Genomic DNA, 56,473 nt, shown 5'->3' on the forward strand with positions numbered 1-56,473 from the left:
GTTCACTCGAGTTCAACCCGGTAAGATCCAGGTCACCCTGGTCGCGCAGTTCGTCGAGCGCGTCTTCTTCCAGCACGGCGCAGACTTCGCCAGTCTCGCGATGCAGGATGCGCAGGTAGGGGTGGGGGCGGTCGAGCCAGGCGTCGATCAGATAGGTCATGGCTATTCTCCTTGGATAACGGTTCCAATGAGAATAATTCTTATTATCAAAATAGCAAGAGACTATTGGAAGTTTTCTTCCCAATGGTGCGGGCGATCCCGTTGCAGGATCTGTCAGGGCCGCCCGGCGGGCAGCCCCGAGGTAAGACTCAGACCTTGCGCACGAACTCGGACTTCAGCTTCATCGCGCCGATGCCGTCGATCTTGCAGTCGATGTCGTGGTCGCCATCGCACAGGCGGATGTTCTTGACCTTGGTGCCGACTTTGACCACGAGCGATGAACCCTTGACCTTGAGGTCCTTGATCACGGTGACAGTGTCGCCGTCCTGCAGGATGTTGCCGACCGAATCCTTCTTCACCACGTCATCGCTGGCGGCATCGGCTTCGCCACTGGCCGACCACTCGTGGGCGCATTCGGGGCAGATCAGCTGGGTGCCATCCTCGTAGGTGTATTCGGAGTTGCATTGGGGGCAGGGTGGCAGAGTGCTCACGGCTTTTCCTTTCAAGTACAGACGAACAAAGGCGCACATTGTATAAGGTTTTGTGTTTGTGTGCACAAATGCATCGCGGGGCAGGCCCGCTCGCACGCCGATACACCTCCAGGCGTGGGAGCGGGCTTGCCCCGCGATGTGGAATTTCGATCAGTGCGTGCGTGCTACCGCGAATTCACTCAGTTCGACCAGCGCATCCCGGTACTCGCTGGCTGGCAGCACTTCCAGGCAGGCGATGGCGCGGGCAACGTAGTCGCGGGCCATCTGCGCGGTATAGGCCAGGGCGCCGGAGGCTTCGACGGCGATGCGGATCTGCTCCAGGTCCTCGAGGCCACCCTTCTGGATCGCTTGGCGCACCAGCGCCGCTTGTTCCGGGGTGCCTTCGCGCATGGCGTAGATCAGTGGCAGGGTGGGCTTGCCTTCGGCCAGGTCGTCGCCGACGTTCTTGCCGAGGGTTTCCGAGTCGCCTTTGTAGTCCAGCAGGTCGTCGACCAGCTGGAAGGCCACGCCCAGGTGGTCACCGAAGGTGCGCAGGGCCTCGCGCTGCTCGTCGCTGGCGCCGGCCAGCGCGGCGGCGCTGTGAGTCGAGGCCTCGAACAGCATCGCGGTCTTGCCGCGGATGACGTCCATGTAGATTTCCTCGGTGGTGCTGGCGTCGCGCACACGCGACAGCTGCAGCACTTCACCCTCGGCGATCACGCGGGTGGCCTTGGAGAGGATCTGCATGACCGGCATCGAGCCCAGTTCGACCATCATCTCGAACGAACGCGAATAGAGGAAGTCGCCCACCAGCACGCTCGGGGCGTTGCCCCACAAGGCGTTGGCGGTGGAGCGGCCACGGCGCATGCCGGACATGTCGACCACGTCGTCATGCAGCAGCGTGGCGGTATGCAGGAACTCGATGGTCGCCGCCAGCAGGCGCAGGTCATCGCCTTCGCGGCCCAAGGCCTTGCCGCACAGCAGCACCAGCAGCGGGCGCAGGCGCTTGCCGCCAGCGGACGTGATATAGTCGCCGATCTTCGATACCAGCGGCACGCGCGAGGTCAGCTGCTTCTTGATGATCTCGTCGACGGCGCTGAAATCATCAGCTACCGCGCGGTAGAAGGTTTGGGGTTGCATCGGCTGCTCCATTGAGGTTGCGCGGCATGCTAGGTCGCGGGTACCGGTGTGTCAAGGCGCGGTGGCCGTGGCCCCGGGCCGGTACTTGCAAGCATTTATAGGGTTGCGTACAATCGCGCACCCTAACTTTCCTGGGCAGCACCTGCCTTACGCAATTGCGCCGGGCCTTTCCAGCCTTGTGCAGCCATGCCAGCCAATACTCATCATATAAAGCGCTGGGTGAGCAGGATTATCGGAGAAATACCATGTCTTACGCAGTAATCGTTACCGGCGGCAAGCAGTACAAAGTCGCTGAAGGTGAATTCCTCAAGATCGAGAAGCTGGAAGTCGCCACCGGCGAATCCGTGACTTTCGATCGCGTCCTGCTGGTCGCCAACGGTGACGACGTCACCATCGGTGCTCCAGTTGTTGCTGGCGCTAAAGTAGTGGCCGAAGTCGTTTCCCAAGGCCGCCACGACAAGGTTCGCATCATCAAGTTCCGTCGTCGTAAGCACCACATGAAGCGCATGGGCCACCGCCAGTGGTTCACCGAGATCAAAATCACCGGTATCCAGGCTTAATCGCCCCGATCCCCTGAATTTATTGGAGAATTGAACCATGGCTCACAAGAAGGCTGGTGGTAGTACTCGTAACGGTCGCGACTCAGAATCTAAACGCCTTGGCGTGAAGATGTATGGCGGCCAGGTTATCAAGCCGGGCAACATCATCGTCCGTCAGCGCGGCACCGAATTCCACGCTGGCTACGGCGTTGGCATGGGCAAGGACCACACCTTGTTCGCCAAGATCGAAGGCGTGATCAAGTTCGAGAAGAAAGGCGAGTTCATGCGCCGTTACGTGAGCATCGTCGCCGCTTAATCGCGACGTCGCTCCAGAAGCCCCGTCATGCGACGGGGCTTTTTCGTTTGTGGTGAGCCTCTTGCAAAGCTGTTTGAATGGGCTGCCGGCGTTGGTTTCTGGTTCGTACGGGGCCGCCGCGCTCATCTTTGCAAGAGCCTCAGGTTTTTCTGGTTTTCGACTCGTCGTCCGACGAGAGGCGGTTTTGAATGAAGTTTGTAGACGAAGTATCGATCCGGGTAAAAGCCGGTGATGGCGGCAACGGTTGCATGAGCTTCCGCCGCGAGAAATTCATCGAGAACGGTGGCCCCAACGGTGGTGACGGTGGCGATGGCGGCTCGGTGTACATGGTGGCCGACGAGAACCTCAACACCCTCGTCGACTATCGCTACACCCGCCACCATGAAGCCCAGCGCGGCTCCAACGGCGGCAGCACCGACTGCACCGGCAAGAAGGGCGACGACCTGTTCCTGCGCGTGCCGGTGGGTACCACCGTGATCGACGCTTCCACGCAGGAAGTCATTGGTGACCTGATCACCCCTGGCCAGAAGCTGATGGTCGCCCAGGGCGGTTGGCACGGCTTGGGCAACACTCGCTTCAAGTCCAGCACCAACCGTGCGCCGCGCCAGACCACGCCAGGCAAGCCGGGCGACCAGCGCGACCTGAAGATGGAAATGAAAGTGCTGGCCGACGTCGGCCTGCTGGGCTTGCCGAACGCCGGCAAGAGCACCTTCATTCGCTCGGTTTCGGCAGCCAAGCCGAAAGTCGCCGACTACCCGTTCACCACCCTGGTGCCCAACCTGGGTGTGGTCAGCGTTGACCGCTGGAAGAGCTTCGTCATCGCCGACATCCCCGGCCTGATCGAAGGTGCCTCCGAAGGCGCGGGTCTCGGTATCCGCTTCCTCAAGCACCTGGCCCGTACCCGCGTGCTGCTGCACCTGGTCGACCTGGCGCCGCTGGATGGCAGCAGCCCGGCCGATGCCGCCGAAGTGATCATCAACGAGCTGGCGCAGTTCAGCCCGGCGCTGGTCGACCGTGAGCGTTGGCTGGTGCTGAACAAGGCCGACATGATCATGGATGACGAGCGCGACGAGCGCGTCAAGGAAGTGGTCGAGCGCCTGAACTGGGATGGCCCGGTCTATGTGATCTCGGCCATCGCCAAGCAGGGCACCGAGAAGCTCAGCCACGACCTGATGCGCTATCTTGAAGACCGCGCCGACCGCCTGGCCAACGACCCGGTCTACGCCGCAGAGCTGGCCGAACTCGACCAGCGCATCGAAGACGAAGCCCGTGCCCAGCTGCAGGCCCTGGACGACGCCCGCACCTTGCGCCGCACCGGTGTCAAGAGCGTGCACGACATCGGCGACGATGACGACTGGGATGATTTCGAGGACGACGAAGACGGCCCGGAAATCATTTACGTGCGCGACTGATCGGTTGCAGTACACTAAACGCCGCTCTCTGGAGCGGCGTTTTTGTATCCACGGTATCTACAGATTCGACATAGGTTGGAAGAGAAGATGCGAAGCAAGGTGACTGGCGCCCAGCGCTGGGTCGTGAAGATCGGCAGCGCGCTGCTGACCGCCGATGGCAAGGGGCTGGACCGCGGCGCCATGGCGGTGTGGGTCGAGCAGATGGTGGCCCTGCGCGAAGCGGGCGTGGAACTGGTGCTGGTCTCCTCCGGGGCCGTGGCCGCTGGCATGAGCCAGTTGGGCTGGACTTCGCGACCGAGCGCGATGAACGAGCTGCAGGCTGCCGCTTCGATTGGCCAGATGCGCCTGGTGCAGGCCTGGGAGTCGAGCTTCGGCGAGCACGGCAAGCACACCGCGCAGATCTTGCTGACCCACGACGACCTTTCCGACCGCAAGCGCTACCTCAATGCGCGCAGCACCCTGCGCACGCTGGTCGACCTGGGCGTGGTGCCGGTGATCAACGAGAACGACACTGTGGTCACCGACGAAATTCGCTTCGGCGACAACGACACCCTGGCCGCGCTGGTAGCCAACCTGGTGGAAGCCGACCTGCTGGTGATCCTCACCGACCGCGATGGCATGTTCGATGCCGACCCGCGCAACAACCCCGAAGCCCAACTGATCTACGAAGCCCGTGCCGATGACCCGGCGCTGGATGCCGTGGCCGGTGGCACTGGTGGCGCCCTGGGCCGTGGCGGTATGCAGACCAAGCTGCGCGCTGCGCGCCTGGCCGCCCGTTCGGGTGCTCATACCATCATCATCGGTGGCCGCATCGAGCGTGTGCTGGACCGCTTGAAGGCCGGCGAGCGCCTGGGCACTCTGCTGTCGCCCGAGCGCGGCATGCTCGCAGCCCGCAAGCAGTGGCTGGCCGGGCACCTGCAGACCCGTGGCACCCTGGTGCTCGACGCAGGTGCCGTGAAGGCCCTGCGCGAATCGAACAAGAGCCTGTTGCCGGTGGGGGTGAAGACCGTGCAGGGCAGCTTCCGCCGTGGCGAGATGGTGGTCTGCGTCGGCCCGGATGGCCAGGAGATCGCCCGTGGCTTGGCCAACTACAGCGCCCTGGAGGCGCAGAAGATCATCGGCCAGCCATCCGATGCCATCGAGAGCCTGTTGGGCTACAGCGCCGAGCCCGAACTGGTGCACCGCGACAATCTGGTTTTGGTCTGAAGGAGATCACTGTGCTGAAAAGGATGTTTGCCGTGGCGGCGCTGCTGCTGCCGATGCTGGCTGGGGCCGAGGAGATCGGCCAGGTGTCCACCGTGTTCAAGTTCGTCGGGCCGAACGACCGGATTGTGGTCGAGGCGTTCGATGACCCGAAGGTCGACGGCGTGACCTGCTACCTGTCGCGGGCCAAGACCGGTGGTATCAAGGGTGGGTTGGGGTTGGCCGAGGACCGAGCCGAAGCATCGATTGCCTGCCGTCAGGTGGGGCCGATCCACTTCAAGGGTGACTTGAAAGACGGCGAGGAGGTGTTCAAGGAGCGCACCTCGCTGGTGTTCAAGACCATGCAGGTGGTGCGTTTTCTCGACAAGAAGCGCAATACGCTGGTGTACCTGGTGTACAGCGACCGGGTGATCGAGGGTAGCCCGCAGAATGCGGTGACGGCGATTCCGATCGTGCCGTGGGCGCAGCAATAACCGATTGATCGCCGGGAGGCCTTTGGCCTCCATTCGCGGATAAATCCGCTCCCACAGGGGCTGTAGGAGCGGATTCATCCGCGATGGGCCGCAAAGCGGCCCCAATTACCTCAGGCCAGTTCTTCGGCCTCATCCTCGCGCACGATCGCCTTCACCTCGTCGCGACGGCTGATGTACTTCCAGTCCGCTTCGTCGATGTAGATGCCATTCGGCCCGCTACCACCCTCAAGATCAATCGCCACCCGCGCCGACACCTGCGGCTTCACGCTCGCCAGGATCGGCACGAAGCCCAGTTGCTGGCTGGTCTCCAGCAACGCGGCCTGGTTGCGTTCGTCGATGTCCGCCGCCTCGTCGAGGTAGTACGGCAGGCGAATGCGCCCGGCCAGGTCGCGGTCCATCAGGTGCAGCAACAGATACATGTTGGTCAGCGCCTTGATGGTCATGGTGGTGCCGTTCGAGGCGGCGCCGTCGATGTCGGCGTGAATTACCGGCTGGCTGTTGATCTTGGTGATCTCGAAGGCCAGTTCGAACAGGTCCTTCAGGCCCAGCTGGTTGTGGTTGGCCGCCACCAGCCGTGCCAGGTACTCCTTGGCCTCTTCGTTCTTGTGGTCCTGATCGGCGTTTTGCGTCAGGTCGAACACCGACAGTGTCTCACCTTCCTCGTACTGGCCGGCGCTGTGGATGATCTGGTCGATGTGCTTGAGCGCTTCTTTGTTCGGTGCCAGTACCACGCGGAAGCTCTCCAGGTTCGACACCTGGCGTTTGTTGATCTCACGGTTGAACAGCGCCAGCTGGTGCTCGAGGCTGTCGTAGTCGCTGCGGATGTTGCGCAGGGTCCGGGCGATGTCGGTGACTGCGGCGCGACGGGCCTTGGCCAGTGTCAGCGCTTCCTCGGTGCGGTGCGAGTAGGCGTTGATCAGCAGTTGCAGGCGGCGCTCCATGTCGTCTTCGCTGTCGAACTTGGCCACGCCTTTGAGGCGTACCTGGGCGTACAGCGCTTCGATCTGGTTGTCCACGCGCTGCAGGGCTTGCCAGCTGTCCTGGTAGTCGTTGAGCAGCGGCAGCAGGTTGTCCATGGAGTCGTCGATCGCCTCCATGAACGGCGTGCCGAACGGCAGGTCGGCCGGCAGCAGCTGGCGACGGCGCAGGGCGTCTTCCAGGGTGCGCTGCTTGGCTTCCAGGTCGGCGATCTGTCGGCCCACCAGTTGCAGCTTGGCCGACAGCTGCTGGACGCGCTCGGTGAAGGCGTCGCTGGAGCGCTTGAGCTCGTCCTGGGCCGCTTCCAGCTGGCCCAGCTGCTCCATTTTTTCCGGCTCTTCGGCGGCCAGGGTTTCGGTGCGGCGGAAGTCCTCCAGGGCCTTCTGCGCGTCCAGCACCTGTTGGTACAGCGCCTCGGTCTGCGCTTTGCTGGCGGCGCGGTCGAGGGCCACGGCTTGCTGGGTCTTGAGCTGCTTGAGCTCTTTCTCCAGGCGTTCCTTCTGGTCGCGCAGGGCCGCGCGGTCGGCCAGCGCCTGCAGCGCGGGTGGGTCGATGTGCGAGATGTCGATGGACAGGCCTGGCACTTCGAAGCGCTCGCCCTTGAAGCGGTCGAGCACGCCTTCCAGGGTTTTCACCCACACGTCGCTGTCGTCCAGCTCGATGCCGCGGTCACCCATTGGCAGGCTGAACAGCGCGCCGTTGAACAGGCGCATCAGGCGGTCCACGTCCTGCTGCGAGAACTCTTCGCGCAGGCGGGCGTAGCTGTTGTTGTCGGCGTGGTCGAGCTGCTGCTTGACCGCCTTGACGCGTTTTTCCAGGTCGCGCACGCGCTCGTCGAGGTCCTCGGCGGAGAACTGCCGCGACTGGGCCAGGGCGCCGGCCAGTTCGTCGTGGGCATCCTTGGCGGCCAGCAGTTGCTGTTCCAGCACCTTGACGTCGGTGACCAGGGCGAAGCGGTGCTTGAGTACCGACAGCTCGCCCAGCCAGCGCTGGATGCCGGTGATCTCGCGCTCCAGGCGCATCAGCTCCTGGGTGCCGCCGCGCTGGTCGTTCTGCAGGCGGTCTTGCTCGCCGCGGTAGTGCTCGGACTGGATGACCAGCTCTTCCTTGCGCGCCATGGCGTAGTCCTGCCAGGTGCCCAGCAGGTTGTCGAGCAGTGGCGAAATACGGTGCAGCTTGCCGCGCAGGATGTCGCGCTGAGCCACGCCGCCGGCCAGGGCTTCGACCAGGGGGCCTGCGGCCACCAGGGCGTTGTAGTCGCCCTCCATGCGGCGCACGTCGCGGAAAGCCTCTTCGCAGGCAGCGATGTAGTCGACGCTGCCCGAGCGCAGGCTGTGCTCGAAGGCGTCGAGGAACAGCTGCTTGAGCTTGGCGGCGGTGATTTCGCGCATGTGCAGCAGGTTGATGAACAGGGCGCGGAAGGTCTTCAGGCTCTGCTCGCTGGTCGAGCGCAGCGGGATCAGGGTGAGGTCCAGCGGCACCGAGGTATGGCCACCGACCAGCAGCCGGCGCAGTTCGTCCGGCTTGAGCTCGTAGGCCTTCAGGCCATTGCGCTCGAGGTTGGTGAACAGCTCTTTCTGGCGCAGGCAGGTGTCGTCTTTCTGGTAGTGGGCCAGGTCCAGCTCGCCCTGGTAGGCGAAGAACTGGTGGCCGAAGCCACCACCCGGGCCGCGGCCGACCACACCGATCACATGGGGGCCATGGGGCAGGTTCAGTTCGCAGAGGATGTAGCTGGTGTCGGTGGCGAAGTAAAAGCGGCGCGACTGCTCCAGGCTGTACTTGCCGAAGCTCATGTCGGACATGCGCGCCAGGATCGGGAACTGCAGCGCGTTGATCGACGCCGATTTACCCAGGTTGTTGGCGCCATAGACCGACAGCGGGTGTTCCAGGGGGAACAGGCCGAGGCTGTAGCCGGCGGTGTTGAGCAGTGCGAAGCGGCGGATGCCGTAGCGTTCCTGGCTCATGCGTCAATCTCCTGTTGCTCTTCGCGGATCGCCCGGGCCAGGGCATCCTCCTCGCTCTCCTCGCCATCGAACGGGGTGAGGTCGAGCGGGTCGTCGGTGCGGTTGAGTTCTTCGGGCGTCTCTTCCACCACCAGCACGGGTACCGGCAGCGGCAGGTCGCTGTGCAGGGTGGCGGCCAGGTCGCGGTCCTGCTGGACCGACAGGCACACGTCAAGGAAGCGGTGCATCGGCGGCATGAAGCGGTAGATGCCGCCTTCTTCGAAGGCGAAGCCCAGCTGGGTCATGCGGCGCATGATCTTTTCTTCGAGCTCGTCGACCGTCTGCACTTCGGCCTGCAGGAACAGGTCGCGGTACTTGTCCAGCAGCGACGGCAGTTCGTCGCGGCCGATGCTGCCACCGTCGAGCACGGCCATCGGGTCGCGGCCCTGGTCGGCCAAGTGCTCGACCAGGATGAAGGTGAACAGCGACAGGCGCTGGGCGGTCTTGTTGACCTGCGCGGCGGCTTGTTCGGGGACGAAGTAGTAGAAGCCACGGGTGTCGCAGACCAACTCGAAACCGAGGGCCTTGAACAGGGTGCGGTATTGGTCCTGGAAGTTCGACAGCTGGGCGTACAGCTCCGGGTCGCGGCGGCTGATATGGAAGCCCTTGAACAGCTCGCGGAAGATCGGCGCGAGCTGGGACAGTTCGGAGAGATCAAGATGCATGGGTGGGGCTCGCGGTGGATTCGGTCGTGGTCGCCGGCTTGTTGTCGCGGCTGGAAATCAGGGCGAAGGAGCGCAGGCTGACCAGGTGTTCGCGGGTGAGGTATTCCTGGCGGTCGAGGCGTTCGCGGCTAAAGCGCTTCTCGCGCGACAGGCGCGAGAACCAGTACAGCAGCTCGTCGGTGGCGCCTTCGGGTTCCTGCTCCAGCAGCCAGACCATCAAGTCCGGCAGCGGCAGGGCGTCTTCGCAGCGTTCGAGCATCTCTTTGACCGTGCGCGGGGCGCGGGGCAACGGGCCCTTTTGCGTCTTGTGCGCCTTGGGGAAGCGCGCCGGCTTGGGTTCGAAGCGGGCCAGGGCATAGACGTAGGCTTCGACCTGGCTGGCGCTGCCAAGGAAGGTGCTCTGCGGTCGGGTGAACAGTGGCATGGCGGCCTGCGGCACGGCGTCGATGCCCTTCTTGCGGATGACCGACAAGGCCAGCGCCGCGCCACGGGTCACGGCATTGTGCCGGCGTGCTTCTTCACGCAACGGCAGCAGCAGTTCGCGGGCGTGGCGCAGGGTGAGCTGGGCGCTGGTCTGCATCTCGAGGATGCGCGCGTGGGTGCGCAGCAGCATGTCGTCGTCGACCAAGTGGCCCAGGCGCGCCTGCTCGCCCAGCAGGCGCAGCAGCACGGTCTCGACCTTGCGCACGCCCTGCTCGAAGGCGCCGTCGGCGTTGACCAGCTGGATCATCGGCTCGACGTACTCGTCCCAGGTCGCCAGCACTTCGGCATAGCGCTGGCGCAGGGGGATCTGGCGGTTGCTGGTCTTGGCCCGTTCGGCCACGGCCACCAGCGCCTGCTCGTCGTTGTCGAGCTTCTTCAGTACATCGCGCACGCGCATGTCGAGCAGGCGCAGCTGGCGCGCCAGGTCGTCGCTGTCGCGGTTGTCGAAGGCGTCCTGGATATGCCCGGCCAGGCGCTCGAGGTGGCGTAGATACGCCTCGATCTCCAGGCACAGGCCCAACCGGTGCTCGCGGCGCAGGTAGGCGAGGAAGTCGTGGATCTGCGCGTTGAGCTCGAAACGGTTCGGGCTCTTGGCCACCGGGACCAGGATGTCCAGGCGGATCCACACGTCGAGCAGCTGGGTGATGTCCTGCGGGGTGCTTTCCACCTGCTGGCGGGCCAACTGCTGGCGCAGCTCGACCAGGCTCAGGGTGCCCTGGTCGAAGCGCTCGCACAGCGGCTCGATCAGGGCCCAGTGTTCGGCTAGGGCGCGCAGGACGCGCTTGGGTTCGATCATTGGCGGGTCGACTCGTTGCCAAATAAAAGGGGCGATTGTACTGCATCCGGGGGGGAGGAATTCACCCCTTGGTCTGCAATAGGGGATCACCCCAGCTTCCCTAGGGTTTTCACCGGCCCTGTTGGCTGGCAAGCCAGCTCCTGCAAGGGCCGCGCGGGGCCTGTAGGCGCTGGCTTACCAGCCACCAGGGCCGGTAAAGCCGATAGATTCCGTCGGTCTGATGCGGCACGATGCTGTCAACGGCGTTAGAATGGCCGACTGATTTTTCCCGGATACCCGCGCCTTGCTCATCGAGTCCCGCCGCCGCGCCTACCTGTCCGCCATGCAAGTGGTGCACTGGCTGCCGCGCGCCGAACTGCCGTTCGCCGCGCCGTCGCGGCCTGAGCTGCTGCTGCCGGTGGCACCGGCCGAGGACATCGAGTTCGACACGCGTCCGGCGCCCGCGCCGGTTTCGAGCGAGGCGCCTGCCGCGCCTCAGGCCCGTGCGGAGCGGCCGAAGATCGAGATCCCGCGCCCAGGCAGCGCACCGAAACCGGCCGCCAAGCCGGTCGAAACCACCGAACAAGCGGCCCCGGCGCCGCGTCCAGCCCCCGTTGCGCCGCCACGCTTCGCCCTGCAATTGCTGCGTGCCGGCAGTTGCATGCTGTTGGTGGAACTGGCCACTGGCCAGCCCTTCCAGAGCCGCGACCCCTCCTACCTGCTGCTCAAGGACATGCTGCGCGCAGCCGGCCTGCCGGACGCCCCGCAGATCATCGGCGAGCCCGTGCGCTGGCCGTTCCTGGTGCGTGGCAACATGGACCAGGGCCCCGATGCCGCTCGGGACTTCGTCCAGGGCTTCATTGCCGCGCGCCTGGAAGAGGCGCCGTGCAGTTGCCTGTGGCTGGTCGGCCTGCCGGCCGTGCGCTTTGCCGGGCAAGCGGATGCCGAGGCCTACTACCAAGAACTCAAGGTCGACCTGCTCGGCGACGCCTGGGCCTTGCCCGGCCTTGAACTGTTGATGGACGAGCCGCAGCGCAAGGCGGACGTCTGGAAAGCCATGCGCCAGCTGATGGCGCGCTGGAAGAGCGTTGAATGAGTGAATCGATCAGTTTCCGCCCGGCGACCGAGGCGGATCTGGATGCCCTGCTCAAGATCGAGTATGCCGCGTTCAGTCACCCCTGGACCCGCGGCATCTTCCAGGATGCGCTGAAGTCGTACGAAGTGTGGCTGATGTTCGACGGTCAGCAGCAGGTGGGGCATGGGGTGATCAACGTGATCATCGACGAGGCGCACTTGCTCAATATCACCGTCAAGCCGGAGAACCAGGGCTGCGGGCTGGGCCTGCGGCTGCTCGAGCACCTGATGGCGCGGGCCTACCAGCTCAATGGGCGTGAGTGTTTCCTCGAAGTGCGTGCCAGCAACCAGTCGGCCTATCGCTTGTACGAGCGGTATGGGTTCAACGAGGTTGGGCGGCGCCGGGACTACTACCCGGTGGCGGGCGGGCGCGAGGATGCGCTGGTGATGGCCTGCACGCTGCTGGAAGACTGATTTTGCGGTGAGGCCTGTTCGCCGGCAAGCCGGCTCCTACAGGTAAGGTAGGAGCCGGCTTGCCGGCGAATGGGCCGCAGGGCGGCCCCTCGCACTGGTGCCTCAGATCTCCGAGTGTTCCACTTCGATCGGTTTGCGCAAATCGCGCAGGCTGCGCGTCACCGGCCCGGTATTGCACTTGGCCGCCGCCTGCTCCGGCGTCATCTCGCGAATGGTGCGGTAGAACAGCTCGCAGGTCTGTTTCTTCTGGGTCACCTGCCACTTGGTGGTGCAAGCGTTCAGCGTCAGCTTGGCGTCAGCCTGTGGATTGCGACCCATGCCAGCCTGCCAGCACGCGACGGAGAGGTCCTGGCCCATCATCTTCAGGCCGGCCGCGTCGGCTTTGTCCTGGTCGCCGTCGTAGCCTTTCGGGTCGGCGGCGTACCAGATGGCGCTCGGGTGGTTGGCGCCGAGCACCGGCACCTTGGCGCTGCCGGGCTCAGGGCTGATGCTGACCAGCCCCAGCACGTTCACTTTCGGCCCATATTGCTGCTGGATCCAGCTGCGCACGGGGGAACCGAAGGCGACCATCGGCAAGGCGGCCTTGCCCTCGTGGGTGAGGGCGACTTCCTTGACCATGCGCACCTGATAGTCGTTGAAGTAGCTGTAGACCCCTTCCAGGTCCTTGCCGGCGCTGGCCGGCGCGGCGATCGGGGCGATGTCGACGATGGTCTGGTAGGCCGGGGTCTGGGTGGCGTCGACGCCGTTGAAGGTCAGCAGCTCGGCCCAGCGGTCGGTGGTGTTGGACTTCAGGTAGTCCTGGTAGTGGGTCAGCGAGTAATCCGGCGGGAAGTGCAGCAGCTCGACACTGCGGCGGTTCTCCAGCGCCATCCCCAGGGGCAGGAACAGGTACCAGCTGAAGTCCCAGCCGCCTTTCTGGTTGAGCTGGGTGGCGCCCTGGTAGGCCAGCTCGCCGCTGTCGAGCAGCTTGCGCAGTGGCTCGGTATAGCCAGCGGGAACATCCGTGATCTGGGCATGCAGCTTGTCATTGTCGCGGTTCACGGTGACCTTGGCATTGGCGTAGCCATCGCGGCGCACGCTCTGGGTGAGGTAGTGCTCGACCGTCTGCTCCAGCGTCCAGTCGCGGTAGCAGATCACATTGCAGTTGTTGGGGTAGGCGAACAGGCGGGTGACGCGCTTGGCGTCGCCCAGGTCGATCTGCGCGTCGGCCACGGCCAGGCCGCTGAAGGCGAGGGCGGCCAGGCCCGATAGGGCAATCTTGTGCATGCTTAACTCCTTGTCAGTGGCCGCCAAGGTCGGCGGGCGCGCCCATGGTGGAGGAAGAGGAGGGGGAATGAAAAGCAGTAGATTATGGCTAGTGGCCATTGGCGTGCTGGGCGTGGGTATGGCGCAGGCCGACGAACGGGACCTGTGGATGTTCGCCCAATGGGCGGGGGACCATGAAAACCGTGCCTTTCGCAACATGCTGGTGGATGCGCGGTTATATGGCGTGGTGCCGATCCACCAGTTGCTGCGCTCGGCGTCGGACTGGCGCCAGTGCCGAGCCTCGCCCTTCGCGGTGCCCCCGGCCAGCCACTGGCCGGCGGTGCGCTCAACGCTTTCTCTCATCAAGGCGCTGGATGAGCAGGGCGCTCTACGTCAGTTCGAGGTGGTTTCGGCCTACCGCGATCCGCAACTCAATGCCTGTGCGGGCGGTGCGCCGAGCAGTGCGCACATGCGGGCTTTCGCCGTCGATTTGCTGCTGCCGCCCTGGGCCGACCCCAACCCGTTGTGCCGTTTCTGGCAGCAGTATGGCGAGGCCTGGCGCATGGGGCTGGGCCGCTACCCGTCGGGGCGCATCCACATCGATACGTTCGGTTATCGTACCTGGGGCGGGGATGGCCGCTCTGCTTCGTCGTTCTGCAGCAAGCCCAGGTGAGCCAGGCAGGCCTGGCATTCGGCGCTCACCCACTGGGCGAAACGCTGGCGCTTGCCGCCGTCATCCAGGGGGCGTGGGCTGAGCAGGTGATAGCTGGAGCCGTCGCGCAGGAAACCGAACGGCGCCTCCAGCTGGCCGTTGTCCAGTTCGTCACGCACCATCAGCGCCGAGGCGATGGCCAGCCCCAGGCCAGCGCTGGCGGCCTGGAGCGACAGGTAGAAGTGCTCGAAGACGCTGCGCTGCCCTTGCTGGAGGCCCTGCCCGCTCAGGCGTAGCCAGGTCGACCAAGCGTCGGGGCGGGTGGCGCTGTGGAGCAGGCGCTGGCCCTTGAAGCTGGGCGTGGCGACCGGGCCGATCCATTCATCGCAGATCTTCATGCTGTGCAGCTGGCGGTCCCAGTGGAAATCATCGCGGCGCAGGGCTAGGTCCACGCCGGCCCGGGCGAAGTCCACCGGCCCGCCGGCGGCTACCAGGTGGAGTTGCAGGTCCGGGTGCTCGGCTTGGAAGCGCGGCAGGCGGGGGATCAGCCAGCGCATGGCGATGGTGGGTTCGCATGAGAGCACCAGCACGTTGTCATGGGCAGGTGGGTGCAGGCGCTGCACGGCTTGTTCGAGCTGTTCGAAAATGGCCCGGGTGGTGGCCTGCAGTTCGCGACCTGCTCGGGTCAGGAAAATGGCCCGGTTACGCCGATCAAACAGTTCCACGCCGAGGCTTTCTTCAAGCAGGCGTACCTGGCGGCTGACGGCGCCGTGGGTGACGTGCAGGTGTTCGGCGGCGCGCACGAAGCTTTCGGTTTCGGCGGCGATGTCGAAGTAGCGCAGGGCGTTGAGTGGGGGCAGTTTCATGGGCGGGTGTTGTCCGTTCTGGCCTGTTCGCCGGCAAGGCCGGCTCCTACAGGTTGGCGCGCGGTCCAAACCTGTGAGGAAAACTAGCGTATTTACCTCACTATAAATCGATTTTTACTGATTTGAAGTGCCTCGATAATCACGCCGCAAGTGAATTTTCATCGCCTATCGAGGACGCTTTCGTGAATGAACTCATCGCCGTCGCCCTATTCACCGTGCTGGCTGTCATCAGCCCGGGTGCCGACTTCGCCATGGTCACCCGCAGCAGTTACGCCCAGGGCCGCAAGGCCGGGCTGGCCGCCGCCATGGGGATCGCCCTGGGCGTGCAGGTGCATGTGCTGTACACCGTGCTCGGCATTGCCGTGGTCATCAGCCAGAGCCCGGCGCTATTCCTGGTGATGAAGGTGGTGGGGGCGGGTTACCTGGTCTACCTGGGCTACAAGTCACTGACCAATAACACGCGCATCAGCTTCGATGGGCAGGCGACGGGTAGCCACGCAAGCGCGCTGGTCGCGTTGCGCACCGGCTTCATGACCAATGCCCTGAACCCCAAGACCATGCTCTTCGTGGTCAGCGCGTACACCCAGGTGGTGCAGCCGGGCAGCCCGCTGACCGTGGATTTTGCCTATGGCGCGTTCATGTCGTTCGCTCACTGGGCCTGGTTCAGCCTGGTGGCGGTGTTCTTCTCCAGCGTGGGGTTGCGCAAGGCGATGATCGAGCGGCAGGTGATCGTGGACCGTTTGATCGGGGTGGCGTTGATCGGCCTCGGGTTGGCTGTGGCGGTGGCGGGGGTGAAGTAGTCGAGGGTGGCTGCTTTTTCGCAGGCAAAGAAAAAGGGCTTATCTTTCGATAAGCCCTTTTAAAAGGTGGTGGCTACACAGGGACTTGAACCCCGGACCCCAGCATTATGAATGCTATGCTCTAACCAACTGAGCTATGTAGCCAACTTGGCGCGCATTATTAGCTCGAAACACGATCCTGTCAACACTGATTTCAAAAAAAATTTCCAACCTTTCAAACGCTTAGCCGGAAAGCCCGGTTCAGCGCACGATCAGCCAGTGGCTCAGCACGCGGTACAGGCGCAGTTGCTGCCCGGCAGCCAGCGTGTCCAGGCTCTGGCCCGCGTGATCCAGATCGAACTCACCGCTCACGCGACGATACGCGGCCTGTTCGTCCTGCCACCAGACGCGCAACCCTTGATAGCCTGCCAGGCGCTCCACCACTTCCCGCAGTGGCATGTCGCTGGCCGGCAGTCGACCGCCGCGCCAGGCATCGGCGGACTTGATGGTGATCTTTTCGACCGGATTGATCCGCTGGTCGCTGAAGGTGACCCGCTCACCGGCGTTGACCATGCGCTGGTCGCCACCTTGCAGGACGATGGCCTTGCCGCTCAGCACTGTCAGTTCATCGTGGGTACTGTGGCGGGCGATCTGCAGGCGGGTGCCGAACACCTGGATCCGGGTGTCGCCGACCTGCACCTCCATGGCCCGCCCATCGAGCATCACTTCCAGGTAGACCTGGCCCTGTACCAGTTGCAGCAGGCGGGTACGCCCGCGCAGGTCGACATTCATCGCGCTGGCGCTGTCCAGGTGCAACGTCGAGCCGTCGGCCAGGCGCACGCCGCGGCGCTCGCCGACGTCGGTATGCACTTCGCTGGCCAGGCGTTGCAGCAGCGGCCAGTAGAGAACGGCCAGCGCACTCAGCAGCGCCAGGAACAAAGCAGCCAGCCATATGCCGGCACGGCCGCGGCGAACTTCGACGACCTGCGGGCGTGGTGGCGTCACCGGGGCCTGTAGCTGCTGCCAGTAAGCTTCCAGTTGCGCATAGGCGCGCGCGTTCAGCGGGTCCTGGCACCACTTGCCGAACGCCTGGCGCAGAGCCTCGTCGCAACCGGGCTGGCGCAGGCGGGAGAACCAGTCCAGTGCTTCCTGCTCGGGATCGGGCGTGGGGTGCAAGGCGGGCATCGGGGTCATGGGATCGGGCTGCTCGCAAGGGCGGGGCGGTTTGGCCCAGCGTTTACGGGAGGGAGGCAAATGATGCTAATTATATTGAGAATTATTTACAAGTGCGTGCGAGATGTACGGAAGGGGTAAATAAAAAGGTAGCTTCGTATCTATTTGTTTCACGATAATCGGATCCCAACCTGCGGACGGAAATCCAGCCCATGGCCATCAGCAATACCCAGAGTTCCAGCGCGAGCAGCCCGGCAAGCCAGGCGAGCCCGCTGGTGATGCGCATCATCGGTTTCTGCGCCCTGGCGCACCTGATCAACGACCTGATCCAGTCGGTGCTGCCAGCGATCTACCCGATGCTCAAGGCCAACTATGGCCTGAGCTTCGCCCAGATCGGCCTGATCACCCTGACCTTTCAGGTGACGGCCTCGTTGCTGCAGCCGTGGGTCGGTTTCTTCACCGACAAACGACCGACGCCCAACCTGCTGCCCTTGGGCACCCTGTGCACCCTGGTGGGGATCGTGATGCTGGCCTTCGTCGGCAGCTTCCCGATGATCCTGCTGGCTTCGGCGCTGGTGGGGATCGGGTCGTCGACCTTCCACCCGGAGACCTCGCGCATCGCCCGCCTGGCCTCGGGCGGGCGTTTCGGCCTGGCTCAGTCGAGCTTCCAGGTTGGTGGCAACGCCGGTTCCGCGTTCGGCCCGCTGCTGGCGGCGGCCATCGTCATTCCGTTCGGGCAGACTCACGTGGCCTGGTTCGGGATGGCCGGGCTGTTCTTCTTCGCCGTCACCCTGATGCTGCGCCGCTGGTACAAGGACCACCTCAACCAGTTCAAGGCGCGCAAGGCGGCGCAGGCCACCCATGGCATCTCGCGCCAGCGGGTGATGCTGGCGCTGGTGGTGCTGGGGTTGCTGGTATTCTCCAAGTACTTCTACATGGCCAGTTTCACCAGCTACTTCACGTTCTACCTGATCGAGAAGTTCCAACTGTCGGTGGCCAGCTCGCAATTGCACCTGTTCCTGTTCCTCGGCGCGGTGGCGGCCGGCACCTTCTTTGGTGGGCCGATCGGTGACCGCATCGGGCGCAAGGCGGTGATCTGGTTCTCGATCCTGGGCGTGGCGCCGTTCACCTTGGCGCTGCCCTATGCCGACCTGTTCTGGACCACCGTGCTCAGCGTGGTGATCGGCTTCATCCTCGCCTCGGCGTTCTCGGCCATCGTGGTGTATGCCCAGGAGCTGGTGCCGGGCAATGTGGGGATGATCGCCGGGATCTTCTTCGGGTTGATGTTCGGCTTTGGCGGGATCGGCGCGGCATTGCTGGGGTACCTGGCCGACCTGCGCGGGATCGAATACGTGTATGGGGTGTGCTCGTTCCTGCCGTTGTTCGGGTTGCTGGCGGTGTTCCTGCCGTCCACTGGCAAGCGTTGATGGGGGCGCCGCCGCATTGCTCTGCGGTGACCTCTGTAGGAGCGGCTTCAGCCGCGATCACCCGCAAAGCGGGTGCCAGGCACCGCGATGCCTGCATCGCGGCTGAAGCCGCTCCCACAGTGATCTCGGTAGGCGCCGGCGAACGATTGACGTGCCGTTCATCGATGGCCTAGAGTGCCGCCTCCTCTTTACCTGCGTAGTCGATGCAATGAACCGTAGTGCTCATCCACACCGCCAGCCTGTCGCTCCGACAGCGCGCCGTGCGTGGCCGAGCGACACGGTGCTCAAGCGTCGGCGCAGCGTGCTGTTCGCCTTCACTTTCTCGCCACACCTTGCCCTGAACTGATCCGCGCCCTTGCGTCCAGCGCCTCCCAGGCGTGACTGCGGGCGCCTGCGTTCGAACATTTTTCAGTGGATTTTCCAGTCGGCCAGGGCCACAGCCCCTGCGCGCCGGCTTGCAAGGAGTGGTACATGAACATGCGTTTGCTGGCGGGCCTGTTGTTCGCCGTGTCGGTGGTCGGTTTCAGCCTCGGGGCGAGCCTGCCGCTGGTGTCGTTGCGCCTGCACGAGGCGGGGGCGGGGACACTGGAGATCGGCATCCTGTCGGCGATCCCGGCGGCAGGCATGATGCTCTCGGCATTCATGGTAGATGCCTGCTGCAAGCACCTGACCCGGCGCGTCATCTATCTGCTCAGTTTCAGCCTGTGCACCCTGAGCATCGCCTTGCTGGAATGGGCCTTCGACTCGATGTTGTGGCTGGCGCTGCTGCGGCTGGGGCTGGGCATCGGCATGGGCATCGCGATCATCCTCGGCGAGTCGTGGGTCAACGAGCTGTGCCCGGACCACAACCGCGGCAAGATCATGGCCCTGTACGCCACCAGCTTCACCGGCTTCCAGGTCCTCGGCCCGGCGCTGCTGGCGCTGCTCGGTGCCGACAGCCCGTGGCTGACCGCCGTGGTCACTGCCTGCTATGGGCTGGCCCTGCTGTGCATCCTGTTCACCGTACCCAACGACCACGTCGAGCACGGCGATGAGGGCGAGAAGAGCTTCGGCCTGGCCGGCTTCTTCCGCGTCGCCCCAGCGCTGTGCGTGGCGGTGCTGTTCTTCTCGTTCTTCGATGCCGTGGTGCTGTCGCTGTTGCCGGTATACGCCAGCAGCCATGGTTTCGCCGTGGGGGTGGCGGCATTGATGGTGACCGTGGTGTTTGCCGGGGACATGATTTTCCAGCTGCCGCTGGGCTGGCTGGCCGACCGGGTCGAGCGCACCGGCCTGCACCTGGTATGCGGGCTGGTCGCGATGGGCATCGGTATCGCCCTGCCGTGGCTGCTGCAGATGACCTGGCTGTTGTGGCCGTTGCTGGTGGTGCTGGGCGCGGTGGCGGGGGGGATCTACACCCTGGCGCTGGTGCTGATCGGGCAGCGCTTCAAGGGGCAGGACCTGGTCACGGCCAATGCCAGCGTCGGATTGCTCTGGGGCGTGGGTAGCCTGGTCGGGCCGCTGGTCAGCGGCGCGGCGATGGATGTAGCGCCCCATGGCCTGCCCATGGCGCTGGCGCTGATGGCGGGGTTGTTCGTGTGCTTCGCGCGGCAGGCGTATCGGCGGGCGGGCAAGTTGCAGGCGGTGGTGGACTGAGCGGCTTGTGCTGACTGCGCCGGCCCATTCGCCGGCAAAGCCGGCTCCTACAGTTGGACGCAAGAAGGGTCGTTTCATCGTGTAGCGGTTGGTCTAGGATGGAGGTTCAACCGTGTTTGAGCCGCGCTGATGATCCTTGCCGACCTTTCGCCCCAGGCCTTTGACGCGGCCACCAAGTACCTGGCTGGCCAGGACCCGGACTGGGCGCGCCATATCGCCGTCACCGGCCCTTGTCTGCACCAGGCCACGCCCGGTCGCGAGCCCTACGAGACGCTGGTCAGGGCGATCGCCTACCAGCAATTGCATGCACGGGCGGCGGAGGCGATCCTCGGGCGATTGCTGGCGCTGTTTCCCGAAACAGCATTCCCTACGCCGGAACAGTTGCTGGCGGTCAGCCCCGAGAGGATGCGGGCCTGCGGGTTTTCCGCGAGCAAGACCGCGACGCTCCATGGCATCGCCCAGGCGCATCTGGCGGGTGTCATACCCAGTCGGGCAGAGGCCTTGCTGCTGTCGGATGACGGGTTGATCGAACGTCTGGTGAGTTTGCGCGGGGTCGGGCGTTGGACGGTGGAGATGCTGCTGATCTACAGCCTGGAGCGTTCGGACATTCTGCCGGTGGATGACTTTGGCGTGCGTGAGGGCTATCGCCGGATGAAAGGGCTGGAAAAGGCACCGACACCAGCGCGGATGCGCGCGCTGGGGCAAGCCTGGAGCCCTTATCGTACGGTAGCGGCCTGGTACCTGTGGCGGGCCTGATTGACCGGCGTATTCCCTGTAGGAGCCGGCTTTGCCGGCGATTGGGCCTGTGCAGGCAGCGCAAGGCCGTTGTTTTCGTACCGGCTGTGGCGGCCCATTCGCCGGCAAAGCCGGCTCCTACAGGGAGCGTGCGGGTGTTTGACGATGAGGGTGTTTGGATGGCACCTGATGAATTACCTGCAAGAATCGGAGTGATCGTGCCAGCCACAGCTGTCAGGCTGAACCGATCCACGCCTGGAGAGACGCCATGAACCCCGTCCCGACCTACACCACCGAAGCCGCCCGCTGGCACGCCGTGCAATCGCGCGACGCCGCCGCCACCGGCCATTTCGTCTACGCCGTGCGCACCACCGGGGTGTATTGCCAGCCTGCCTGCAAGTCGCGCCTGGCCAAGCGCGAGAATGTCGAGTTCTTCACCGACGCCGCCCAGGCCGAAGCCGCCGGCTACCGCGCCTGCAAACGCTGCGCGGGCATAAACCAGGCCGTGCGCCGCAGCGACCTGGTGGCCCGCGCCTGCCGCCTGATCGAGGCCAGCGACCCCGCGCCCAGCCTCGACCAGCTAGGCGCGGCGTTGAACCTCAGCCCCTTCCACCTGCATCGCCTGTTCAAGGCCGAAACCGGCCTGACACCCAAGGCCTATGCCTCGGCGTTCCGCGCCCGGCGCCTGCGCGAGCGTCTGGAAAATGCGCCCAGTGTCACCGAAGCCATTTACGATGCCGGCTACAACTCCAACAGCCGCTTCTACGAAAGTGCCGGTGAACGCCTGGGCATGCGCCCCCGTGAGTACCGTGCGGGCGGGGAGGGCGCGACCATCCACTTCGCCCTGGGCCAGTGTTCGCTGGGGGCGATCCTGGTTGCCCAAAGCCAGCGTGGTATCTGCGCGATCCTGCTGGGCGACGAACCCGAGCCATTGCTCGACGAGCTGCAGGAGCAGTTCCCCAAGGCGCGATTGATCGGCGGCGATGCCGGGTTCGAACGGCTGGTCGCCGAAGTGGTGGGTTTCGTCGAAGCCCCGGCGCTGGGCCTGGCCCTGCCACTGGACGTGCAGGGCACGGCCTTCCAGGAGCGGGTTTGGCAGGCGTTGCGCGAGGTGCCGGCGGGCACCCGGGTGAGCTACACCGACATCGCCGAGCGCATCGGCGCGCCCAAGGCGTTCAGGGCGGTGGCCCAGGCTTGCGCGGCCAACCACATCGCCGTGGCCATCCCCTGCCACCGGGTGGTGCGCCGTGACGGTGACCTCAGCGGCTACCGCTGGGGCATTGAACGCAAACAGCAGTTGTTGGACCGAGAAACGGCACTCTCCTGAGCGCTCGGACCGCGTAGAATTCACGCCCTGTCGAGTTGTATAGAGGAACATTCGATGAGGCGTGTCAGCCTTGACCGATTTTATGCAGGGCTTCTGGCCCTGCTGTTGTGCCTGGCCGTACCGGCCTGGGCCCAGCCGGCCACGCCGGTATCGCGCCTGGCCGTGGCCGAGCAGCAGGTGCTGGACGAAAACGCCGGGCTGGAAGCGTTGAGCGAACGGCTCGACCAGATCCGCCAGGGCGTCACCAGCAACGCCAACGACGACCTGCTCGCACAGTTGCGCCAGTCGGCCCTGCAGGTGCAGCGCCAGGCCGATGTGCTGGTCACCCAGCGCACCGCCGACGTGCAGCGCCTGGACGACCAGCTCAACGTGCTTGGGCCGCAGATGCCGGAAGAAGCGCAGAGCCTGACCCGCCAGCGCAAGCAGCTCACCGACGAGAAGAACGCGGTGCTCGCCGAGCAGAAGGAGGCCACCACGCTGGCCCAATCGGCCCGTGACCTGTCCACCCAGATCGTCAACCTGCGCCGCAGCCTGTTCAACTCGCAGATCACCAGCCGCGCCGCCAGCCCGCTGAGCCCGGCGTTCTGGTCGAGCCTGATCCGCCCCACCGACGACGACGTGGCGCGCCTGCGCGATCTGCGCGGCGAGGCGTCGGACGCCATGGCCAGCGCCTTCAGCGCCGAGCACCGCTGGTGGTTCATCACTGCCCTGGTCGCAGCTGTGCTGGTCTGGACCCTGGTGCGCCGGGTGCTCGAGCGGTTGCTGGCCGACGCGATGATCCGCTGGTTGCCCGAAGGCCGCCTGCGCCGCAGTGCCCTGGCGCTGAGTGTCAGCCTGGCGACTCTGGGCACCATCTCCGGCTCGGTGTCGCTGCTGCGCTGGGGCCTGGAAAGCAGCGCCGACCTGGGCCCTGACCTCGCCAGCCTGACCAATCACATCCTCGCCCTGGTGGTGTTCAGCGCCTTCATCTCCGGCCTGGGCCGCGCCATGCTGATGCTGCAGCGTCCGTCCTGGCGCCTGCCGCCAATCGCCGACGAAGTGGCCAGCGCCCTGGGCTGGTTCCCCAAGGTATTGGCCCTGGCGCTGATGGTGCTGCTCACCCAGGAGCGCATCAACAGCGTGATCGGTACCAGCCTGGCCCTGACCCTGGCCACCAACGGCGTGACCGCGCTGGTGGTGTCGCTGCTGTTCGTCGTGGCCCTGCTGCGCTACCGCCGCGCCCATCGCCTGCACGACCTGGAGCGCCCGAAAGGGCTGGCCGGGCTGATCCCGTTCGTGATCGTGCTGTGGGTGGTGGCGATCCTGCTCACCCTGCTTGCCGGCTACCTGACGCTGGCGTACTTCCTCACCGCCAAGCTGCTGTGGATCAGCGTGGTGGTGACCTGCGCCTACCTGCTGGTCACGGTGTTCGGCGACCTGTGCGAAACGTTGCTATCCCCTCGCCAGCCGGGTGGCCTGGCACTGGCCTCGGCCCTGGGCCTGCAGCAACGGCACCAGGCCCAGGCCAGCACGGTGCTGGCGGGGATCGGCCGCACGCTGCTGCTGTTCGCCGCCGCGCTGCTGGTGTTCATGCCTTCGGGCACCAGCCCGGGCGAGCTGCTGCTGAGCCTGGCGGACTGGGACGGCACCGGCGGCAAGGTGCTGGGTAACCTGAACATCGTGCCCCAGGACATCTTCCTGGCGGTGGCGATCTTCCTCGGTGGCTGGTTCGCCATCCGCGTGGTCAAGCGCTGGCTGAGCGAGCGCCTGCTGCCGGAAACCGACATGGACGCCGGCATGCGCGCCTCGCTGGTGACCCTGGTGGGCTACCTCGGTTTCCTGTTCCTGGCCATGCTGGTGATGTCCACCCTGCACATCAACCTGACCAGCCTGACCTGGGTGGTCAGTGCGCTGTCGGTGGGTATCGGTTTCGGCTTGCAGCAGATCGTGCAGAACTTCATTTCCGGCCTGATCCTGCTCACCGAACGCCCGGTGAAGGTGGGCGACTGGGTCAGCCTGGCCGGTGTCGAAGGTGATATTCGCCGGATCAACGTGCGCGCCACCGAGATCCAGATGTCCGACCGCTCGACGGTGATCGTGCCCAACTCGCAGTTCATCTCGCAGAACGTGCGCAACGTGACCATGGCCAACGCCCTCGGGGTGGTCAGCATCACCTTGACGCTGCCGCTGGAGACGGACCCGGCGAAAGTGCGCGAGGTGCTGCTGGCGGCGTACAAGGAGCATGAGTCGATCCTCGATGCGCCGGCCACGTCGGTGACCTTCAAGGACCTGACCAGCAGTGGCATGGTGATCGGGGTGAGCGGCTACGTGGCCTCGCCTCGGCAGGTGTCGAGCACCCGCAGCGACCTGCTGTTCACCATCCTCGGGCGCTTGCGCGACGAGGGCATTGCCCTGTCCTCGCCGCAGAGCATGGTGCTGGTGCAGGAGAACGGGCGACCGGCCGACGAACCGGCGTGACACCATTCGCCGGCAGGCCGGGCCTCCTGTAGGAGCCGGCCTTGCCGGCGAATGGGCCGGAACGGGCAAAGACGAGATTACGTCGTCAGCCCAGGCACCGCGTCACATGTTTCACCGATTGATACCCCGAAAGCCCCCACGGTCCGAGCTCGCGGCCAATGCCGCTGCCCTTGGTCCCGCCCCACGAGGTCTCGACGAACACCGCCTGCACCGAGTTGATCCACACATGCCCGACCTCCAGCGCATCGGCCACGCGCTCGGCGCGTTCCAGGTCGGCGGAGCAGACGGTGGCTACAAGCCCGAAGCGGCTGTCGTTGGCTTGGGTGATGGCTTCGGCTTCGGTGCTGAAGCGCCGTGCGCACAGCACCGGCCCGAAGATTTCCTCGCCCCACAGTCGGCTGCTCTCGGGCACATCCACATACAGCGTTGGGCTGACGAACCAGCCATCACGGTCTAGCGCCTTGCCACCGGCCAGGCACTTGAGGCCTTCCTCGCGTGCGGTGGCGAAATAGCCGGCTACCTTGAGCCACTGCGCCTGGCTGGTCAGCGGCCCCATGTCCACTTCTTCAGTGAGCGGGTTGCCCACACGCAACGCCTCCAGCGCCGCCTGCAAGCGCGGCAGCAGCGAAGCGGCGATGCCGTCCTGCACCAGCAGCCGCGAGGTGGCCGAGCACATCTGCCCGGCGTTCCAGGTAATGCCGGCGACGATCCACTCCACCGCCTGGTCGACATCGCAATCGTCGAACACCACGATGGCCGATTTGCCGCCCAGCTCCAGCGTCACCGGCCGGCACTGGGCCGCCGCGGCGCGCATCACCTGGCTGCCGACGCCATTGCTACCGGTGAACGACAGCTTGTCCAGGCCGTTATGGCCGCTCAGGGCGGCGCCGGTCTCGGCCTTGCCGTTGACGATGTTCAGCACGCCGGCCGGCAGGCCCAGGTGCTCGGCGATCTGGCCGTAGGCCTGCTCGATCAGTGGGGTGACCTCGGAGGGCTTGAGCACCACGGTGCAGCCTGCCGCGAGGGCCGGGGCGAGCTTCCAGGCGCTGGTCACCAGTGGGAAGTTCCACGGCACGATCAGGCCGACCACGCCTACTGGCTCCAGGCGGGTGCGGGCGGTGAAGCCCGGGGCGGCCAGGGGCACGTCACGGTTTTTCGCCGGCAATTGCTCGGCCAGGTTGGCGTAGTAGGCGAAGGTGGCGATCGCGTCGTCCAGGTCGATTTCGGCCTCGTGGCGCGGCTTGCCGTTGTTGCGCATCTGCAGGGCGATCAGTTCGTCGCGGCGTTGGCCCAGCTGCTCGGCGAAGCCGCGCAGGTAAGTGGCGCGCTCGGCGGCACTGACCGTCTTCCAGGGCGCCAGGGCGCGGCGTGCGGCGGCCACGGCCTGGTCGACCTGGGTGGCGCTGGCGGCCATCAGTTCGGCGAACGGCTGGCCTTCGGACGGGTTGTGGACAACGATGCAGTCGCTGCCCTGGCCTTCGACCCAGCGGCCGTCGATGTAGTGAGGTGTGGTCATGGTTGGATTCCAGTCAGGCCATTTCGGCGGTGGTCACGGGCTTCACGGGTGTGCTTTTGCAGCGCACCCAGCGCGGGCCCCGGGGGCCATACACGCCAGTGGGTTCAGGGAACAGGTTGAGCAGGACCAGGTACAGCACGGCGGCGATACCCAGGGTCACCGGCAGGCTCAGGTCGATGCCGCCGGCCAGCTCGCCCAGTGGGCCGACGAACTGACCGGGCAGGTTGACGAAGCACAGGCCAACCACCGCGCTGGGGATCCACGCGCCCATGCCGCGCCAGTTCCAGCCGCGGTCGAACCAGTAGTGGCCGCCTTGCTGGCCGCGGGTGAACACCTGCAGGTCGTCGGCGTGGTAGAAGCCGCGGCGGGTGATCAGGCCGAGGATCATGATCACCATCCACGGGCTGGTGCAGGTGATGATCAGCACGGCGAAGGTCGACACGCTCTGCACCAGGTTGAAGGTGAAGCGGCCGACGAAGATGAAGCCGATGGCCAGCACGCCGATCAGCAGGGTGGCGGCGGCGCGGCTGAGCAGGCGCGGGAACACGCTGGACATGTCCAGGCCGGTGCCGTACAGCGCCGTGGTGCCGGTGGACATGCCGCCGATCACCGCGATCAGGCACACCGGCAGGAAGAACCAGCCCGGCGAGATCGCCAGCAGGCCGCCGACGTAGTTGTTGGCGGCGATGTAGTCTGGCGCCTGGCTGGCCACTAGGGTGGCGGTGCACAAACCGAACAGGAACGGGATCAGCGTGGCGGCCTGGGCGAGGATCACCGCCAGCATGATGCGCGCCTTGGGCGTTTCGCGCGGAATGTAGCGCGACCAGTCGCCGAGGAAGGCGCCGAACGACACCGGGTTGCTCATGGCCAGGATCGCCGCGCCGACGAACGCCGCCCAGAAACCGGCCTGGCCGAGGTTGACGCTGCCGGCGTAGCCTGCGTCGAAGCGCCCGGCGAAGGCGAAGATGCCCAGCAGGAACAGCAGGCTCGAGGCCCACACCGCGATCTTGTTGACCCACAGCATGAAGCGGAAACCAAAGATGCACACCACCAGCACCAGCACCGCGAACAGGCCGTAGGCCAGGCCCAGGGTGAGGTCGGTTTCCGGCAGGCCGACCAGGCGCTTGGCGCCGCCGACCAGGGCATCGCCCGAGCTCCACACCGACAGCGAGAAGAACGCCACGGCAGTGAGCAGCGACAGGAACGAACCGACGATGCGCCCGTGCACGCCGAAGTGCGCGCCGGACGAAACCGCGTTGTTGGTGCCGTTGAGCGCGCCGAACAGGCCCATCGGCGCGAGGATCACGGCGCCGATGCCGACCCCAAGCAGGATCGCTAAGACCCCGGCCTGGAACGACAGCCCGAACAGTACCGGGAAGCTGCCCAGCACGGCGGTGGCGAAGGTGTTGGCGCCGCCGAAGATCAGGCGGAACAGGTCAAGCGGGGAGGCGTCGCGTTGATCGTCGGGGATCTGTTCGACGCCATTGGTCTCGATACCGGTCGAGTGGCTCATGGTGAGGCTCCAGCGCGAATGTTGTCGGCCGTCGGGCGGCCTTGTTGTGGGTGCGATGGCAGTGCGGCAGGGCCGCTTGAAAGTGATCAGCTCGGCGCGACGACCGACAGGTGCTCGTGGCAGGCCAGCCAGCGTTCGCCGTGCAGGCGCAAGACGATGGTTTCGCGCTCGTTCAGGTCAAGCACTTCAGCGGCGACTCGCAGGCGCGTGGCCACATCGTGCATGAAGATCGCCACGTCGCCTTGCAGGCTCACCTGGGCGTTGCTGGACTCACAGCCGAGCACGGCGAAGCCGTCCGCCTGCCAACTGGCCCAGAGGTCTTCATAGGCGCGGCGCGACAGCAGCGGTTGCGGCACGGTGTGGAAGAGAAAGGTGGCGTCTTCGCTGAAGCAGGCGAAGTAACGGGCGGTGTCGTTGCTGGCGAAGGCGGCGACGAGGTCGGCGGCGGCCTGCCGTACCTGGAGTGTCTGGTCCACGGAAGTGGCCTCACGGTTTATTGTGATTGTTGGTGAAGCGATTCTGGTGGGGGCGGGCGAGGGGAAAAATCGCTGTGGACAAATAATCAGTTCAGGAAATCCTGAACCAATGTGTGGGCGGTTTCTCCCCAGGAGACGGCGCCTTCTGTAGGAGCGGCTTCAGCCGCGATCATCCGCGAAGCGGATGCCTGGCACCGCGGTGCCTGTATCGCGGCTGAAGCCGCTCCTACAGAGGTTGTGCCAGGCCGGCTGGCGCACAGCCGACTGACGGTCGGCCCTGATCACCGTGTTTGCCTACGCTGAAACTCCCTACCTTTGAAGCAAGGAGTTCGGTCATGGCTTTTCATTACAACCGCCTGGACAAGAACAACGCTGCAGTCCTGCTGGTCGACCACCAGGCCGGCCTGCTGTCGCTGGTGCGCGACATCGACCCCGACCGCTTCAAGAACAACGTGTTGGCGCTTTCTGACCTGGCCAGGTACTTCAAGCTGCCGACCATCCTCACCACCAGTTTCGAGACCGGCCCCAACGGCCCGCTGGTACCCGAGCTCAAGGAACAGTTCCCCGATGCGCCCTACATCGCCCGCCCCGGAAACATCAACGCCTGGGATAACGAGGACTTCGTCAAGGCGGTGAAGGCCACCGGCAAGAAGCAGTTGATCATCGCCGGGGTGGTCACCGAGGTGTGCGTGGCCTTCCCGGCGTTGTCGGCGTTGGAGGAGGGTTTCGACGTGTTCGTCGTCACCGATGCCTCCGGCACCTTCAACGAGCTGACCCGCGACTCGGCCTGGCGGCGCATGGAGGCCGCGGGCGCACAACTGATGACCTGGTTCGGCGTGGCCTGCGAACTGCACCGTGACTGGCGCAACGACATCGAGGGGCTGGGCACGCTGTTCTCCAACCATATCCCCGACTATCGCAACCTGATGACCAGCTACAGCAAGCTGGCCAAGTAACGTTTTCACGGGCGCGGTGAGCGGTCACCGCGCCAGCTTCAATGCGCCATTCGCGGGTGTCGCGGACCAGATCGCCAGGGCCAGCAGCCAGATGCGCGAGCTCATGTGTTGCCTCCGATAAACAGGCCGGCCAAGGTCCGGACCCATTTGTCCCGACGGTTGACCGGCAGTGGTCAGGTCCATCGGGTTTCGAGGCAGTGCTTCGGGGTGAAGGTAGGGCGCCGACCCTGTAGGAGCCGGCTTGCCGGCGAACCGGCCCGCACAGATAAACTGATGGGCTACTTCAACTCGGTCTCAATGAACACGATCTCGTGGTCACTGGCATTGATCACGTTGTGCTCGACCCCCGCCTTGCGGAAGTAACTCTGGCCCGCCACCAGTACTGCCCGTTTTTCGCCGTCCGGCGTTTCCAGCAGCAAGGTGCCATCGGTCATCGGCACCACCACATAGTCATGGCCATGCAGATGACGCCCGGTCTCGGCGCCCGGAGCGAAGCGCCATTCGGTGACGATCACTTCGTTGGTGTCCACCTGCACGGTGGGGATAGCCTGGGGGCGAGTGTGCTTCATGAGCGAGTCCTGTCTGCGCAAAAGTATCTAGCCTGGACCGGGCCGTGGAGGGCGATAAATGCAAATCTGCTGGCAGTCAGTCAGCGAAAAGCTCACCTAAGCCGCAGAAACAAGAAAACCCCTTGAGCGCGAACGCTCAAGGGGTTTCTCTCATCGAAGCCTGATGACTTAGACGTTGAAGCGGAAGTGCATCACGTCGCCATCTTTGACGATGTAGTCCTTGCCTTCCAGGCGCCACTTGCCGGCTTCCTTGGCACCGCCTTCACCCTTGAACTGGATGAAGTCGTCATAGGCTACTACTTCGGCGCGGATGAAGCCTTTTTCGAAGTCGGTGTGGATCACCCCAGCGGCCTGGGGGGCGGTGGCGCCTACGCGCACGGTCCAGGCTCGCACTTCCTGCACGCCGGCAGTGAAGTACGTTTGCAGGTTCAGCAGCTCGTAGCCGGCGCGGATCACGCGGTTCAGGCCCGGCTCTTCCAGGCCCAGGGCCTCGAGGAACATGTCCTTCTCTTCGCCTTCGTCCAGCTCGGCGATTTCGGCTTCGATCTTGTTGCACACCGGCACCACCACCGCGCCTTCTTCCTCGGCGATGGCCTTGACCACGTCCAGGTGCGGGTTGTTGTCGAAGCCGTCTTCGGCAACGTTGGCGATGTACATCACCGGCTTGCTGGTCAGCAGGTGGAAGCCACGAATCACGGCCTTCTCGTCGTCAGCCATGTTTTTCATCAGGCTGCGCGCCGGCTTGCCTTCGGTGAAGTGCGGGATCAGTTTTTCCAGGATGGCCTTCTGTGCCAGGGCATCCTTGTCACCGCCCTTGGCGTTGCGTGCGACCTTCTGCAGTTGTTTCTCGCAGCTGTCGAGGTCGGCGAAGATCAGCTCCAGGTCGATGATCTCGATGTCGCGCTTGGGGTCGACGCTGTTGGAGACGTGGATCACGTTCTCGTCTTCGAAGCAGCGCACCACGTGGGCGATGGCGTCGGTCTCGCGGATGTTGGCGAGGAACTTGTTGCCCAGGCCTTCACCCTTCGAGGCACCAGCGACCAGGCCGGCGATGTCGACGAATTCCATGGTGGTGGGGAGGATGCGGTTCGGCTTGACGATCTCGGCCAGCGCGTTCAGGCGCGCGTCGGGCATCGGCACGATGCCGCTGTTCGGCTCGATGGTGCAGAAGGGGAAGTTCTCCGCCGCGATGCCAGACTTGGTCAGGGCGTTGAACAGGGTGGACTTGCCGACGTTGGGCAGGCCGACGATGCCGCAATTGAAACCCATGGGTATTCCCCTTTCTAAAGTGTCAGGCCTTCTGGCTGTGCAGTTCGCGCATCGCCTTGGCAAAGTCGCCGGCAAGCACGTCGGGCATCACGCCGAGGGCAAAATCGATGCTGGCGTCGAGCTTCTCCTGCTCGGCGCGCGGCGCGCGACCCAGGACGAAGTTGGAGACCAGTTTGGCGTCGCCCGGGTGGCCGATGCCAAGCCGCAGGCGGTGGAAGTCGTTCTGGTTGCCGAGCTGCGCGATGATGTCGCGCAGGCCGTTGTGCCCGCCATGGCCGCCGCCCTTCTTGAGCTTGGCGACGCCGGGGGGCAGGTCGAGTTCGTCGTGGGCCACCAGGATCGCTTCCGGCTTGATGCGGAAGAAATTGGCCAGAGCCGCCACGGACTGGCCGCTACGGTTCATGTAGGTGGTGGGGATCAGCAAACGAACATCGTTGCCTTGATGGCTGAACTTAGCCGTCAGGCCAAAATACTTCTTGTCAGCGGTCAGCGAAACGCGCTGGGCACTGGCAAGGCGTTCAACGAAAAGAGCCCCTGCGTTATGCCGGGTCTGTTCGTATTCGGGGCCGGGGTTACCCAGGCCGACGATCAACTGGATGGCGGTCACGTCAGGGGCTCTTCCTTGGAGTTGGTGGGTTACGGTGCGCGCGGCACTGTAACCCGATCAACGCCGGCGTGCGAGTGGATTACTCGGCAGCGCCTTCAGCAGCTTCAGCGGCAACGCGCGGGGCGTGGACGTTGGCAACAGCTTTGTCATCACCGTGGGCCAGAGCAACGAACTCTACGCCTTTCGGAGCTTTCAGGTCCGACAGGTGGATGATGGAACCGACTTCGGCCTTCGACAGGTCGACTTCGATGAACTCAGGCAGGTCCTTGGCTTCGCAGGACACTTCGATCTCGGAAACGACGTGCGAGATCTCGCCGCCTTTCTTGATCGGGGCTTCTTCGCCGACGAAGTGAACTGGAACCTTGGCGGTCAGCTTCTGGCCAGCAACGACGCGAACGAAGTCGGCGTGCATGATGAAGCCTTTGGCCGGGTGACGCTGCATGGCCTTGACCACGACGTTTTGCTTAGTGCCATCGACGTTCAGTTCGATTACGTGGCTGAAGGCAGCTTCGTTTTCGAACAGCTTGGCGATTTCCTTGGCCACGATGGTCAGGGATTGGGCTTCTTTATCGCCACCGTAGACAACGGCAGGGATGTTGGCGGTGTGACGCAGGCGGCGGCTCGCACCTTTCCCCAGGTCAGTACGCGCTTGGGCGTTCAGGATGAAGTCAGTCATTTTGTTTCTCCAAAATAGCCTCCCGAAAGGCGTTTGCGACCAGCGCCAGACGGGGATGGCAAAAAAGCCCCGCCCCAACAACCAGTGTTGGGGCGGGGCGCTTTTCGTCAGCGAGTGTTCCGCTTAGCGGAACATCGCGCTGATCGATTCTTCGTTGCTGATGCGGCGTACCGCTTCAGCGACAACCGGTGCGATATCCAGCTGGCGGATACGGTCACAGGCTTGAGCAGCGGCGGACAGCGGCACGGTGTTGGTTACCACCAGCTCGTCCAGTACCGACTTCTCGATGTTCTCGATCGCGCGGCCCGACAGGACAGGGTGCGTGCAGTAGGCGTAGACCTTGGCGGCACCGTGTTCTTTCAGGGCCTTGGCCGCGTGGCACAGGGTGCCGGCGGTGTCGACCATGTCGTCTACCAGGATGCAGGTGCGTCCTTCGACGTCGCCGATGATGTGCATCACCTCGGAGTGGTTAGCCTTCTCGCGGCGCTTGTCGATGATCCCGAGGTCGACACCCAGGGACTTGGCGACGGCGCGTGCGCGCACAACGCCACCGATGTCCGGGGAAACGATCATCAGGTTCTCGAAACGCTGGTCTTCGATGTCGTCGACCAGTACGGGCGAGCCGTAGATGTTGTCGACGGGGATATCGAAGAAACCCTGGATCTGGTCAGCGTGCAGGTCGACGGTGAGTACACGGTCGATACCCACGACAGTGAGCATGTCAGCGACGACTTTGGCGCTGATGGCTACACGTGCCGAACGCGGACGGCGGTCCTGGCGGGCGTATCCGAAGTAGGGAATCACGGCGGTGATTCGCGACGCTGAGGAGCGGCGGAAGGCATCTGCCATCACGACCAGTTCCATCAGGTTGTCGTTGGTTGGGGCACAGGTGGGCTGAATGATGAAGACGTCTTTACCGCGGACATTTTCGTTGATTTCAGCACTGATTTCGCCGTCGGAGAATTTACCGACAGAAACGTCACCCAGTGGAATATGCAGCTGACGTACGACACGCCGAGCCAGATCGGGGTTTGCATTCCCCGTGAAGACCATCATCTTGGACACGCGCAGTACCTGAAGGCTGAGGGTAACCTGGATGAGTATAAGAAATGGCAGGGGCGGCTGGATTCGAACCAACGCATGGCAGGATCAAAACCTGCTGCCTTACCGCTTGGCGACGCCCCTGTATCTGTTGCTGCGAATTCTTATGAACTCGACTTCTTGATCAGACTTTGCAGCTTGCGATGCAACATCGAAACATTGCTTCCTTTCGCCACAAACCCTGTTTGGGTCTCTGAAAGAAGGGCCAGAACTCTATCAGCTTCGGCTTTGCTTGGGAAGGCCCCAAACACACAACTTCCAGTGCCGGTCATTCGAGCTTCCGTGTATTTACCCAGTGAAATCAGCGCATTGCGAACTTCGGGGTAACGTTGCTCTACTACCGGTTGGCAGTCATTTCGACTGTTTCCCTCGGGAACGGGGCGCATCTTAAGGGGGAGGGAATCACGTGTCAACTCCGGATGCGAAAAAATTTCCGCTGTGCTGACAGACACTTGCGGCACCAGCACGACATACCAGGGTTCGGCGGGGTCGACGGGGGTCAGTTGTTCGCCAACGCCCTGGGCGAACGCGGCGTGGCCACGCACGAACACCGGCACGTCGGCACCGAGTGAGAGGCCCAGCGCGGCCAGGCGATCCTCGTTCCAGTCGAGTTGCCACAGGTGGGCAAGTGCCAGCAGCGTGGTTGCCGCGTCGGAGCTGCCGCCACCGATGCCGCCGCCCCTGGGCAGTACCTTGTGCAGCCAGATGTCGGCGCCAAGCGTGCAACCGGACTGTTCCTGGAGCTTGCGCGCGGCGCGCACGATCAGGTTGCTGTCGTGAGGCACGTCGGCGATTTCGCTGTGGAGATGGATCACGCCGTCCTCGCGAAGGGCGAAGCTCAGTTCATCGCCGTGGTCGAGGAACTGGAACACGGTTTCCAGCTCGTGATAGCCGTCGGCGCGGCGGCCAGTGATGTGCAGCCACAGGTTGAGCTTGGCCGGGGCGGGGAGTATCAGCTTTTGCATCGACTCAATGCCCCAGCTGGCGTGGCTGCCAGTCCTTGACCACCAGGGTGACGTCGATGTTCTCGCCATGCAGCTTCAGGCGCTCGGGCAGCCAGTAGCCGTTCTGCTCTATATAGCTGAGGTACTCGACCTGCCAGCCATCCTGCGTGAGGCGGGCCAAGCGGCTGTCGCCGTCGAGGGTGAGCTGGCTCTTGCTGTCCGGGGCGGGCAGGCCGCGCACCCACCAGACCAGGTGCGACACCGGCAGGCGCCAACCGAGCTGTTCTTCCAGCAGGGCTTCAGGGCTGTCGGCTTCGAAGCGGCCTTGGTTGGCCACCTCCAGCATCACCCCGCCGGGGCGGCCGGTCAGGCGTGCGGCGCCACGGCCGAGCGGGCCGGCCAGACGGATGTCGTAGTAGTCCTGGCGCTGCAGCCAGAACAGCGTGCCGCTGCCCGAGTCGCGGGGCGCGCGGATACCGACCTTGCCGCTGATCTGCCAGCCGTCGAGGCCGCTCAGCTGTTGCTTGTGCTGGCGCCACAGTTGCGGGTTGCCCTGGCCTTGTACGGCTTCCTTGCTGCCGAAGCCGGCGCAGCCGGCGAGCAGGGCGATAAGGGTGAAGGTGATGCAATGACGCAGGAACATGGTTTACAGGCTCTCGGATCCGGTCAGGCGCAGGAGGGTCTTGCGCAGGATGGGGCTGTCGGGTTGGGCCTCGAAGCCCTTGCCCCAGACCTGGCGGGCTTCGCGGCGCTTGCCGTTGGCCCACAGCACTTCGCCCAGGTGGGCGGCGACTTCATGGTCGGGGAAGCGTTCGAAGGCCAGGCGCAGTTGGCGCTCGGCCTCGTCGAGGTTGCCCATGCGGTAGGCGACCCAGCCCAGGCTGTCGAGCACCGCCGGGTCGTCCGGGGTCAGTTGGTGGGCTTTGTCGATCAGGGCTTTGGCTTCTGCGTAGCGGGTGGTGCGATCGGCCAGGGTGTAGCCCAGGGCATTGAGGGCCATGGCGTTGTCCGGCTCGCGGGCGATGATGGCGCGCAGGTCTTTTTCCATCTGCGAAAGGTCGTTGCGCTTCTCGGCAAGCATGGCGCGGGTGTAGAGCAGGTTGAGGTCGTCCGGGTAGCGCTTGATCGCCTGCTCCAGCACCTGTGCGGCCTGGGCCTCCTTGCCATTGTTGCCCAGGCTTTCGGCCTCGATCAGGTACAGCTGGATGGCGTAGTCGGGCTGCGCTTCGCGGGCTTCGGCGAGCAGGCGCGAGGCCTCCGCGCTGCGGCCGTTGGCGATGAGGATGTCGGCCTGGCGCAGTTGCGCTGGCAGGTAGTCCGGGCCCGCGCCGACCAGGGCGTATTCGCGCAGGGCGGCGGCCGGTTGGTGGCGCTCCTCGCGGATGCGGCCGAGGTTCAGGTGGGCGGCGTCGGTGTTGGCGTCGCGCTCGACCATTTCCTGCAAATAGCCTTCGGCTTCATCCCATTGCTTGGTTTCCAGGCACACCAGGGCCAGGGAGTAGCGGATCTCGTCGTCTTCCGGGTATTGCTGCAGCAGGTTTTCGAACTCGGCCTTGGCATCGTTGATGCGGTCCTGCTCGACCAGGGTGCGCGCATAAGTCAGGTGCAGGCGCTTGTCGTCGGGGTTGTCGCGAATCGCCCCGCGCAGCAGCGGCAGCGCCTCCGGGCCGCGGTCCAGCCCTTGCAGCAGGCGGGCGCGCAGCAGTATCGGGGCGATCTCGCCGTTCTGTGCCGGGTGGCTTTCCAGCAGTTCGAGGGCCTGTTCGGGCTTGTCGTCCTGGTTCAGCAGCAATGCCTTGCCGAACACCAGTTGGCCGTTGTCGGGGTACTTCACCAACAGGCGGTCGAAGCTCTGCATCAGGCCGTCGCGGGTGGCCTGGTCGGTTTCGGCGGCGGACAGCGCGAGGAAGTCGAAGTGGGTGTCGCCCTTGCCCTGCAGCACTTTCTCCATATACGCCATGGAGTCGTCGTAGCGCCCAGCGCGGGCCAGCTGGATGGCCGCGGCGCGTTGGGCGTCGAGGTTCTGCGGGTCGTTGCGGGCCCAGATCAACGCGCTGTCCAGGGCTGGCTCGTCGGCGCCGAGGTATTCGGCGATGCGGTAGGCGCGCTCGGAGACGCCAGGGTCTTGGGTTTTCTGCGCCTGGTCGGCGTAGTTGGCCAGGGCGATGTCGAAGCGGTTGCGCTGGCCGGCCAGCTCGGCCACCAGCAGGCTGTAGAGCGTGTCTTGCGTGAACGAACCATACACCACGGGCTTTTCCGCGCTCTTGCCGGCGTTGGCGGCGGGCGGTTGGTCGTCCGTCTTCTGCGGGGCCAGGCTTTGGCAGCCCTGGAGCAGGGCGAGGGCAAGCAGCAATGCGTAGGGTCTGTTCATAGAAGGCTTTAGGAGGGCTAACCGGCGGTCGGAGCATGATGACACAAGCGCGATGGCAAACCCACCTGCGAAGGTCGCGGTATGAAGCGTGGCTTCGGTCATAGGGACAATGCCGAGTATGGGAGGTTCGCCAGCAAGCCGATCCTTACAGGTTCGGCACCGCTCTTGCGGCTGGCACGGTCCCTGTAGGAGCCAGCTTTGCTGGCGAAGAGGCCGGCCCAATCAATACAACGCTATTGGTTCCACTGTTTTTTGGTTTTTGACTTCTCAGTCAACTGCGCAAGAAGTTGCGCACTCAAATGTGGATAAGTGTGTGGATAGTTCGATGCAGGCCTTGGTATTCGTAATGTACAGACGACTGCGCAACTTTTTGCCACCACTGCGCAAGAAGTTGCGCAACTTTTGAATGGCTCAAGTTGAAAGGAACACCCAAATAGATGTGCATGTTTTGTAACTAGCTGAATTAAATAGCTAAATAAAAACTGGCACGCCGTTTGTATTACCTAGTCGCCCCAAGGTGGCAAATTCCTGCCACCCGGCGACTATTTTCCAAGCAAGGAGAGCGACACATGGCAACTCCCGCCTACATGGCCGTCACCGGCGAAAAACAAGGTCTGATCACTGCCGGCGCCTTCACCGCCGACTCGGTGGGCAACACCTACCAGGAAGGCCACGAAGACCAGGTCATGGTCCAGGGCTTCGAGCACGAAGTGATCATCCCGCGTGACCCGCAGTCCGGCCAACCGACCGGCCAGCGCGTGCACAAGCCGGTGAAGATCACCAAGGTCTTCGACAAGGCCTCGCCGCTGCTGCTGGCCGCCCTGACCTCGGGCGAGCGCATGACCAAGGTCGAGATCAAGTGGTACCGCACCTCGGCCCAGGGCACCCAAGAGCACTACTACACCACCGTCTTGGAAGACGCGATCATCGTCGACATCAAGGACTACATGCACAACTGCCAGGACCCGGCCAACGCCCACTTCACCCACCTGGAAGACGTGTACTTCACCTACCGCAAGATCACCTGGACCCACGAAGTGTCCGGTACTTCCGGTTCCGACGACTGGCGCGCGCCGGTCGCAGGCTAAGGCCTGGGGGCTCTGGGCGATCGACGCTAGCGTTGCATCGCCCATGAGACCGAGCGCCGCCCGTGCGGCGCATCGCGGATAAATCCGCTCCTACAGCGGTTGCAACGTGCCACACCTGTGAGGCCATGGTTGCCCGCCTGATTGGCCCGACGCTGCCTCTGTAGGAGCGGATTTATCCGCGATGCGCCGCATGAGCGGCGCCCGATCCCGAGGTCGTTCCACCACCCAAGAAAGAGGGACAAGGATGTTTGCCGCCGCCGACCAGACCCATTTCAGCTTGCACATCGACGGCCTGGAGCACGACTTCCAGGTACTCGCCTTCGACGGCAGCGAAGCCATCAGCCAGGTGTACGCCATCGACCTGGAACTGGTCAGCGAGCACCCCTCGCGGGACCTGGAAAGCCTGCTGCACAAGCCCGCGTTCCTCCAGCTCGGTGACGACGGCCGCGGCCTGCACGGCCTGATCTACCGCGCCGCGCAAGGCGAGGCCGGCAAGCGCCTGACCCGTTACCAGGTCACCCTGCGCCCGCAACTGGCCTACCTGGCCCACCGCATCAACCAGCGCATGTTCCAACAGATGAACGTGCCGAAGATCATCGCCCAGGTGCTGGAGGAGCACGGCATCCTCGCCAACGCCTACCAGTTCCAGCTGGGCGCCGTGTACCCGGAGCGTGAGTACTGCGTGCAGTACGACGAGTCCAACCTGCAGTTCGTCCAGCGCCTGTGCGAAGAAGAAGGCATCCACTACCACTTCCGCCACAGCGCCGACGGCCACCAACTGGTGTTCGGCGACGACCAGACCGTGTTCCGCAAGCTGGCCCCGGTGGCCTACCAGCAGGACGCCGGGCTGGTGGCCGACACGCCGATGATCAAACGCTTCGGCCTGCGCGTGGAGACCCGCACCAGCAGCGTCACCCGCCGCGACTACGACTTCAAGAAACCGCTGATCCAGCTCGAAGGCGAGTCGGTCAGCCACGCCGAGCCCGAGCTCGAAGACTACGACTACCCCGGGCGCTTCCTCGACCGCGCCCGCGGCAAGCACCTGGCCACCCGCGCCCTGGAGCGCCACCGCAGCGACTTCCGCCTGGCCGAAGGGCGCAGCGACCAGCCGTTGCTGGCCAGCGGGCATTTCCTGACCCTCAGCGCGCACCCCAACGCCGCCTGGAACGACCTCTGGCTGCTCACCGACGTGCAGCACCAGGGCCGCCAGCCCCAGGTGCTGGAAGAAGCCATCACCAGCGACGTCGACGCCAAGTACGACGGCTTCCAGCAGGGCTACCGCAATTTCTTCAGCGCCACCCCGTGGGACGCCACCTACCGCCCACCCCTCGAGCACCCCAAGCCACGCATCCTCGGCACCCAGCGCGCCGTGGTCAGCGGCCCGGCCGGCGAAGAGATCTACTGCGACGAATACGGCCGCATCAAGGTGCAGTTCTTCTGGGACCGCGAAGGCCGCTCGGACGACAAGTCCAGCGTGTGGATGCGCGTGGCCTCCGGCTGGGCCGGGCAGGGCATCGCCAGCCTGCAGCTGCCCCGGGTCGGCATGGAAGTGCTGGTCAGCTTCCTCGAAGGCGACCCCGACCAGCCGTTGGTGACCGGCTGCCTGTACCACGGCGTGAACATGCCGCACTACAAGCTGCCTGACCTCAAGACCCTGGCCACGATCAAGAGCAAGGAATACAAGGGCAGCCGCAACAACGAACTGCGCATCGACGACACCACCAGCGAAATCAGCATCGCCCTGCGCAGCGACCACGGCGCCAGTGCGCTGAACCTCGGCTACCTCACCCACCCCAGACCGTCCGGTGGCGCCCCACGCGGTGAAGGCTTCGAGCTGCGCACCGACCGCCACGGCGCCGTGCGCGCGGCCGGTGGCCTGCTGATCACCACCGAGCCCCGCGCCAACGAAGCCAAGCATCACAAGGACCTGCCCGAAACCGCCGAACGCCTGGCCACCGCCAGCGAGCAGCAGGACAGCCTGGCCGAACTGGCCAAGCAGATGCAGGCCCAGGAGCCCGGCGACCAGGACGCCGTGGCCAAGCGCCTGCACGAGCAGCACCAGGGCATCCTCGGCAGCGGCCCGGTCAACCAGAGCGCCAACGAATTCCCCGAATTCGCCCAGCCGCACTTGGTGCTGTCGAGCCCGGCCGGCATTGCCCTGACCACCCCCGGCCCGGCACACCTGTCCACCGGCGAACACTTGGCCCTGAGCAGCACCGGCCACACCAGCCTGTCGATCGGCAAGCGCCTGTTGGCCAGCGCCAGCCAGGGCATGCGCCTGTTCGTGCAGAGCCTGGGCTGGAAGCTGGTGTCGGCCTCCGGCGACATCGACATCCGCGCCCTCAAGGACAACATCAACCTGCTGGCCAAGCTCGACATCACCGCCAACGCCGACCGCATCGTGCTCACCGCCAAGACCGAGCTGGTGATCCAGGGCGGCGGCAGCGCCACCACCTACAACGCCGGTGGCATCACCCACGTCACCAGCGCCAACTACACCGCCCACGCCGCGCAGTTCGCCCACATCGGCGCCGCCAGCAAGGCCGGCACCTTCCCCGAACCACCGAAACCCGGCAAGGGCGACCTGGAGCTGCTGTACCAGTACGCCAACAGCAAGGGCGTGAAGACCGGCGACTACGACGTGATCGACGCCCTGGGCAAATCGATCAAGGGCAAGCTCGACGGCAACGGTTTCAACCAGGCCAGCGGCGCCGCCGCCGGCCCGCTGTGGGTCGACTTCGGCCTGGACCCGGCCGACACCTGGGCCGAGGGCAGCCACTTCGGCGCCGGCGACTGGCCACCCAAGCCCAGCTTCGCCGACATCGCCCCCGGCCAGCAGGCCGTGGTCGGCGAGGTACTCAGCGGCGGCAAGGGCGCAGAGGGGTTGCTGGGCAAGGGCCTGGCACTGGCACAGCAAGGCATGGACAAGGGCAAGGGACTGATGCAGAACGCGATGGCACAAGGAAAATCGATGGCCCAGGGCCTGATGGGCCCCGGCGGCAACGGCCTGCTGGAACAGGGCAAGGCCCTGGCCGGCACCGGCATGCAACTGGCGAAAAGCGGCCAGGCCGCCTTGCAGAAGGCGCAACAGGTCAAGGCCGCCGTCGGCGGCGACACCGGCGCCATGGCCCAACTGGCCAGCAACGTGGTGCCCGGCGCGGCGCCAACGCTCAAGGCCGCCAGCGCCCTCAAGCAACTGCCGAGCCTGCCCAAGCTCAGCGCCCCGGTGAACCCGGCCAAGCTGAACCATGAGGTGCTGGCATGACCGACGCCAAGAAACGCGAACCCCAGGTCGCCGTCGCCCCGCTCAACACCATCGACGCCAAGGACGTCGGCCGTGGCGCCGCCGCCTTCGATGCCTGGCTGCAATCGGTCAGCGGCGGCTACGTCACCCTCGAACGGATCAAGACCGTGGCCGGCGCGCTGCCGGTGGTGGGCAACATCATGGCCCTGGTCGACGCCCTGGGCGACGTGGTGACCCTGGTCAAGAGCAAGAACCGCCAACTGCTCGACTGGGTGAGCCTGGGCATCAACCTGATCGGCGTACTGCCGGCGCCGCCGACCATGGCCGCGGCGCGCATGAGCCTGCGCCCGACCCTGTTCCTGGTGCGCCAGGAGCTGCGCAACAGCGCCAAGATGCTGCTGGGGGATTCGCTGATCACGGTGTTGATCGGCCACCTCAACGCCACCATCGCCGGGACCATCGACGACTTCGTCAAACAGGCCCAGCCGAAGATCGCCGAGATCCTCGCCGACGCCGGCGCGCTGGGCACCAAGATGACCAGAGAGATCGCCACGGGCCTTGAGAAGGTCACTCTCGGGCAACTGGACGCCAAGGGCGACCGTGACAAGGCGGGCAAGCAGATGTCGGCTGCCGCCGACAAGTTGCTCAACGACCCGAAGGCCGCTTTCAGCAACTTCTTCGGCGCCGTGCACAGCGCTTACAAGGCTGCCGGTAAAGGGCTGGCCAACAGCGCGACGAGCAAACTGCTGCCGGACGAGATCAAGACCAAAGTCTTGGCCAACACCGGCCAGTTGCGCGCCCTGGGCCCGGAGATGGCCCGGCAATTGAACAAGCTGGCCGACCCTGCCACGCAGATGAGCATCGGCTGGATGCTGACGGTGCTGGGCGGGGCGGTGAAGGGCTTCCGCAAGCGCAACAAGAACGGGCAGCCGGGGGTGAGCAAGCCGGGGACCACCACGCAGGTGGAGCGGGAGAAGGGCAAGGGTGAGTTGGCGGTCAGTGGTTCGCAGGCGAATGCCACCCAGACGCCGAGCCCGATTGAGCCCAGTTGCCCAATCCCAAGACCGATTCCGAAGTCCACGACGGGGCGCAGTATCAGCTTTGCCCTGGGTTCGGAGTTCATCATCCATACGGACTTTAGCCTGCCCGGTGCATTTCCAATTGATTGGCAACGGATCTACCACTCGCGCCTGGCTGAATATGACCAAGGCTGTCTGGGCGCCCGTTGGGTAACGCCCCTGACCACGCGTATCGATGTGGTCGACAAGGGCTTGCTGTTCCATGACTTCGACGGTCGCAGCCATGCGTTCGAACTGCCCAAGGTCGGCAAGTCGCTGTTCAACGCCATCGAGGACTTGCTGCTGGTGCGCAGCAGCGACGATGAGCTGGTGATCTGTCGTGGCTTCGTGCGCAAGGAGTATTACCTGCGCGTGGGCGACCGTTACTACCTGCGCAAGATCCTGCTGCAGAACGACGCCGGCTGCATGCTGCACTACGAGCATCACCACGAGGGGCGTCCGGTATTGTCGGACATCATCACCTTCCAGGGCGATGTGAAAGACGTCCTGCGCCACCTGGGCACGCTGACCGACGAACAGGGCCATATCACCGGGCTGTGGGAAATGCAGGACGGTCAGCCGCTGCGTCAGATGTGCGCCTACCACTACGATGATCAGGGTGACCTCGTCGCCGCCCAGGATGAACACGGCGCGGCCTGGCATTACCAGTACCAGAACCACCTGGTAACGCGTTACACCGACCGTACCGGTCGGGGCATGAACCTGCAGTGGGACGGCAGCGCTTTCGACGCCAAGGCCATTCGCGAATGGGCCGATGACGGCAGTTACGACACGCGTCTGGAATGGGACGAGAACATCCGCCTCACCTACGTCACCGACGCCCATGGCCAGGAGACCTGGTACTACTACGACATCCTCGGTCACCTGTACCGCGTGCGTTACCCGGACGAGCGCTCGGAGTGGATCTTCCGTGACGAGCGCAAGAATGTGGTGCGCCATGTACACGCCGACGGCAGTGAAGACCGCTACGACTATGATGAGCAAGGCAGTGTCATTCGTCATATCCGTGCTGATCACAGTCAGACACATTTCTCTTACGATGATCACCGCCACCCTATAAAGCTTCGTGATGCCGAAGGCGGTCTGTGGCTGCGGGACTATGACCAGAAGGGCAACCTGGTCGAGACAACCGACCCATTGGGCAACAAGACCGAATTTGCCTACACGCCTTCTGGGCTAGTCAAGGCGATCAAGGACGCCAATGGCAACGAGAAGAAGCTGGCGTACAACGCGGCGGGTCAGTTGGTCGCGTACACCGACTGCTCGGGCAAGACCAGCCAGTGGGCATACGACGCCTTCGGTCAGTTGGTGCTGTTCACCGATGCGGCGGGTAATAAGACAGCTTACGAATACAAAGCCGGCCAACTGGCAAAAGTCATCCACCCGGACGCCACTGAAGAGCGTTTCGAGCGTGATGCCGAAGGTCGTCTGCTGGCTCACGTCGATGCACTGGACCGTTGCACTACTTGGACCTACAACGCTGTGGGCCTGCTGGCCGAGCGGGTGGATGCCAACGAACACACGCTGCGTTATCGATGGGACAAGTTGGGCCGACTGATCGGCCTGGAAAACGAGAACGAGAGCAAGGCCAACTTCCTTTACGACCCGGTCGGGCGCCTGCTGCAAGAGCAAGGCTTCGATGGCCTGGTGACGCGTTACCAGTACGATCCTGATACGGGCCGGCTGGCCAGCACCCAAGTCGGTCAGCGCCGCATCGACATCACCTTCGACCCGGTGGGGCGTCTGATTTCACGTGCGGCCAGCTTGGGTGACCAGCGCCAGGAAGAAACCTTCGCTTACGACGGCAACGGCAATCTGATCCAGGCGATCAACGCGGCTAGCAAGCTGCAATGGTTCCACGACGAAGCCGGTAACCTGACCCGTGAGCACCAGTACTACCTCGGTACCGAGGTGCCGATGGTTGCGGTGTGGCAGCATGAGTACGACGCACTGAACCTGCGCACGGCGACGATTCGCCCGGATGGCCACAAGGTCAGTGTGCTCACCTACGGCAGTGGTCACGTGCTGGGCATGACCCTCGATCAGCATGAGTTGCTCGCCTACGAGCGCGATGACCTGCACCGTGAAGTGGTCCGGCATCAGGGCAACCAGCTGATGCAGACCCAGAGCTGGGACCCGGCAGGGCGTCTGCAAGAGCAACTGCTGGGCAGCCACGATGGCCAGTCGACCCTGCTCAAACGCCAGTATCAATACGATGCCGTCGGCCAGCTGACCGATATCCACGACACCCGCCGTGGCCACCTGGCCTATCAGTACGATCCCGTTGGCCGCTTGCTGCAAGCCTCCAGCCGCCTCGGTGTCGAGACCTTTGCCTTCGACCCGGCCGGCAACCTGCTGGACGACAAGACCCAGGAGCTGAACCGTCCGCTGGAAAGCGATCCGCGCCGTAATAAGCTGATGGATAACCTGCTGCGTGAATACGCCGGGACCCACTATCAGTACGACGAACGCGGCAACCTGATCCATCGCCTGCACAACGGCGAACAGGCCCGCCTCAGTTGGGACCTGTTCGACCGATTAGTCCGTTTCGACGATAGCAAGCTCAGCGTGGTGTACAGCTACGATGCCTTGGGCCGCCGTCTGCACAAACACTCTACTGCGCACCACCAGGATGATCCGCGGGCCGGCAGTGGCTGGAACCAGATGCAGCGGGCCAAGCGCCAGCGCGAACTGGGCTGTGGCTACACCTTGTACGGCTGGGATGGCGATAACCTGGCTTGGGAAAGCTCGCCACCGCAGGACGAGGGTGAAACCGGGCGCACCGTGCATTACCTGTACGAGCCGGGCAGTTTCGTGCCGGTTGCCCAGGCTATACGCAAGCAGCCGATCCGCTTGCTACGCCAACCGGACTGGAGCGACCGGGAATACGATTTCGATCAGGACCCGTTGTGGCAACACGAGGTGAAGCCGCAGTCACTCGACGCGATTCTCTGGTACCAATGCGATCACCTCGGCACGCCGATGGAACTGACCGACCACCATGGAGAGATGGCCTGGACGGCGCAGTACAAGGCATGGGGTGAGATCAAGGAGGCCCGCTCGGAGTGGGCGAAGCAGAATGGCCTGAACAACCCGATCCGCTTCCAGGGCCAGTACCACGACCATGAGACCGGGCTGCATTACAATCGCTATCGGTACTATGATCAGAGAGCGGGTCGGTTTATATCGAAAGACCCCATAGGGCTGACCGGCGGGTTGAATCCTTATCAATACGCACCAAATCCACTGAGCTGGCTTGATCCACTGGGATTACAACGACTTTGTACGTTTGGAAATAAAGCTGGACCACACGGCATTCGTCCTAAAGATTTAGCTGAAAACGAACATGGTTTACTCCCCTCACAAGCAGGCCAGGCTAAGCCTCAAGGTAAGTCAGTGACCAGAACACCTCAAGACTCTGGTTTGAAAGGGCACTATCATGCGTTACCTGAGGACGTAAAAATGCCTGAGGGATTGGCGGTTAAGCATGATGGTCGTGATATGCCAGGCGGACATATGTCTCCTGGGCACTCAACAGTGTATCCAACTCGCGATATGACACGGGATGAGTTTGATGGGTTGTTTAAAGCGTTGCCGTGGGAATATGGGGGTAAGGTATGAGTGAGTTCATGACGGCGTTTAGTGCGATCGAGGATTCTTTTAATGAGAAGGTTCGCGGTTTTGTTGAGTCGGTTCAGCATTCTGGGCTTTCGTGGTCTAATTATGAGCTGCACGAACGCGTCATAAATCAGTATGGCTATGATGTTCGATCTCTGTATTTGCAGTATGAGCCTGATTTGATGGCGATGCTGCGTTCTGACAGTAGTGAAGATCGGCGGGTATCTTTAAAAGTTGCAAGGGATGGTTTGCTTGATTTTTCGTGCTCTGACTCGTTTGTCGAGGAACTCATAAATATATCGATAGATGGGAATGAGGAAGAGATGCTGCTGGCAAGAGATATTTTAGCTTCCCGTGGCTGGATATCTGGTCGGGATGAGCTGGTCGGGAAAATTGTATCTGGTCTCTGCAGTGATGGTGTGGATTATTATACGTATAAAAATGTTGGTGAATTTTTATGTGTTGTTGGGGGTAAGAGCTTGCTAGAAGCGCATATAAAACTGGGCGAGGGTAGCCAGGATGAAGATATCGTTGAGCTGGCTAATGATCTAAGTTTGCACTTTTTTCGTGGGTAATTTGTTTTGTATACGTGTTTGAGAGCTCTAGCTGGTGGTGGCTGGGGTGGGGCTTAAACCACGACATACTCATCGCGGAGATTTGGTTGGTCATTCTATGTGCGCGCGGGGGCGATTGATTGTGAGGCCGGCTGCAAGTGAACCCAACCAAGGCCAATGGGCGAGGCGTGGATCAAAAAGGGGACGGATTTGAATGGCGCCTACTTAGATAAAGGTGATGGATTTATTTTTTTCACTCGAATATCTGCCTGCATTGGGATCAAGACGGCCATAAAACTAAGGCTGTTTCGCCTGGAAAGCTAATCGTGACAAGATAGGGCTTCCAACGGAGGAAGTTGACGGGCAACCGTCGGCTCATGGCAAGTCGCCGGGAAATTAATCGAGCTGGCAAAGTAGGGTGGAAAGAAGTTGGAGTAGGCAAAATGAATCTGTCCCATTTTTCTCCAGATATCGTGAGGTTGCGGTAATGCATCAAAGCAATCATGTGATATGGGGTGCTGCTAGCGAGCTGATTTCAGCCTACAAGAAACTGAATGAAAGTGGAGAATTGGTCGCGGACGTTGAGTCGCAGGAGGTTGTAAGAAGGGCCGTTTTGGCTAAATACGATTTCTTCTATCGTAATGGTCTTCTGCTGGTTAACCCATTTACCCCGCAGGGTGAGCTGATTGATAGAGACTATCGAGTGGAAGATTTTTCTAAGATCGGTTATGAGTTATGTCGGAAGAAAGTTCCTGCTTGGCTCAAGGGGAAAGGATCGAAAAAAATGCCGCCAGATATGTCTTTGTTAGTGAAGGCATTGGCAGAAGCAAAAAAATAGATTTTGTACCAAAAAGGGGGCGGGTTTGAATGGCACTTACTTAACATGCTTCGGATGCCCATATCTTCTGATCTCTGCCCTTGCTGATCGACGTGGCTTGGTCAGCAAGGGGTAGGCCTGAGGCCTTCGTTTTATGGCCCGAGGCTCGACACGACCAGGCCGGTTGCCCACACGCCTTTGAGCAATCAGCATCAGCAAATCTGCTAATTGATCTTCCCCATCACCGTAGCTGCGCTGTCGTAGCGCCAGCCATAGCTGGAGACTGTGCTTGAAACTCAGCTCGCGGGGCAAGCAATCGGCCATTAACGCCGATTGCGACATGAGCATCCGGATCAGGTTGTGTGCCAGCAGATAGACCCACAGCTCCTTGACCGCCATCCCTGGGGTTTTGCAGCTCAGTTTCCCCAATCCCAACGTTGCCTTCAGGTTTCGCAAATCCAGTTCGACATGCCAGCGTCCTTTGTAGAGCGACCTGAGGGCTGACTTGGGTGTTTGTTTTGGGCATTGCAACGTTGTCACCAGGATCTTTCCACCGGCCTTCAGCTCTCTCACCGTCAGCCTCTGCGGCGCCTGTTCATAGTGCGCCATGCTCATCCATGGCGGCCTGCATGCAGGCTTTTTCAGCTCGATCAAATGGTCATCCGATCCGAGACGTTGTCCTAAAGCAAAATCAGTACTGCGCCGCCGCGCTCCATATTGTTCGAACACGCCATCGATGCCCCTTCGCTGCAGCTCACACAACAGAAAGTAAGTGGCGTAATAGGCATCGCCCAACAGAATATCGCCTGTTTTCAGCACATTGAGCATTGACCTGAGCAAGGTCTGTTCATCGCCGCCTTTGCCTCTGAAGCGGCCCAAAGCAGCGTCCAGAACGGTACCGCTACATAGACAGACAATGCCAACCATTCGGCAGAGTGGGAAACCCAGGCCGACCTTCTGCCCCCGTGATTGTGGATATGCAACCTGATTGGCAGCCGTGTCGGGCATCGAAACGGTTGTTCCATCAACAAGACGCACGGGCCGTCCCCTCCAACGCCACGACGAGGGGGCTTGATCACTGATCGATGAAGCCGTGTGACGAACCAGTGTTGAGACCATCTCCACCGGTAGGCGCTGTCTGGCTCTGCAGAAGGCGCCTGTACGAGTGCTGTTGGGCTTCATACCGTTGCAGGATCGCTTGATGGAAAAGTCATTGACCGCCTGCTGGCAGGAGCGATCAGCATTCATTGCTTGAGCCAGGAACATCGAGAGCGTTTCAGTCGGTGGGAATAGGCGCTCTCGATGTGCTGGCAACGCTGACTCGACACGCTTTAGCAGTTCGGGGGCCATGAGGAGATCGAAAAATGCCTGAGCGTCACTGGTCGAAGCATGGTGGCGAAAACGCTGCTGTTGATGCTGAAGGATTTGACGTCTACGATCCATTCTGGGCTGCGTCCTTGGCTTAATGGTGTGTGTTCGCAACTATCACCGTAGACCAAGGCCAGCCCTTCTTCATTTTTTTCTTATGGATCAAAGGGTTGATGGCTAAGTAAGTGCCATTCAAATCCGTCCCCTTTTCCTCTTTTTCTCCGCCTTTTTTATCGTAATGATGAAAGCCTAAAGGGACTTTCTCAAACGTTAAGTGAAACTGCGAGGTGCCCTCGATGATGGAGTTTAGACTGGTGTCTGCTAATGGGTTGTTTCTTGGGGGATTATTGGTTTCTTCCATAAGTGGTATGCGAGTGATCGGTTCTTTTTTGCCGGATAGAGATTTTGACCTATATGGAAAGTTGTTCAAGGAGCATGAGCAAGCGGTGAATGAGCAGCTTTTTATAGAGGAGGAGCGTTTGATGAAGGAGATAGACTCGCTTGGGCTTTATGTTGTCGGCCCTTCACCAAAAACTGATTCTCATCGTATTGAAAATTTGCAGATTATGGAGGGTGGGGCGAGTTTTAGGTTCTGTACGAAAAGAGATGTCGCTAACACCGCATGGAATAGTCGCGTTGGTTTGACGCAATGCTGACTGCGTCCAGGCAGAAGCTGGGCACAGAGGATGTCACTGGCTTGACCGCCAGAAAGGAGGACGCGCAAGCGTGTCCCGTTGGCATCGAAAGGTAGACAAGGACACGAGATTCTGGCGATTGGCCAGCTCTTTCAGTTATCCTGCGCGCCCAAATTATTTCAAATTGTAAGGGACTACGATGAAACACCTGCGCCAGTTGTTGGCGGCAGTGTTGCTCTGCGCAACTACTTTGCCCGCCATTGCCGCCAGCACTCCCGCATCTGCGCCAACCGCCAGCGAACAACCGCACCAGACCGCCGAACAGTGGCTGGCTACGCTCAAGCAACAGCACGGCAACATCACCCTGCCCGGCGGTATCGCCAGCCTCCAACTCAACAACGAGTTCTACTACCTGTCGCCGGGCGACACCGAGCGCCTGCTGACCGAAGGCTGGGGCAACCCACCGGGCTTCAAGACCCTCGGCATGATCATCCCGACCGCCGTCAATCCACTGGCGGACAACGGCTGGGGCGTGATCATCAGCTACAAGAACGACGGCCACATTTCCGACGATGACGCAGCCAAGATCGACTACGCCGACCTGCTCGAGCAGATGAAGGCCGATGACGAGGAAGACAACAAGGAGCGTCGCAAGGAAGGCTATGCCGGCCTGACACTGTTGGGCTGGGCCGAACCACCGAGCTACGATCAGGCTACCCACAAGATGTACTGGGCGCGAGAGTTGAAGGCCGAAGACGCCGATCAGACCACCCTGAACTACAGCATCCGCGTGCTGGGCCGCGAAGGCGTGCTGGAGCTCAATGCCGTGGCGGCGATGGCCGACCTGCAGACCATCAAGCAGGAAACGCCAAAGATTCTCGCCTTCACCAACTTCACCGACGGCAACCGCTACGCCGATTACGACGCCAAGACCGACAAGCTGGCGCCATACGGACTGGCCGCCCTGGTCGCCGGTGGCATCGCCGCCAAGGCGGGCCTGTTCGCCAAGATCGGTGTTGCCTTGCTGGCGTTCAAGAAGTTCATCATCCTGGGCTTGGTGGCCATCGCCGGCTTCTTCGGCAAGCTGTTCAAGCGCAAGCGATCCTGATTCAGACCTGGCTCACCCTTGCTGGGTGGGCCACCTCCTTAAAACGAACGTGCCTGCTGAATGCTTCCAGGCACCAATGCCGTTCAGGGCGCAATGTGGTGGGGCTATCATCCATGACCGTCTGCCATCGACCCTTTGCGGCTAGTCGCTTGATACACGCCATCCACCCAACGCAGCCCTCGGACCTTTCGATTTATAGTCAGCATTGCTGTTTTCAGGGCGAACCCTAGGTGCATGTTCGGCTTTCGTTGCACTCAATGCGATTGCCTGGGAGCCGGCGCACCGCCCCCAGGCACCGCATGCTCAGTGCCTCATTCCCAACTCGGCATCATCCATCAACGCCTTGGCCAGCGCGCTCAGGTAGTACGACGCCCAGAGCAGTTGCGGCTTTTCCTCCATGATCCCGGCGATGGTCAGGTCGCGCACGCAGCCCATCAGCTCCGAGGCCTGGTCGCGGGCGTGCTGGCAGGGGATGCCGGGTTCGATGCAGAACAGCGGGTCGGTTTGGCCTTCGCCCTGGTAGAACTTGGTTTTGCCTGCCGTGGTGTTGGGGGTGGTGTTGCCTGTGGTCATTGTTTTTCTCCCTGAAGTTGTTGGGGCTGGGCGGGACCTTTCGCCAGCAAGGCTGGCTCCTACAGGTGAAACGCAGCCCCCGGTAGGAGCCGGCTTGCCGGCGAACAGGGCCGGGCGCGGGCTAGTGCAGCGTCTGTGGAGCCTTGGGCATCTGCACCTGGATCAACGCCGACTCGAGCAGCACGCGCAGCGATTCGACTTCATGCATCGACGCCATCATCAGGATCGTGGCCGGTGATCTGGGCTGGGCGTGCACGGCCTGATGGGCCACGGTCAGCGCGCACAGGGCGTACTCGGTGGCCTGTATAAGGGTGTCTTCAAGGGAGTGAGGGTTGTGGGGTGGATCGGGGACAATCTTTAGCATTGGCTTGGCTCTCTCAAATGGGCCGCCCCCAACTGCTGTCAAACAAATGGGTGGCAGCTATACGTGGGTTGACAGACCGGTGAGAGAACCAAACCCGGCGCACACGAGGTGCCCCACGCACAGCCGCCATAGAGCGCAAGCCATGCGTCAGGTTCTCAGCGGCCTGTCAAAGCCGATCGCCGATTGTGCAGCGACCGCCCGAGACTAGAGGCCAACCCAGACCACCGCAATGGCTGAAAGGGCCTGGGAGTATGTTTGGGAAATGGACTACAGGAAAGCGGCTTAATCTGAATCTTTCCACCCGCGTTAAAGCCCACGACCCGCTCAACAGCCTCCCAGGCGCTCACTTCGTCGGTGGAAAGCCACCCCTGCCACGCTACGCCAGACACCGTGATAGCGCTTGACCATCACCACAATAGCGAACGGTGGTTGTTCAAAAACCTGCGAAGTAGGACAATTATCGGCTTCACGTCCCAACCAGCGACCTTGCATGGCCTTTCTTGCACTTGGTATCAACCATAAGACTGCCTCGGTAGACGTACGCGAGCGCGTGGCGTTTACCCCGGAGCAGCTGGTGGACGCCCTGCAGCAGCTGTGCCGACTGACCGCCAGCCGCGAGGCGGCGATCCTGTCGACCTGCAACCGCAGTGAGCTCTACATCGAGCAGGACCACCTGGCCGCCGACGCCGTGCTGCAGTGGCTGGCCGACTATCACCAGCTGAGCCTCGACGAGCTGCGCGCCAGCGCCTATATCCACGAAGAACACGACGCGGTGCGGCACATGATGCGTGTGGCCTCGGGCCTCGATTCGCTGGTGCTCGGCGAGCCGCAGATCCTCGGCCAGATGAAGTCGGCCTACGCCGTGGCCCGCGAGGCCGGCACCGTCGGCCCGCTGCTCGGGCGCTTGTTCCAGGCCACCTTCAGCGCCGCCAAGCAGGTGCGCACCGACACCGCCATCGGCGAAAACCCAGTGTCGGTGGCATTCGCCGCGGTGAGCCTGGCCAAGCAGATCTTCTCCGACCTGGGCCGCAGCCAGGCGCTGCTGATCGGCGCCGGCGAGACCATCACCCTGGTTGCCCGCCACCTGCACGAGCAGGGCGTGCGCCGCATCGTGGTCGCCAACCGCACGCTGGAGCGCGCGAGCATCCTGGCCGAACAGTTCGGCGCCCATGCGGTGCTGCTCTCGGACATTCCGCAAGAGCTGGCTCACAGCGACATCGTCATCAGCTCCACTGCCAGCCAGTTGCCGATCCTCGGCAAGGGCGCGGTGGAAAGCGCGCTGAAGCAGCGCCGGCACAAACCGATCTTCATGGTCGACATCGCCGTGCCACGGGATATCGAGCCGCAGGTCGGCGAGCTGGACGACGTCTACCTCTATACCGTCGACGACCTCCACGAAGTGGTGGCGGAAAACCTCAAGAGCCGCCAGGGCGCGGCCCAGGCCGCCGAAGAGCTGGTCTCGGCCGGCGCCGACGACTTCATGGTGCGCCTGCGCGAGCTGGCGGCGGTGGATGTGCTCAAGGCCTATCGCCAGCAAAGCGAACGCCTGCGCGACGAAGAACTGCAAAAGGCCCTGCGCCTGCTGGGCAACGGTGGCAACCCCGAGGACGTGCTGATGCAACTGGCCCGGGGCCTGACCAACAAACTCCTGCACGCCCCCAGCGTGCAACTGAAAAAGCTCTCTGCCGAAGGCCGCCTCGATGCGCTGGCCATGGCCCAGGAACTCTTCGCCCTCCACGAGGGCTCGACGGACAAAACCCCGCAATGAAAGCGTCGCTGCTGAACAAACTGGACACGCTCCAGGACCGCTTCGAGGAACTCACCGCGCTGCTGGGTGATGCCGAAGTCATTTCCGACCAGACGCGCTTTCGCGCCTACTCCCGCGAGTACGCCGAAGTCGAGCCGGTGATTGCCTGCTACGTAGGCTGGCGCAAGGTCCAGGACGACCTCGAGGGCGCCCAGGCGCTGCTCAAGGACGCCGACCCCGACCTGCGCGAGATGGCCGTGGAGGAAGTGCGCGAAGCCAAGGAGCAGCTGGTGGGCCTGGAGTCGCAGCTGCAGCGCATGCTGCTGCCCAAGGACCCCAACGACGGGCGCAACGTGTTCCTGGAAATCCGCGCCGGCACCGGTGGCGACGAGGCGGCGATCTTCTCCGGCGACCTGTTCCGCATGTACTCGCGCTATGCCGAGAAACGCGGCTGGCGCCTGGAGATCCTGTCCGAAAACGAAGGCGAGCATGGCGGCTACAAGGAGATCATCGCCCGGGTCGAAGGCGACAGCGTCTATGGCAAGCTGAAGTTCGAGTCCGGCGCCCACCGCGTGCAGCGCGTGCCCGAGACCGAATCCCAGGGCCGTATCCACACCTCGGCCTGCACCGTGGCGGTACTGCCCGAGCCCGACGAGCAGGTGGCCATCGAGATCAACCCCGCCGACCTGCGGGTGGACACCTACCGCGCTTCCGGCGCCGGCGGCCAGCACGTCAACAAGACCGACTCGGCCATCCGCATCACCCACTTGCCCACCGGCATCGTGGTCGAATGCCAGGAAGAGCGTTCGCAGCACAAGAACCGCGCCCGGGCGATGTCCTGGCTGTCGGCCAAGCTCAACGACATGCAGACCAGCGCCGCGCAGAACGCCATCGCCAGCGAGCGCAAGCTGCTGGTGGGGTCGGGCGACCGCTCCGAGCGCATCCGCACCTACAACTATCCACAGGGCCGGGTCACCGACCACCGTATCAACCTCACCCTCTACTCCCTGGACGATATTCTCGCCGGGGGCGTGGATGCTGTGATCGAGCCGTTGTTGGCCGAATACCAGGCCGATCAGTTGGCCGCCCTGGGGGACTGAATGACCATCATCGCCAGCCTGCTGCGCAACGCGCAGTTGCCGGATTCGCCGACCGAACGGCTGGACGCCGAGCTGCTCCTGGCCGCTGCCCTGGGCAAGTCGCGCAGCTACCTGCACACCTGGCCCGAGCGCATCGTCAGCAGCGAGGCGGCCGAGCTTTTCGCCGGCTATCTCGAGCGACGTCGCGCCGGTGAGCCGGTGGCCTACATCCTGGGCCAGCAGGGCTTCTGGAAGCTCGACCTGGAAGTGGCGCCACACACGCTGATCCCGCGCCCGGACACCGAGCTGCTGGTGGAAACCGCGCTCGAATTGGTCCCGGCCAAGCCGGCCCGCGTGCTGGACCTGGGCACCGGCACCGGGGCCATTGCCCTGGCGCTGGCCAGCGAGTGCCCGGCCTGGCAGGTGACTGCGGTGGACCGCGTCGAAGAGGCCGTGGCCCTGGCTGAGCGTAACCGCCAGCGACTTGGCCTGGGCAACGTCCAGGTGCGCGCCAGCCACTGGTACGGCGCCCTCGAAGGCGAGCGCTTCGACCTGATCCTCAGCAACCCCCCGTATATCCGCGCCGCCGACCCACACCTGGTGGCCGGCGACGTGCGCTTCGAACCCAGCAGCGCCCTGGTGGCCGGTGAAGATGGGCTGGACGACCTGCGCGTGATCGTCGCCCAGGCGCCCCGGCACCTGCTGCCAGGTGGCTGGCTGCTGCTCGAGCACGGTTACGACCAGGCCCCCGCAGTGCGCGAGCTGCTGACCGCCGGCGGCTTCGTCGACGTGGCCAGCCGCGTCGACCTGGGCGGCCATGAACGTATCAGCCTGGGGCGCCTGCCATGCTGAGCGACCAGGAGCTGCTGCGCTACAGCCGCCAGATCCTGCTGTCGCAGGTGGACATCGACGGCCAGCTGCGCCTGAAGCACGGCAAGGCCCTGGTGATCGGCCTTGGCGGCCTGGGTTCGCCAGTGGCGCTGTACCTGGCTGCGGCAGGCGTCGGCGAGCTGCACCTGGCTGACTTCGACACGGTCGACCTGACCAACCTGCAGCGCCAGGTCATCCACGACAGCGACAGTGTTGGCATGAGCAAGGTCGACTCGGCGATCAAGCGCTTGCAAGCAATCAACCCCGAGATCGCGCTGGTCGCCCATCGGCAGGCGCTGGACGAAGACTCTCTGGCTGCGGCAGTGGCTGCCGTCGATGTGGTGCTGGACTGCTCCGACAACTTCACCACCCGCGAGGCGGTCAATGCCGCCTGCGTGGCATCCGGCAAGCCGCTGGTCAGCGGCGCGGCGATCCGCCTCGAAGGCCAGCTGTCGGTGTTCGATACCCGCCGCGACAACAGCCCTTGCTACCACTGCCTGTACGGCCATGGCAGCGAGGCCGAGCTGACCTGCAGCGAAGCCGGCGTGCTTGGCCCGTTGGTCGGCCTGGTTGGCAGCCTGCAGGCGCTCGAGGCGCTGAAGCTGCTGGCGGGCTTTGGTGAGCCGCTGGTGGGGCGTTTGTTGCTGATTGATGCGTTGAGCACGCGCATGCGCGAGCTGCGGGTCAAGCGCGACCCGGCCTGCACTGTGTGTGGCAACCGTCATGAGTGAGCGTTCGGCGCCGATTGGCGTGATGGATTCGGGGGTTGGCGGCCTTTCCGTGCTGGCCGAGATCCAGCGGCTGCTGCCCAACGAGACGCTGCTGTATGTGGCCGACAGCGGGCACGTGCCGTATGGCGAGAAGTCGCCGGACTATATTCGTCAGCGCTTGCGGCACATTGCCGGCTTCCTGCGCGAGCAGGGCGCCAAGGCCATGGTGCTGGCTTGCAACACGGCCACCGTGGCGACTGTCGCCGATCTGCGCGCGCTGTATCCGGACTGGCCGTTGGTGGGCATGGAGCCGGCGGTCAAACCGGCGGCGGCGGCGACCCGCTCCGGCGTGGTCGGGGTGCTGGCCACCACCGGTACCTTGCAGAGTGCCAAGTTCGCCGCCTTGCTCGACCGTTTTGCCAGCGACGTGCGGGTGGTCACCCAACCATGCCCTGGGCTGGTCGAGTGCATCGAGGCCGGCGATCTCAGCAGCCCGGCGCTGCGTCAGCTGCTGGCGGGCTATGTGCAGCCGTTGTTGGTGCAGGGGTGTGACACCCTGATCCTCGGTTGCACCCACTATCCCTTCCTGCGCCCGATGCTCGCGGACATGGTCCCGGCAGACGTGGCGATCATCGACACCGGCGCCGCCGTCGCGCGGCAGCTGCAGCGCTTGTTGGGTGAGCGTGGTCTGCTGGCGGATGGGCCGGTGCGGGAAACCGCGTTCTGGAGCAGTGCCGATCCGCACAGCCTTGAGAAAATCCTGCCTTTGCTGTGGAAGCAATCCGGTAGCGTCCAACGCTTCCCGCTCTGAAAGCTTGCGTTGATGAGTCTCTGTAGGAGCGGCTTTAGCCGCGATCACCCGCGAAATGGGTACCACACCACGTCGCCTGCATCGCGGCTAAAGCCGCTCCTACAGCAGCCCAAGGGGCTGGGCAGTGCTGGCGCGGTCAGGGTGGGAGCGGGTTTACCCGCGAAACAGACGCTGCAGTGCGTTGCTCCGGCAGGTTAGCGTGGTAGCGGCCACAGATTGCTCAGGTACATGGCCTCGAGTACCAGTTCCGGTAGGCGTTGGTCCAGGCGGGCCACCAGTTCGAGCGCCGCAGTCTGTGCTGTCCATTCCTCTGGAGCCACCTGGGCGAGGGGGGCGGATTGCGGCGCTACCAC

Annotated in this window: 51 protein-coding genes and 2 tRNA genes (2 of these 53 running past the window's edge); 27 read left to right on the top strand and 26 right to left on the bottom strand. The window is 63.6% G+C overall.

The window, feature by feature from the left end:
• From IM733_RS23235 to IM733_RS23245, 3 genes are all read right to left on the bottom strand, one after another.
• Positions 1-160, bottom strand: partial view of a PA4570 family protein gene (locus tag IM733_RS23235; protein ID WP_011532166.1) — the 5' portion only. 86 nt of this gene lie to the left of the window's left edge; only the first 160 of its 246 coding nucleotides appear in the window; its start codon is at positions 158-160; its stop codon lies beyond the left edge, outside the window.
• 148 nt (positions 161-308) lie between these two features.
• Positions 309-650 carry a zinc ribbon domain-containing protein YjdM gene (locus IM733_RS23240; protein WP_248918643.1) on the bottom strand — a complete coding sequence of 114 codons (342 nt, stop codon included), beginning with the start codon at positions 648-650 and terminating at the stop codon, positions 309-311.
• A gap of 150 nt (positions 651-800) precedes the next feature.
• Positions 801-1,769, bottom strand: coding sequence for a polyprenyl synthetase family protein (locus tag IM733_RS23245; RefSeq protein WP_213659546.1), 969 nt, complete (start codon positions 1,767-1,769; stop codon positions 801-803).
• Between the two features lie 245 nt (positions 1,770-2,014).
• On the opposite strand from IM733_RS23245, the gene rplU reads away from it, so the two are divergent.
• From rplU to IM733_RS23270, 5 genes are all read left to right on the top strand, one after another.
• Positions 2,015-2,329, top strand: coding sequence for a 50S ribosomal protein L21 (gene rplU / locus IM733_RS23250; RefSeq protein ID WP_011532169.1), 315 nt, complete (start codon positions 2,015-2,017; stop codon positions 2,327-2,329).
• A gap of 37 nt (positions 2,330-2,366) precedes the next feature.
• A complete protein-coding gene (rpmA, locus tag IM733_RS23255; protein WP_003247464.1) occupies positions 2,367-2,624 on the top strand; it encodes a 50S ribosomal protein L27 in 258 nt (85 codons plus the stop codon).
• A 188-nt stretch (positions 2,625-2,812) separates the two neighbouring features.
• Entirely contained in the window at positions 2,813-4,036 is a 1,224-nt protein-coding gene (gene cgtA, locus IM733_RS23260) for an Obg family GTPase CgtA (RefSeq protein ID WP_248918644.1), read from the top strand.
• An 87-nt stretch (positions 4,037-4,123) separates the two neighbouring features.
• Complete coding sequence (gene proB / locus IM733_RS23265; protein ID WP_248918645.1) at positions 4,124-5,242, top strand: glutamate 5-kinase; 1,119 nt, start codon at positions 4,124-4,126, stop codon at positions 5,240-5,242.
• A 23-nt stretch (positions 5,243-5,265) separates the two neighbouring features.
• On the top strand, positions 5,266-5,712 hold the full coding sequence (locus IM733_RS23270) for a CreA family protein (protein ID WP_248921225.1): 447 nt from the start codon (positions 5,266-5,268) through the stop codon (positions 5,710-5,712).
• 110 nt (positions 5,713-5,822) lie between these two features.
• Here IM733_RS23270 and mksF read toward each other — a convergent pair whose 3' ends face one another.
• The 3 genes from mksF to mksB are packed head-to-tail and all read right to left on the bottom strand — an operon-like array spanning position 5,823 to position 10,637.
• A complete protein-coding gene (gene mksF / locus IM733_RS23275; RefSeq protein WP_248918646.1) occupies positions 5,823-8,654 on the bottom strand; it encodes an Mks condensin complex protein MksF in 2,832 nt (943 codons plus the stop codon).
• Entirely contained in the window at positions 8,651-9,358 is a 708-nt protein-coding gene (mksE, locus tag IM733_RS23280) for an Mks condensin complex protein MksE (RefSeq protein ID WP_011532174.1), read from the bottom strand. The genes mksF and mksE overlap by 4 nt, the downstream gene beginning before the upstream one ends.
• Positions 9,348-10,637, bottom strand: a complete 1,290-nt coding sequence (gene mksB / locus IM733_RS23285) for an Mks condensin complex protein MksB (RefSeq protein WP_248918647.1) — start codon at positions 10,635-10,637, stop codon at positions 9,348-9,350. The genes mksE and mksB overlap by 11 nt, the downstream gene beginning before the upstream one ends.
• A 283-nt stretch (positions 10,638-10,920) precedes the next feature.
• On the opposite strand from mksB, the gene IM733_RS23290 reads away from it, so the two are divergent.
• Together IM733_RS23290 and rimI are read left to right on the top strand one after the other, a co-directional pair.
• Positions 10,921-11,712 carry an energy transducer TonB gene (locus IM733_RS23290; RefSeq protein WP_248918648.1) on the top strand — a complete coding sequence of 264 codons (792 nt, stop codon included), beginning with the start codon at positions 10,921-10,923 and terminating at the stop codon, positions 11,710-11,712.
• The gene (rimI, locus tag IM733_RS23295) at positions 11,709-12,164 is read left to right on the top strand and encodes a ribosomal protein S18-alanine N-acetyltransferase (RefSeq protein ID WP_011532177.1); all 456 of its coding nucleotides are present in this window, start codon (positions 11,709-11,711) and stop codon (positions 12,162-12,164) included. Before IM733_RS23290 ends, rimI begins: the two co-directional genes overlap by 4 nt.
• Positions 12,165-12,266: 102 nt before the next feature.
• Here rimI and IM733_RS23300 read toward each other — a convergent pair whose 3' ends face one another.
• Entirely contained in the window at positions 12,267-13,430 is a 1,164-nt protein-coding gene (locus tag IM733_RS23300) for a hypothetical protein (protein WP_248918649.1), read from the bottom strand.
• A gap of 67 nt (positions 13,431-13,497) precedes the next feature.
• Between IM733_RS23300 and IM733_RS23305 the strand changes: the two genes are divergently transcribed.
• The gene (locus IM733_RS23305; protein WP_248918650.1) at positions 13,498-14,082 is read left to right on the top strand and encodes a D-Ala-D-Ala carboxypeptidase family metallohydrolase; all 585 of its coding nucleotides are present in this window, start codon (positions 13,498-13,500) and stop codon (positions 14,080-14,082) included.
• Here the strand turns inward: IM733_RS23305 and IM733_RS23310 are convergent.
• Positions 14,022-14,927: a LysR substrate-binding domain-containing protein gene (locus IM733_RS23310; protein ID WP_248918651.1), complete on the bottom strand. Its 906-nt coding sequence runs from the start codon at positions 14,925-14,927 to the stop codon at positions 14,022-14,024. The two genes, IM733_RS23305 and IM733_RS23310, sit on opposite strands and share 61 nt — an antisense overlap.
• 182 nt (positions 14,928-15,109) lie before the next feature.
• Between IM733_RS23310 and IM733_RS23315 the strand changes: the two genes are divergently transcribed.
• The gene (locus IM733_RS23315) at positions 15,110-15,727 is read left to right on the top strand and encodes a LysE family translocator (RefSeq protein WP_248918652.1); all 618 of its coding nucleotides are present in this window, start codon (positions 15,110-15,112) and stop codon (positions 15,725-15,727) included.
• Between the two features lie 67 nt (positions 15,728-15,794).
• On the opposite strand, the gene IM733_RS23320 is transcribed toward IM733_RS23315, so the two are convergent.
• Positions 15,795-15,871: transfer RNA gene (locus IM733_RS23320), tRNA-Met, on the bottom strand.
• Positions 15,872-15,967: 96 nt separating this feature from the next.
• On the bottom strand, positions 15,968-16,900 hold the full coding sequence (locus tag IM733_RS23325) for a FecR family protein (RefSeq protein WP_248918653.1): 933 nt from the start codon (positions 16,898-16,900) through the stop codon (positions 15,968-15,970).
• A gap of 191 nt (positions 16,901-17,091) precedes the next feature.
• On the opposite strand from IM733_RS23325, the gene IM733_RS23330 reads away from it, so the two are divergent.
• The 5 genes from IM733_RS23330 (at position 17,092) to IM733_RS23350 (ending at position 24,457) form a co-directional block, all read left to right on the top strand.
• Entirely contained in the window at positions 17,092-18,306 is a 1,215-nt protein-coding gene (locus IM733_RS23330) for an MFS transporter (protein WP_248918654.1), read from the top strand.
• 471 nt (positions 18,307-18,777) lie between these two features.
• Complete coding sequence (locus IM733_RS23335) at positions 18,778-19,938, top strand: MFS transporter (protein ID WP_248918655.1); 1,161 nt, start codon at positions 18,778-18,780, stop codon at positions 19,936-19,938.
• 129 nt (positions 19,939-20,067) lie between these two features.
• Positions 20,068-20,694, top strand: a complete 627-nt coding sequence (locus IM733_RS23340) for a DNA-3-methyladenine glycosylase family protein (RefSeq protein ID WP_248918656.1) — start codon at positions 20,068-20,070, stop codon at positions 20,692-20,694.
• Positions 20,695-20,941: 247 nt separating this feature from the next.
• On the top strand, positions 20,942-22,000 hold the full coding sequence (gene ada, locus IM733_RS23345; protein ID WP_248918657.1) for a bifunctional DNA-binding transcriptional regulator/O6-methylguanine-DNA methyltransferase Ada: 1,059 nt from the start codon (positions 20,942-20,944) through the stop codon (positions 21,998-22,000).
• Positions 22,001-22,054: 54 nt separating this feature from the next.
• Positions 22,055-24,457, top strand: a complete 2,403-nt coding sequence (locus IM733_RS23350; protein WP_248918658.1) for a DUF3772 domain-containing protein — start codon at positions 22,055-22,057, stop codon at positions 24,455-24,457.
• Between the two features lie 85 nt (positions 24,458-24,542).
• Here the strand turns inward: IM733_RS23350 and IM733_RS23355 are convergent, their stop codons facing one another.
• The 3 genes from IM733_RS23355 to IM733_RS23365 form a co-directional block, all read right to left on the bottom strand.
• A complete protein-coding gene (locus tag IM733_RS23355; protein WP_248918659.1) occupies positions 24,543-25,973 on the bottom strand; it encodes an aldehyde dehydrogenase family protein in 1,431 nt (476 codons plus the stop codon).
• Between the two features lie 13 nt (positions 25,974-25,986).
• Positions 25,987-27,486, bottom strand: a complete 1,500-nt coding sequence (locus IM733_RS23360) for a purine-cytosine permease family protein (RefSeq protein WP_248918660.1) — start codon at positions 27,484-27,486, stop codon at positions 25,987-25,989.
• Positions 27,487-27,572: 86 nt separating this feature from the next.
• Positions 27,573-27,962 (bottom strand): YybH family protein, encoded by a 390-nt coding sequence (locus tag IM733_RS23365; protein ID WP_248918661.1) that lies wholly within the window; start codon positions 27,960-27,962, stop codon positions 27,573-27,575.
• Between the two features lie 335 nt (positions 27,963-28,297).
• On the opposite strand from IM733_RS23365, the gene ycaC reads away from it, so the two are divergent.
• Positions 28,298-28,918, top strand: a complete 621-nt coding sequence (ycaC, locus tag IM733_RS23370; protein ID WP_248918662.1) for an isochorismate family cysteine hydrolase YcaC — start codon at positions 28,298-28,300, stop codon at positions 28,916-28,918.
• Positions 28,919-29,196: 278 nt separating this feature from the next.
• Here ycaC and IM733_RS23375 read toward each other — a convergent pair whose 3' ends face one another.
• The 9 genes from IM733_RS23375 to IM733_RS23415 form a co-directional block, all read right to left on the bottom strand.
• Positions 29,197-29,487, bottom strand: a complete 291-nt coding sequence (locus IM733_RS23375) for a cupin domain-containing protein (RefSeq protein WP_248918663.1) — start codon at positions 29,485-29,487, stop codon at positions 29,197-29,199.
• A 168-nt stretch (positions 29,488-29,655) separates the two neighbouring features.
• Positions 29,656-30,756, bottom strand: a complete 1,101-nt coding sequence (gene ychF / locus IM733_RS23380) for a redox-regulated ATPase YchF (RefSeq protein ID WP_213659567.1) — start codon at positions 30,754-30,756, stop codon at positions 29,656-29,658.
• 22 nt (positions 30,757-30,778) lie between these two features.
• The gene (pth, locus tag IM733_RS23385) at positions 30,779-31,363 is read right to left on the bottom strand and encodes an aminoacyl-tRNA hydrolase (protein ID WP_248918664.1); all 585 of its coding nucleotides are present in this window, start codon (positions 31,361-31,363) and stop codon (positions 30,779-30,781) included.
• 79 nt (positions 31,364-31,442) lie between these two features.
• Entirely contained in the window at positions 31,443-32,039 is a 597-nt protein-coding gene (locus tag IM733_RS23390) for a 50S ribosomal protein L25/general stress protein Ctc (RefSeq protein WP_248918665.1), read from the bottom strand.
• Between the two features lie 123 nt (positions 32,040-32,162).
• Positions 32,163-33,104 (bottom strand): ribose-phosphate pyrophosphokinase, encoded by a 942-nt coding sequence (locus IM733_RS23395; RefSeq protein WP_016391678.1) that lies wholly within the window; start codon positions 33,102-33,104, stop codon positions 32,163-32,165.
• A 45-nt stretch (positions 33,105-33,149) separates the two neighbouring features.
• A tRNA-Gln gene (locus tag IM733_RS23400) sits at positions 33,150-33,224 on the bottom strand.
• 20 nt (positions 33,225-33,244) lie between these two features.
• Entirely contained in the window at positions 33,245-34,105 is an 861-nt protein-coding gene (ispE, locus tag IM733_RS23405; protein WP_248918666.1) for a 4-(cytidine 5'-diphospho)-2-C-methyl-D-erythritol kinase, read from the bottom strand.
• A gap of 4 nt (positions 34,106-34,109) precedes the next feature.
• Positions 34,110-34,727 (bottom strand): lipoprotein insertase outer membrane protein LolB, encoded by a 618-nt coding sequence (lolB, locus tag IM733_RS23410; protein ID WP_248918667.1) that lies wholly within the window; start codon positions 34,725-34,727, stop codon positions 34,110-34,112.
• A gap of 3 nt (positions 34,728-34,730) precedes the next feature.
• On the bottom strand, positions 34,731-36,455 hold the full coding sequence (locus tag IM733_RS23415; protein WP_248918668.1) for a tetratricopeptide repeat protein: 1,725 nt from the start codon (positions 36,453-36,455) through the stop codon (positions 34,731-34,733).
• A gap of 569 nt (positions 36,456-37,024) precedes the next feature.
• On the opposite strand from IM733_RS23415, the gene IM733_RS23420 reads away from it, so the two are divergent.
• The 5 genes from IM733_RS23420 to IM733_RS23440 all read left to right on the top strand — a co-directional run bounded on the left by IM733_RS23420 (position 37,025) and on the right by IM733_RS23440 (position 46,876).
• Complete coding sequence (locus tag IM733_RS23420) at positions 37,025-37,543, top strand: Hcp family type VI secretion system effector (RefSeq protein WP_011531920.1); 519 nt, start codon at positions 37,025-37,027, stop codon at positions 37,541-37,543.
• A gap of 244 nt (positions 37,544-37,787) precedes the next feature.
• Positions 37,788-40,808, top strand: coding sequence for a type VI secretion system tip protein VgrG (locus tag IM733_RS23425; RefSeq protein ID WP_248918669.1), 3,021 nt, complete (start codon positions 37,788-37,790; stop codon positions 40,806-40,808).
• Positions 40,805-45,487: an RHS repeat-associated core domain-containing protein gene (locus tag IM733_RS23430; RefSeq protein WP_248918670.1), complete on the top strand. Its 4,683-nt coding sequence runs from the start codon at positions 40,805-40,807 to the stop codon at positions 45,485-45,487. The genes IM733_RS23425 and IM733_RS23430 overlap by 4 nt, the downstream gene beginning before the upstream one ends.
• Positions 45,484-46,059, top strand: a complete 576-nt coding sequence (locus tag IM733_RS23435; protein ID WP_248918671.1) for a hypothetical protein — start codon at positions 45,484-45,486, stop codon at positions 46,057-46,059. The genes IM733_RS23430 and IM733_RS23435 overlap by 4 nt, the downstream gene beginning before the upstream one ends.
• Positions 46,060-46,525: 466 nt before the next feature.
• Positions 46,526-46,876, top strand: a complete 351-nt coding sequence (locus tag IM733_RS23440; protein ID WP_248918672.1) for a hypothetical protein — start codon at positions 46,526-46,528, stop codon at positions 46,874-46,876.
• Between the two features lie 36 nt (positions 46,877-46,912).
• Here the strand turns inward: IM733_RS23440 and IM733_RS23445 are convergent, their stop codons facing one another.
• Complete coding sequence (locus IM733_RS23445) at positions 46,913-48,298, bottom strand: IS4 family transposase (RefSeq protein ID WP_248918673.1); 1,386 nt, start codon at positions 48,296-48,298, stop codon at positions 46,913-46,915.
• A gap of 221 nt (positions 48,299-48,519) precedes the next feature.
• Between IM733_RS23445 and IM733_RS23450 the strand changes: the two genes are divergently transcribed.
• Entirely contained in the window at positions 48,520-48,879 is a 360-nt protein-coding gene (locus IM733_RS23450; protein WP_248918674.1) for a hypothetical protein, read from the top strand.
• Between the two features lie 178 nt (positions 48,880-49,057).
• The gene (locus IM733_RS23455) at positions 49,058-49,966 is read left to right on the top strand and encodes a DUF2167 domain-containing protein (RefSeq protein WP_248918675.1); all 909 of its coding nucleotides are present in this window, start codon (positions 49,058-49,060) and stop codon (positions 49,964-49,966) included.
• A 303-nt stretch (positions 49,967-50,269) separates the two neighbouring features.
• Here IM733_RS23455 and IM733_RS23460 read toward each other — a convergent pair whose 3' ends face one another.
• The gene (locus tag IM733_RS23460; protein ID WP_248918676.1) at positions 50,270-50,539 is read right to left on the bottom strand and encodes a DUF3077 domain-containing protein; all 270 of its coding nucleotides are present in this window, start codon (positions 50,537-50,539) and stop codon (positions 50,270-50,272) included.
• Between the two features lie 121 nt (positions 50,540-50,660).
• Positions 50,661-50,903 (bottom strand): hypothetical protein, encoded by a 243-nt coding sequence (locus tag IM733_RS23465; protein ID WP_248918677.1) that lies wholly within the window; start codon positions 50,901-50,903, stop codon positions 50,661-50,663.
• A 490-nt stretch (positions 50,904-51,393) separates the two neighbouring features.
• Here IM733_RS23465 and hemA point away from each other — a divergent pair, with 490 nt between their 5' ends.
• Genes hemA through murI form a run of 5 tightly spaced genes read left to right on the top strand, consistent with a single transcriptional unit; the run spans position 51,394 to position 56,120 of the window.
• Positions 51,394-52,671, top strand: coding sequence for a glutamyl-tRNA reductase (gene hemA / locus IM733_RS23470; protein ID WP_248918678.1), 1,278 nt, complete (start codon positions 51,394-51,396; stop codon positions 52,669-52,671).
• Complete coding sequence (prfA, locus tag IM733_RS23475) at positions 52,668-53,750, top strand: peptide chain release factor 1 (RefSeq protein ID WP_011532211.1); 1,083 nt, start codon at positions 52,668-52,670, stop codon at positions 53,748-53,750. The genes hemA and prfA overlap by 4 nt, the downstream gene beginning before the upstream one ends.
• Positions 53,751-54,581 (top strand): peptide chain release factor N(5)-glutamine methyltransferase, encoded by an 831-nt coding sequence (gene prmC, locus IM733_RS23480; protein ID WP_248918679.1) that lies wholly within the window; start codon positions 53,751-53,753, stop codon positions 54,579-54,581.
• Positions 54,575-55,330, top strand: a complete 756-nt coding sequence (locus IM733_RS23485) for a molybdopterin-synthase adenylyltransferase MoeB (RefSeq protein WP_248918680.1) — start codon at positions 54,575-54,577, stop codon at positions 55,328-55,330. Before prmC ends, IM733_RS23485 begins: the two co-directional genes overlap by 7 nt.
• Positions 55,323-56,120, top strand: coding sequence for a glutamate racemase (murI, locus tag IM733_RS23490; protein WP_248918681.1), 798 nt, complete (start codon positions 55,323-55,325; stop codon positions 56,118-56,120). The genes IM733_RS23485 and murI overlap by 8 nt, the downstream gene beginning before the upstream one ends.
• 194 nt (positions 56,121-56,314) lie before the next feature.
• Here murI and IM733_RS23495 read toward each other — a convergent pair whose 3' ends face one another.
• On the bottom strand, positions 56,315-56,473 hold the end of the coding sequence (locus IM733_RS23495) for an SDR family oxidoreductase (RefSeq protein ID WP_248918682.1). The gene runs 528 nt beyond the window's last position; 159 of the gene's 687 nt are visible here — the last part of the coding sequence; its start codon lies off the right edge, out of view; the stop codon is at positions 56,315-56,317.

The organism is Pseudomonas entomophila (genome assembly GCF_023277925.1).
Classification (GTDB): Bacteria; Pseudomonadota; Gammaproteobacteria; order Pseudomonadales; family Pseudomonadaceae; genus Aquipseudomonas; species Aquipseudomonas entomophila_D.

Excerpts from the sequence above, each read along its gene's own strand:
- IM733_RS23245 (WP_213659546.1), bottom strand. The coding sequence starts at position 1,769 with ATGCAACCCCAAACCTTCTACCGCGCGGTAGCTGATGATTTCAGCGCC.
- rplU (WP_011532169.1), top strand. The coding sequence starts at position 2,015 with ATGTCTTACGCAGTAATCGTTACCGGCGGCAAGCAGTACAAAGTCGCT.
- rpmA (WP_003247464.1), top strand. The coding sequence starts at position 2,367 with ATGGCTCACAAGAAGGCTGGTGGTAGTACTCGTAACGGTCGCGACTCA.
- cgtA (WP_248918644.1), top strand. The coding sequence starts at position 2,813 with ATGAAGTTTGTAGACGAAGTATCGATCCGGGTAAAAGCCGGTGATGGC.
- proB (WP_248918645.1), top strand. The coding sequence starts at position 4,124 with ATGCGAAGCAAGGTGACTGGCGCCCAGCGCTGGGTCGTGAAGATCGGC.
- IM733_RS23270 (WP_248921225.1), top strand. The coding sequence starts at position 5,266 with ATGTTTGCCGTGGCGGCGCTGCTGCTGCCGATGCTGGCTGGGGCCGAG.
- mksF (WP_248918646.1), bottom strand. The coding sequence starts at position 8,654 with ATGAGCCAGGAACGCTACGGCATCCGCCGCTTCGCACTGCTCAACACC.
- mksE (WP_011532174.1), bottom strand. The coding sequence starts at position 9,358 with ATGCATCTTGATCTCTCCGAACTGTCCCAGCTCGCGCCGATCTTCCGC.
- mksB (WP_248918647.1), bottom strand. The coding sequence starts at position 10,637 with ATGATCGAACCCAAGCGCGTCCTGCGCGCCCTAGCCGAACACTGGGCC.
- rimI (WP_011532177.1), top strand. The coding sequence starts at position 11,709 with ATGAGTGAATCGATCAGTTTCCGCCCGGCGACCGAGGCGGATCTGGAT.
- IM733_RS23300 (WP_248918649.1), bottom strand. The coding sequence starts at position 13,430 with ATGCACAAGATTGCCCTATCGGGCCTGGCCGCCCTCGCCTTCAGCGGC.
- IM733_RS23305 (WP_248918650.1), top strand. The coding sequence starts at position 13,498 with ATGAAAAGCAGTAGATTATGGCTAGTGGCCATTGGCGTGCTGGGCGTG.
- IM733_RS23310 (WP_248918651.1), bottom strand. The coding sequence starts at position 14,927 with ATGAAACTGCCCCCACTCAACGCCCTGCGCTACTTCGACATCGCCGCC.
- IM733_RS23325 (WP_248918653.1), bottom strand. The coding sequence starts at position 16,900 with ATGACCCCGATGCCCGCCTTGCACCCCACGCCCGATCCCGAGCAGGAA.
- IM733_RS23330 (WP_248918654.1), top strand. The coding sequence starts at position 17,092 with ATGGCCATCAGCAATACCCAGAGTTCCAGCGCGAGCAGCCCGGCAAGC.
- IM733_RS23335 (WP_248918655.1), top strand. The coding sequence starts at position 18,778 with ATGAACATGCGTTTGCTGGCGGGCCTGTTGTTCGCCGTGTCGGTGGTC.
- IM733_RS23340 (WP_248918656.1), top strand. The coding sequence starts at position 20,068 with ATGATCCTTGCCGACCTTTCGCCCCAGGCCTTTGACGCGGCCACCAAG.
- ada (WP_248918657.1), top strand. The coding sequence starts at position 20,942 with ATGAACCCCGTCCCGACCTACACCACCGAAGCCGCCCGCTGGCACGCC.
- IM733_RS23350 (WP_248918658.1), top strand. The coding sequence starts at position 22,055 with ATGAGGCGTGTCAGCCTTGACCGATTTTATGCAGGGCTTCTGGCCCTG.
- IM733_RS23355 (WP_248918659.1), bottom strand. The coding sequence starts at position 25,973 with ATGACCACACCTCACTACATCGACGGCCGCTGGGTCGAAGGCCAGGGC.
- IM733_RS23360 (WP_248918660.1), bottom strand. The coding sequence starts at position 27,486 with ATGAGCCACTCGACCGGTATCGAGACCAATGGCGTCGAACAGATCCCC.
- ycaC (WP_248918662.1), top strand. The coding sequence starts at position 28,298 with ATGGCTTTTCATTACAACCGCCTGGACAAGAACAACGCTGCAGTCCTG.
- IM733_RS23375 (WP_248918663.1), bottom strand. The coding sequence starts at position 29,487 with ATGAAGCACACTCGCCCCCAGGCTATCCCCACCGTGCAGGTGGACACC.
- ychF (WP_213659567.1), bottom strand. The coding sequence starts at position 30,756 with ATGGGTTTCAATTGCGGCATCGTCGGCCTGCCCAACGTCGGCAAGTCC.
- IM733_RS23390 (WP_248918665.1), bottom strand. The coding sequence starts at position 32,039 with ATGACTGACTTCATCCTGAACGCCCAAGCGCGTACTGACCTGGGGAAA.
- ispE (WP_248918666.1), bottom strand. The coding sequence starts at position 34,105 with ATGCAAAAGCTGATACTCCCCGCCCCGGCCAAGCTCAACCTGTGGCTG.
- lolB (WP_248918667.1), bottom strand. The coding sequence starts at position 34,727 with ATGTTCCTGCGTCATTGCATCACCTTCACCCTTATCGCCCTGCTCGCC.
- IM733_RS23415 (WP_248918668.1), bottom strand. The coding sequence starts at position 36,455 with ATGAACAGACCCTACGCATTGCTGCTTGCCCTCGCCCTGCTCCAGGGC.
- IM733_RS23420 (WP_011531920.1), top strand. The coding sequence starts at position 37,025 with ATGGCAACTCCCGCCTACATGGCCGTCACCGGCGAAAAACAAGGTCTG.
- IM733_RS23425 (WP_248918669.1), top strand. The coding sequence starts at position 37,788 with ATGTTTGCCGCCGCCGACCAGACCCATTTCAGCTTGCACATCGACGGC.
- IM733_RS23430 (WP_248918670.1), top strand. The coding sequence starts at position 40,805 with ATGACCGACGCCAAGAAACGCGAACCCCAGGTCGCCGTCGCCCCGCTC.
- IM733_RS23435 (WP_248918671.1), top strand. The coding sequence starts at position 45,484 with ATGAGTGAGTTCATGACGGCGTTTAGTGCGATCGAGGATTCTTTTAAT.
- IM733_RS23440 (WP_248918672.1), top strand. The coding sequence starts at position 46,526 with ATGCATCAAAGCAATCATGTGATATGGGGTGCTGCTAGCGAGCTGATT.
- IM733_RS23445 (WP_248918673.1), bottom strand. The coding sequence starts at position 48,298 with ATGGATCGTAGACGTCAAATCCTTCAGCATCAACAGCAGCGTTTTCGC.
- IM733_RS23450 (WP_248918674.1), top strand. The coding sequence starts at position 48,520 with ATGATGGAGTTTAGACTGGTGTCTGCTAATGGGTTGTTTCTTGGGGGA.
- IM733_RS23455 (WP_248918675.1), top strand. The coding sequence starts at position 49,058 with ATGAAACACCTGCGCCAGTTGTTGGCGGCAGTGTTGCTCTGCGCAACT.
- IM733_RS23460 (WP_248918676.1), bottom strand. The coding sequence starts at position 50,539 with ATGACCACAGGCAACACCACCCCCAACACCACGGCAGGCAAAACCAAG.
- IM733_RS23465 (WP_248918677.1), bottom strand. The coding sequence starts at position 50,903 with ATGCTAAAGATTGTCCCCGATCCACCCCACAACCCTCACTCCCTTGAA.
- hemA (WP_248918678.1), top strand. The coding sequence starts at position 51,394 with ATGGCCTTTCTTGCACTTGGTATCAACCATAAGACTGCCTCGGTAGAC.
- prfA (WP_011532211.1), top strand. The coding sequence starts at position 52,668 with ATGAAAGCGTCGCTGCTGAACAAACTGGACACGCTCCAGGACCGCTTC.
- prmC (WP_248918679.1), top strand. The coding sequence starts at position 53,751 with ATGACCATCATCGCCAGCCTGCTGCGCAACGCGCAGTTGCCGGATTCG.
- IM733_RS23485 (WP_248918680.1), top strand. The coding sequence starts at position 54,575 with ATGCTGAGCGACCAGGAGCTGCTGCGCTACAGCCGCCAGATCCTGCTG.
- murI (WP_248918681.1), top strand. The coding sequence starts at position 55,323 with ATGAGTGAGCGTTCGGCGCCGATTGGCGTGATGGATTCGGGGGTTGGC.